56 protein-coding genes and 1 riboswitch (1 of these 57 running past the window's edge) are annotated in these 54,280 nt (G+C 71.5%); of the genes, 27 read left to right on the plus strand and 29 right to left on the minus strand.

What is annotated here, in order from left to right:
• Positions 1-439, minus strand: the beginning of a protein-coding gene (locus ACZ58N_RS21760; RefSeq protein ID WP_471162295.1) for a glucosyl-3-phosphoglycerate synthase. Its footprint begins 512 nt before the window's first position; the window shows 439 of its 951 coding nt (coding positions 1-439); it begins with the start codon at positions 437-439; its stop codon lies off the left edge, out of view.
• Between the two features lie 185 nt (positions 440-624).
• A riboswitch (SAM riboswitch) is annotated at positions 625-782 on the plus strand.
• 17 nt (positions 783-799) lie between these two features.
• Here ACZ58N_RS21760 and thrC point away from each other — a divergent pair.
• The 4 genes from thrC to groL all read left to right on the plus strand — a co-directional run bounded on the left by thrC (position 800) and on the right by groL (position 5,012).
• Positions 800-2,089 carry a threonine synthase gene (gene thrC, locus ACZ58N_RS21765; RefSeq protein WP_471162297.1) on the plus strand — a complete coding sequence of 430 codons (1,290 nt, stop codon included), beginning with the start codon at positions 800-802 and terminating at the stop codon, positions 2,087-2,089.
• A 34-nt stretch (positions 2,090-2,123) separates the two neighbouring features.
• Positions 2,124-2,399: a ubiquitin-like small modifier protein 1 gene (locus tag ACZ58N_RS21770; RefSeq protein ID WP_356875960.1), complete on the plus strand. Its 276-nt coding sequence runs from the start codon at positions 2,124-2,126 to the stop codon at positions 2,397-2,399.
• A 430-nt stretch (positions 2,400-2,829) separates the two neighbouring features.
• On the plus strand, positions 2,830-3,036 hold the full coding sequence (locus ACZ58N_RS21775) for a cold-shock protein (RefSeq protein WP_008743607.1): 207 nt from the start codon (positions 2,830-2,832) through the stop codon (positions 3,034-3,036).
• Between the two features lie 353 nt (positions 3,037-3,389).
• Positions 3,390-5,012 carry a chaperonin GroEL gene (gene groL / locus ACZ58N_RS21780; protein WP_281203599.1) on the plus strand — a complete coding sequence of 541 codons (1,623 nt, stop codon included), beginning with the start codon at positions 3,390-3,392 and terminating at the stop codon, positions 5,010-5,012.
• 154 nt (positions 5,013-5,166) lie between these two features.
• Here the strand turns inward: groL and ACZ58N_RS21785 are convergent, their stop codons facing one another.
• Together ACZ58N_RS21785 and ACZ58N_RS21790 are read right to left on the minus strand one after the other, a co-directional pair.
• Positions 5,167-5,595 (minus strand): GNAT family N-acetyltransferase, encoded by a 429-nt coding sequence (locus ACZ58N_RS21785; protein ID WP_471162301.1) that lies wholly within the window; start codon positions 5,593-5,595, stop codon positions 5,167-5,169.
• 59 nt (positions 5,596-5,654) lie between these two features.
• The gene (locus ACZ58N_RS21790) at positions 5,655-6,239 is read right to left on the minus strand and encodes a Uma2 family endonuclease (protein WP_471162304.1); all 585 of its coding nucleotides are present in this window, start codon (positions 6,237-6,239) and stop codon (positions 5,655-5,657) included.
• Positions 6,240-6,367: 128 nt separating this feature from the next.
• Between ACZ58N_RS21790 and ACZ58N_RS21795 the strand changes: the two genes are divergently transcribed.
• From ACZ58N_RS21795 to ACZ58N_RS21815, 5 genes are all read left to right on the plus strand, one after another.
• A complete protein-coding gene (locus ACZ58N_RS21795) occupies positions 6,368-6,976 on the plus strand; it encodes a phosphoribosylanthranilate isomerase (protein ID WP_471162307.1) in 609 nt (202 codons plus the stop codon).
• A 244-nt stretch (positions 6,977-7,220) separates the two neighbouring features.
• Entirely contained in the window at positions 7,221-7,961 is a 741-nt protein-coding gene (locus ACZ58N_RS21800) for an SDR family oxidoreductase (RefSeq protein ID WP_471162309.1), read from the plus strand.
• Between the two features lie 139 nt (positions 7,962-8,100).
• Positions 8,101-8,529: a hypothetical protein gene (locus tag ACZ58N_RS21805; RefSeq protein ID WP_471162312.1), complete on the plus strand. Its 429-nt coding sequence runs from the start codon at positions 8,101-8,103 to the stop codon at positions 8,527-8,529.
• A 172-nt stretch (positions 8,530-8,701) separates the two neighbouring features.
• Positions 8,702-9,883 carry a S8 family peptidase gene (locus ACZ58N_RS21810; RefSeq protein WP_471162315.1) on the plus strand — a complete coding sequence of 394 codons (1,182 nt, stop codon included), beginning with the start codon at positions 8,702-8,704 and terminating at the stop codon, positions 9,881-9,883.
• Between the two features lie 419 nt (positions 9,884-10,302).
• On the plus strand, positions 10,303-11,490 hold the full coding sequence (locus ACZ58N_RS21815; protein ID WP_471162318.1) for a S8 family peptidase: 1,188 nt from the start codon (positions 10,303-10,305) through the stop codon (positions 11,488-11,490).
• Positions 11,491-11,501: 11 nt separating this feature from the next.
• Here ACZ58N_RS21815 and ACZ58N_RS21820 read toward each other — a convergent pair whose 3' ends face one another.
• Positions 11,502-11,813, minus strand: coding sequence for a DUF397 domain-containing protein (locus tag ACZ58N_RS21820; protein ID WP_471162321.1), 312 nt, complete (start codon positions 11,811-11,813; stop codon positions 11,502-11,504).
• Positions 11,797-12,633, minus strand: a complete 837-nt coding sequence (locus tag ACZ58N_RS21825) for a helix-turn-helix domain-containing protein (protein ID WP_471162323.1) — start codon at positions 12,631-12,633, stop codon at positions 11,797-11,799. The genes ACZ58N_RS21820 and ACZ58N_RS21825 overlap by 17 nt, the downstream gene beginning before the upstream one ends.
• A 115-nt stretch (positions 12,634-12,748) precedes the next feature.
• Here ACZ58N_RS21825 and ACZ58N_RS21830 point away from each other — a divergent pair, with 115 nt between their 5' ends.
• The 4 genes from ACZ58N_RS21830 (at position 12,749) to ACZ58N_RS21845 (ending at position 14,523) form a co-directional block, all read left to right on the plus strand.
• A complete protein-coding gene (locus ACZ58N_RS21830) occupies positions 12,749-12,973 on the plus strand; it encodes a hypothetical protein (RefSeq protein WP_471162326.1) in 225 nt (74 codons plus the stop codon).
• Positions 12,970-13,488 (plus strand): amidase, encoded by a 519-nt coding sequence (locus ACZ58N_RS21835; protein ID WP_471162329.1) that lies wholly within the window; start codon positions 12,970-12,972, stop codon positions 13,486-13,488. Before ACZ58N_RS21830 ends, ACZ58N_RS21835 begins: the two co-directional genes overlap by 4 nt.
• A 114-nt stretch (positions 13,489-13,602) precedes the next feature.
• Positions 13,603-14,124 carry a hypothetical protein gene (locus ACZ58N_RS21840; protein WP_471162331.1) on the plus strand — a complete coding sequence of 174 codons (522 nt, stop codon included), beginning with the start codon at positions 13,603-13,605 and terminating at the stop codon, positions 14,122-14,124.
• A gap of 66 nt (positions 14,125-14,190) precedes the next feature.
• Positions 14,191-14,523 (plus strand): hypothetical protein, encoded by a 333-nt coding sequence (locus ACZ58N_RS21845; RefSeq protein WP_471162334.1) that lies wholly within the window; start codon positions 14,191-14,193, stop codon positions 14,521-14,523.
• Positions 14,524-14,622: 99 nt separating this feature from the next.
• On the opposite strand, the gene ACZ58N_RS21850 is transcribed toward ACZ58N_RS21845, so the two are convergent.
• Genes ACZ58N_RS21850 through ACZ58N_RS21860 form a run of 3 tightly spaced genes read right to left on the minus strand, consistent with a single transcriptional unit; the run spans position 14,623 to position 18,132 of the window.
• Complete coding sequence (locus ACZ58N_RS21850) at positions 14,623-16,098, minus strand: PTS transporter subunit EIIC (protein WP_471162337.1); 1,476 nt, start codon at positions 16,096-16,098, stop codon at positions 14,623-14,625.
• 34 nt (positions 16,099-16,132) lie between these two features.
• Positions 16,133-17,092, minus strand: a complete 960-nt coding sequence (gene murQ / locus ACZ58N_RS21855) for an N-acetylmuramic acid 6-phosphate etherase (RefSeq protein ID WP_471162340.1) — start codon at positions 17,090-17,092, stop codon at positions 16,133-16,135.
• On the minus strand, positions 17,089-18,132 hold the full coding sequence (locus tag ACZ58N_RS21860) for a MurR/RpiR family transcriptional regulator (protein ID WP_471162342.1): 1,044 nt from the start codon (positions 18,130-18,132) through the stop codon (positions 17,089-17,091). Before ACZ58N_RS21860 ends, murQ begins: the two co-directional genes overlap by 4 nt.
• Positions 18,133-18,256: 124 nt before the next feature.
• On the opposite strand from ACZ58N_RS21860, the gene ACZ58N_RS21865 reads away from it, so the two are divergent.
• The 3 genes from ACZ58N_RS21865 (at position 18,257) to ACZ58N_RS21875 (ending at position 19,586) form a co-directional block, all read left to right on the plus strand.
• Complete coding sequence (locus ACZ58N_RS21865; RefSeq protein WP_471162345.1) at positions 18,257-18,634, plus strand: hypothetical protein; 378 nt, start codon at positions 18,257-18,259, stop codon at positions 18,632-18,634.
• Positions 18,635-18,641: 7 nt separating this feature from the next.
• On the plus strand, positions 18,642-18,908 hold the full coding sequence (locus ACZ58N_RS21870; RefSeq protein WP_471162348.1) for a DUF4031 domain-containing protein: 267 nt from the start codon (positions 18,642-18,644) through the stop codon (positions 18,906-18,908).
• Positions 18,909-19,412: 504 nt separating this feature from the next.
• Positions 19,413-19,586 (plus strand): hypothetical protein, encoded by a 174-nt coding sequence (locus ACZ58N_RS21875; RefSeq protein WP_471162351.1) that lies wholly within the window; start codon positions 19,413-19,415, stop codon positions 19,584-19,586.
• 11 nt (positions 19,587-19,597) lie between these two features.
• On the opposite strand, the gene ACZ58N_RS21880 is transcribed toward ACZ58N_RS21875, so the two are convergent.
• From ACZ58N_RS21880 to ACZ58N_RS21915, 8 genes are all read right to left on the minus strand, one after another.
• Entirely contained in the window at positions 19,598-20,860 is a 1,263-nt protein-coding gene (locus ACZ58N_RS21880) for a sigma factor-like helix-turn-helix DNA-binding protein (protein WP_471162353.1), read from the minus strand.
• A gap of 82 nt (positions 20,861-20,942) precedes the next feature.
• Positions 20,943-21,524, minus strand: coding sequence for a hypothetical protein (locus tag ACZ58N_RS21885; protein WP_471162356.1), 582 nt, complete (start codon positions 21,522-21,524; stop codon positions 20,943-20,945).
• A gap of 2 nt (positions 21,525-21,526) precedes the next feature.
• Positions 21,527-23,197: a DEAD/DEAH box helicase gene (locus ACZ58N_RS21890; protein ID WP_471162359.1), complete on the minus strand. Its 1,671-nt coding sequence runs from the start codon at positions 23,195-23,197 to the stop codon at positions 21,527-21,529.
• Positions 23,194-25,536, minus strand: a complete 2,343-nt coding sequence (locus tag ACZ58N_RS21895; RefSeq protein ID WP_471162362.1) for an ATP-binding protein — start codon at positions 25,534-25,536, stop codon at positions 23,194-23,196. The genes ACZ58N_RS21890 and ACZ58N_RS21895 overlap by 4 nt, the downstream gene beginning before the upstream one ends.
• 149 nt (positions 25,537-25,685) lie before the next feature.
• On the minus strand, positions 25,686-26,480 hold the full coding sequence (locus tag ACZ58N_RS21900; protein ID WP_471162365.1) for a very short patch repair endonuclease: 795 nt from the start codon (positions 26,478-26,480) through the stop codon (positions 25,686-25,688).
• A complete protein-coding gene (locus tag ACZ58N_RS21905; protein WP_471162368.1) occupies positions 26,477-27,742 on the minus strand; it encodes a DNA cytosine methyltransferase in 1,266 nt (421 codons plus the stop codon). Before ACZ58N_RS21905 ends, ACZ58N_RS21900 begins: the two co-directional genes overlap by 4 nt.
• A gap of 110 nt (positions 27,743-27,852) precedes the next feature.
• Complete coding sequence (locus ACZ58N_RS21910; protein WP_471162371.1) at positions 27,853-29,082, minus strand: Cmx/CmrA family chloramphenicol efflux MFS transporter; 1,230 nt, start codon at positions 29,080-29,082, stop codon at positions 27,853-27,855.
• Between the two features lie 114 nt (positions 29,083-29,196).
• A complete protein-coding gene (locus ACZ58N_RS21915; RefSeq protein ID WP_471162374.1) occupies positions 29,197-30,012 on the minus strand; it encodes an HD domain-containing protein in 816 nt (271 codons plus the stop codon).
• A gap of 156 nt (positions 30,013-30,168) precedes the next feature.
• On the opposite strand from ACZ58N_RS21915, the gene ACZ58N_RS21920 reads away from it, so the two are divergent.
• Positions 30,169-30,855 (plus strand): copper homeostasis protein CutC, encoded by a 687-nt coding sequence (locus tag ACZ58N_RS21920; protein WP_471162377.1) that lies wholly within the window; start codon positions 30,169-30,171, stop codon positions 30,853-30,855.
• A 355-nt stretch (positions 30,856-31,210) separates the two neighbouring features.
• Here ACZ58N_RS21920 and ACZ58N_RS21925 read toward each other — a convergent pair whose 3' ends face one another.
• Complete coding sequence (locus ACZ58N_RS21925; RefSeq protein WP_471162379.1) at positions 31,211-33,286, minus strand: HelD family protein; 2,076 nt, start codon at positions 33,284-33,286, stop codon at positions 31,211-31,213.
• A 320-nt stretch (positions 33,287-33,606) separates the two neighbouring features.
• Between ACZ58N_RS21925 and ACZ58N_RS21930 the strand changes: the two genes are divergently transcribed.
• Together ACZ58N_RS21930 and ACZ58N_RS21935 are read left to right on the plus strand one after the other, a co-directional pair.
• Positions 33,607-33,792, plus strand: coding sequence for a hypothetical protein (locus tag ACZ58N_RS21930; RefSeq protein ID WP_362876706.1), 186 nt, complete (start codon positions 33,607-33,609; stop codon positions 33,790-33,792).
• Between the two features lie 86 nt (positions 33,793-33,878).
• Positions 33,879-34,790 (plus strand): glycosyltransferase family 87 protein, encoded by a 912-nt coding sequence (locus ACZ58N_RS21935; protein ID WP_471162382.1) that lies wholly within the window; start codon positions 33,879-33,881, stop codon positions 34,788-34,790.
• An 83-nt stretch (positions 34,791-34,873) separates the two neighbouring features.
• On the opposite strand, the gene ACZ58N_RS21940 is transcribed toward ACZ58N_RS21935, so the two are convergent.
• Positions 34,874-36,520 (minus strand): DNA repair helicase XPB, encoded by a 1,647-nt coding sequence (locus tag ACZ58N_RS21940; protein ID WP_471162385.1) that lies wholly within the window; start codon positions 36,518-36,520, stop codon positions 34,874-34,876.
• A gap of 150 nt (positions 36,521-36,670) precedes the next feature.
• On the opposite strand from ACZ58N_RS21940, the gene ACZ58N_RS21945 reads away from it, so the two are divergent.
• Positions 36,671-37,141: an N-acetyltransferase gene (locus tag ACZ58N_RS21945; RefSeq protein WP_471162388.1), complete on the plus strand. Its 471-nt coding sequence runs from the start codon at positions 36,671-36,673 to the stop codon at positions 37,139-37,141.
• 76 nt (positions 37,142-37,217) lie between these two features.
• On the opposite strand, the gene ACZ58N_RS21950 is transcribed toward ACZ58N_RS21945, so the two are convergent.
• A complete protein-coding gene (locus tag ACZ58N_RS21950; protein WP_471162391.1) occupies positions 37,218-37,808 on the minus strand; it encodes a DUF4291 domain-containing protein in 591 nt (196 codons plus the stop codon).
• A gap of 146 nt (positions 37,809-37,954) precedes the next feature.
• Complete coding sequence (locus ACZ58N_RS21955; protein ID WP_471162394.1) at positions 37,955-40,426, minus strand: helicase C-terminal domain-containing protein; 2,472 nt, start codon at positions 40,424-40,426, stop codon at positions 37,955-37,957.
• Positions 40,427-40,512: 86 nt separating this feature from the next.
• Between ACZ58N_RS21955 and ACZ58N_RS21960 the strand changes: the two genes are divergently transcribed.
• Complete coding sequence (locus ACZ58N_RS21960) at positions 40,513-41,538, plus strand: hypothetical protein (RefSeq protein ID WP_471162397.1); 1,026 nt, start codon at positions 40,513-40,515, stop codon at positions 41,536-41,538.
• 178 nt (positions 41,539-41,716) lie between these two features.
• A complete protein-coding gene (locus ACZ58N_RS21965; protein ID WP_471162400.1) occupies positions 41,717-42,370 on the plus strand; it encodes an HAD family hydrolase in 654 nt (217 codons plus the stop codon).
• Positions 42,371-42,390: 20 nt separating this feature from the next.
• Here ACZ58N_RS21965 and ACZ58N_RS21970 read toward each other — a convergent pair whose 3' ends face one another.
• On the minus strand, positions 42,391-42,645 hold the full coding sequence (locus tag ACZ58N_RS21970; protein ID WP_471162403.1) for a hypothetical protein: 255 nt from the start codon (positions 42,643-42,645) through the stop codon (positions 42,391-42,393).
• 200 nt (positions 42,646-42,845) lie between these two features.
• On the opposite strand from ACZ58N_RS21970, the gene ACZ58N_RS21975 reads away from it, so the two are divergent.
• Complete coding sequence (locus ACZ58N_RS21975) at positions 42,846-43,229, plus strand: cold-shock protein (RefSeq protein ID WP_030012939.1); 384 nt, start codon at positions 42,846-42,848, stop codon at positions 43,227-43,229.
• Between the two features lie 70 nt (positions 43,230-43,299).
• Here the strand turns inward: ACZ58N_RS21975 and ACZ58N_RS21980 are convergent, their stop codons facing one another.
• The 4 genes from ACZ58N_RS21980 to ACZ58N_RS21995 form a co-directional block, all read right to left on the minus strand.
• Complete coding sequence (locus tag ACZ58N_RS21980; protein WP_471162406.1) at positions 43,300-44,157, minus strand: 1,4-dihydroxy-6-naphthoate synthase; 858 nt, start codon at positions 44,155-44,157, stop codon at positions 43,300-43,302.
• Complete coding sequence (locus ACZ58N_RS21985) at positions 44,144-44,869, minus strand: futalosine hydrolase (RefSeq protein WP_471162409.1); 726 nt, start codon at positions 44,867-44,869, stop codon at positions 44,144-44,146. Before ACZ58N_RS21985 ends, ACZ58N_RS21980 begins: the two co-directional genes overlap by 14 nt.
• 12 nt (positions 44,870-44,881) lie before the next feature.
• Positions 44,882-45,373, minus strand: a complete 492-nt coding sequence (locus ACZ58N_RS21990; protein ID WP_471162412.1) for a DUF2771 domain-containing protein — start codon at positions 45,371-45,373, stop codon at positions 44,882-44,884.
• Positions 45,374-45,691: 318 nt separating this feature from the next.
• Complete coding sequence (locus ACZ58N_RS21995; RefSeq protein WP_471162414.1) at positions 45,692-47,071, minus strand: MFS transporter; 1,380 nt, start codon at positions 47,069-47,071, stop codon at positions 45,692-45,694.
• Between the two features lie 315 nt (positions 47,072-47,386).
• Here ACZ58N_RS21995 and ACZ58N_RS22000 point away from each other — a divergent pair, with 315 nt between their 5' ends.
• A complete protein-coding gene (locus tag ACZ58N_RS22000; RefSeq protein ID WP_471162416.1) occupies positions 47,387-48,304 on the plus strand; it encodes a DUF3027 domain-containing protein in 918 nt (305 codons plus the stop codon).
• A gap of 103 nt (positions 48,305-48,407) precedes the next feature.
• Here ACZ58N_RS22000 and ACZ58N_RS22005 read toward each other — a convergent pair whose 3' ends face one another.
• Positions 48,408-49,457: a WD40 repeat domain-containing protein gene (locus tag ACZ58N_RS22005; protein ID WP_471162419.1), complete on the minus strand. Its 1,050-nt coding sequence runs from the start codon at positions 49,455-49,457 to the stop codon at positions 48,408-48,410.
• Between the two features lie 76 nt (positions 49,458-49,533).
• Here ACZ58N_RS22005 and ACZ58N_RS22010 point away from each other — a divergent pair, with 76 nt between their 5' ends.
• The 3 genes from ACZ58N_RS22010 to ACZ58N_RS22020 all read left to right on the plus strand — a co-directional run bounded on the left by ACZ58N_RS22010 (position 49,534) and on the right by ACZ58N_RS22020 (position 51,858).
• Positions 49,534-50,226 (plus strand): GDSL-type esterase/lipase family protein, encoded by a 693-nt coding sequence (locus ACZ58N_RS22010; RefSeq protein ID WP_471162422.1) that lies wholly within the window; start codon positions 49,534-49,536, stop codon positions 50,224-50,226.
• 59 nt (positions 50,227-50,285) lie between these two features.
• Entirely contained in the window at positions 50,286-51,275 is a 990-nt protein-coding gene (locus ACZ58N_RS22015; protein WP_281210490.1) for an aldo/keto reductase, read from the plus strand.
• 199 nt (positions 51,276-51,474) lie between these two features.
• Positions 51,475-51,858, plus strand: a complete 384-nt coding sequence (locus ACZ58N_RS22020; protein ID WP_471162426.1) for an MmcQ/YjbR family DNA-binding protein — start codon at positions 51,475-51,477, stop codon at positions 51,856-51,858.
• Here ACZ58N_RS22020 and thpR read toward each other — a convergent pair.
• From thpR to ACZ58N_RS22035, 3 genes are all read right to left on the minus strand, one after another.
• Positions 51,822-52,376, minus strand: a complete 555-nt coding sequence (gene thpR, locus ACZ58N_RS22025) for an RNA 2',3'-cyclic phosphodiesterase (protein WP_471162429.1) — start codon at positions 52,374-52,376, stop codon at positions 51,822-51,824. The two genes, ACZ58N_RS22020 and thpR, sit on opposite strands and share 37 nt — an antisense overlap.
• Before the next feature lie 62 nt (positions 52,377-52,438).
• Positions 52,439-53,782, minus strand: coding sequence for an MFS transporter (locus ACZ58N_RS22030; protein WP_471162432.1), 1,344 nt, complete (start codon positions 53,780-53,782; stop codon positions 52,439-52,441).
• Positions 53,783-53,807: 25 nt separating this feature from the next.
• On the minus strand, positions 53,808-54,245 hold the full coding sequence (locus tag ACZ58N_RS22035) for a MarR family winged helix-turn-helix transcriptional regulator (RefSeq protein ID WP_471162435.1): 438 nt from the start codon (positions 54,243-54,245) through the stop codon (positions 53,808-53,810).
• Positions 54,246-54,280 lie beyond the last annotated feature (35 nt).

Below are 54,280 nucleotides of genomic sequence, written 5' to 3' on the forward strand. Positions count from 1 at the left end.
GCGGACCCACGATCCCCGACACGAAGGCGGAGTCGAAGTCCCGCAGGTCGGCGTCCACGAAGCAGACGACCTCGCCGGTGGTCGCCAGCAGCGAGCGCCACAGCACCTCGCCCTTGCCGGGCAGCGCCGGGACGCGCGGGAGGATCTCGTCGCGGTGCACCACCCGGGCACCGGCGGCGGCCGCGACCTTCGCCGTACCGTCCGACGAGCCGGAATCGATCACGACGAGTTCGTCGACGAGCGGGCCGGCCGGGCCCTCGATCAGATCGCGCCGGATCACCTCGACGATCCGCCCGACGGTGGCCTCCTCGTCGAGCGCGGGCAGCACCACGCTGACCGTCGTGCCCGTCGCCCGTTTCCGGTCGAGGAGCTGGTCGAGCGGTCGGTCGGCGGCGGACCAGGAGCGGGCGGCCAGCCAGCGCTCCACCTCTTCCAGCACTCTCGGGACTCCCTGCTTCATCGGTGGTTTGGACCGAAAAGTGATCCATCTCGCGGTTCGGACGGCTGTCTCAACCACCCGGACCTTCGGTTACAGTCTTGAACAACGCGATGGCCCACCGCATGCCGGGGGTCCCGCGCACAAACGCCCGGACACGCCATGGAGCGCGCCGTCCGGTGCCATACCGCTCATCCAGAGGGGCAGAGGGATACGGCCCGTTGAAGCCCCGGCAACCCTCCAGTCGGTTCTCGCGATGCGTCTGCGACGCACTCCCGCGAGGTCCCCGGCTAGGGAAGGTGCCAATTCCGTCTCATGGCGAAGTGCGCCATGGGGAAGATGAGGAGAAAGGGCCTCGCCATCATGGCTGCACAGACCGTCGCCACCTCTGCCGAGCAGGCGTCCGTTGATCTCGGACCCGCCACCGGCCTTTCCTGTCGTGAGTGCGGAACCCGCTTCGAGCTCGGTCCCATTTTCGCCTGCGTCGAGTGTTTCGGACCGCTGGAAGTCTCCTACGAGCTGCCGCTGGGCAACCCCGAGGCCCTGCGCGCCGCCATCGAGGCCGGCCCCGACAACATCTGGCGCTACGCGCCGCTGCTGCCCGTCCCGGCGGACGTGGCCTCCAAGCCCAACCTGAACCCCGGCTTCACCAAGCTCGTCGACGCCGCCAACCTGGCCAAGGAACTGGGCGTCACCGGAAAGCTGTACGTCAAGGACGACTCCGGCAACCCGACGCACTCCTTCAAGGACCGCGTCGTGGCCATCGCCGTCGAGGCCGCCCGTGCCTTCGGCTTCACCACCCTCTCCTGCTCCTCCACGGGCAACCTGGCCGGCGCCGTCGGCGCCGCGGCCGCCCGCGCCGGCTTCCGGTCCTGCGTGTTCATCCCGCACGACCTGGAGCAGGGCAAGGTCGTCATGGCCGGTGTCTACGGTGGCGACCTCGTCGGCATCGAGGGCAACTACGACGACGTCAACCGCTTCTGCTCCGAGCTCATCGGCGACCCGCTGGGCGAGGGCTGGGGCTTCGTCAACGTCAACCTGCGCCCCTACTACGGCGAGGGCTCCAAGACCCTGGCGTACGAGATCTGCGAGCAGCTCGGCTGGCGGCTGCCCGACCAGATCGTCATCCCGATCGCGTCCGGCTCCCAGTTGACGAAGATCGACAAGGGTCTGCAGGAACTGATCAAGCTCGGCCTCGTCGAGGACAAGCCGTACAAGATCTTCGGCGCCCAGGCCGAGGGCTGCTCCCCGGTGTCGACCGCCTTCAAGGCCGGTCACGACGTGGTCCGCCCGCAGAAGCCGAACACCATCGCCAAGTCCCTCGCGATCGGCAACCCGGCCGACGGCCCGTACGTCCTGGACATCGCCCGGCGCACCGGCGGGTTCGTCGAGGACGTCAACGACACCCAGGTCGTCGAGGCCATCAAGATCCTCGCGCAGACCGAGGGCATCTTCGCCGAGACCGCGGGCGGCGTCACCGTCGGCGTGACGAAGAAGCTCATCGAGAACGGGCAGCTCGACCCGACGCTGACCACCGTGATCCTGAACACCGGCGACGGCCTGAAGACCCTGGAGGCGGTGGCCGCCGACAGCGGCCAGACCGCCACCATCCGCCCGAGCCTGGACGCGTTCCGCGCCGCCGGCCTGGCCTGATCCTTCCCACGACACCCGGAAAGGCGGTAGCGCCATGAGCGTCAACGTCCGCATCCCCACCATCCTGCGCACCTACACCGGCGGCGTCGCCGAGGTCCCGGCCGAGGGCGCGACCCTGGCCGAGGTCATCGACTCCCTGGAGAAGAACCACCCGGGCATCGCCGCGCGCGTCCTGGACGACCAGGGCAAGCTGCGCCGGTTCGTGAACGTCTACGTCAACGACGACGACGTGCGCTTCGAGGGCGGGTTGCAGACGGCGACGCCCGACGGCGCCGGCGTCTCGATCATCCCGGCCGTCGCCGGCGGCTGATCGTCCCGGACGGGCCGCCGATCGTCGCCCGCGGGCGACGGCCGTCGCCCACCGATTTCTGAATTGCCCCCTCCGTCAATAAGCGGAGGGGGCAATTCTGCTTGATTGGTAGCGGTAGGGTTGGGGAAGTCCCCTCCGCTGTTCTTGCCCGCCGCATATGAGCGGGGCCGGCGAGGGTTGACATTGAGTCAACATGTGCGCGCGCTATGGGGCTTTGGCGTGGATTGTCAGGCCCGAGTTGCCCAGGAGTATGGCAAATTTTCACTCTATTTCAATGTTTTCGCGTGTCCGGATTTCTCGTCGGATTGACCTGTTGCAGACAGCAGCGGTGCGGATACATTCAGCCCCGGTCGAGGCGTTCCGGCGCAAGTTCTGACCCGGGTTCGCGAAGTGCGGACCTGCGCAAGGGCCAGTAATAGGGGAGTTGGGCATGGCTCAGGGCACCGTCAAGTGGTTCAACGCGGAGAAGGGCTACGGCTTCATCGCGGTCGACGGTGGCGCGGATGTGTTCGTCCACTACAGCGCCATCCAGATGGACGGGTACCGCACCCTTGAAGAGGGTCAGCGGGTCGAGTTCGAGATCTCGCAGGGCCAGAAGGGCCCGCAGGCGGACATGGTCAAGCTCGCTGCCGGCTGAGTCCCAAGCGCGATCGACCACCGACGCACTCACACACGAGGGGCCCACATCCCGGACACGGGGATGTGGGCCCCTCGTGCGTGTCGGCCCCGAGGCCCTTGCGGCGCCCGGCCCCCGCCCCCTCGGCGCTCCCGGCGCGGGGCCGGTATTGCTCGAAGCCGCTTGCACTCGCGGGGGTCGAGTGCTAATCATTGGCGTTAGCACTCTCCGGGTGAGAGTGCTACTAAGACGAGGACCGGGCCGGTGAGGCCCGCAGGGTCCGGCGGGAAGGAACCGCCGGGTCCGCAGGCCGTCCGTCGCGGGCGCGGGCGCGGTCCGGAGCAATCCACCCCTGTCCGGGAGGACCACTTCAGATGGCCAAGATCATTGCGTTCAACGAGGAGGCCCGGCGCGGCCTTGAGCGTGGGATGAACCAGCTCGCCGACGCCGTCAAGGTCACCCTTGGCCCCAAGGGTCGCAACGTCGTCCTTGAGAAGAAGTGGGGCGCCCCCACGATCACCAACGATGGTGTCTCCATCGCCAAGGAGATCGAGCTTGAGGACCCGTACGAGAAGATCGGCGCCGAGCTGGTCAAGGAAGTCGCCAAGAAGACGGACGACGTCGCCGGCGACGGTACGACCACTGCCACCGTGCTCGCCCAGGCGCTCGTCCGCGAGGGTCTGCGCAACGTAGCCGCCGGCGCCAACCCGATGGCCCTCAAGCGTGGCATCGAGAAGGCCGTCGAGGCCGTCTCCGCCGCCCTGCTGTCGCAGGCCAAGGATGTCGAGACCAAGGAGCAGATCGCTTCGACGGCCTCCATCTCCGCCGCCGACACCCAGATCGGCGAGCTCATCGCCGAGGCGATGGACAAGGTCGGCAAGGAAGGCGTCATCACGGTCGAGGAGTCGCAGACCTTCGGCCTGGAGCTTGAGCTCACCGAGGGCATGCGCTTCGACAAGGGCTACATCTCGGCGTACTTCGCCACCGACATGGAGCGCATGGAGTCGTCCCTCGACGACCCGTACATCCTGATCGTCAACTCCAAGATCGGCTCGGTCAAGGACCTGCTGCCGCTCCTGGAGAAGGTCATGCAGTCCGGCAAGCCGCTGCTGATCATCGCCGAGGACGTCGAGGGCGAGGCCCTGTCGACCCTGGTCGTCAACAAGATCCGTGGCACCTTCAAGTCCGTCGCCGTCAAGGCCCCGGGCTTCGGCGACCGTCGCAAGGCCATGCTCGGTGACATCGCCATCCTCACGGGCGGCACGGTCATCTCCGAGGAGGTCGGCCTCAAGCTGGAGAACGCCGGTCTCGACCTGCTCGGCCGCGCCCGCAAGGTCGTCATCACCAAGGACGAGACCACCATCGTCGACGGTGCCGGTGACAGCGACCAGGTCCAGGGTCGCGTCAACCAGATCCGCGCCGAGATCGAGAACTCCGACTCGGACTACGACCGTGAGAAGCTCCAGGAGCGCCTCGCGAAGCTGGCCGGCGGCGTGGCCGTCATCAAGGCCGGTGCCGCGACCGAGGTCGAGCTCAAGGAGCGCAAGCACCGCATCGAGGACGCCGTTCGCAACGCGAAGGCGGCCGTCGAAGAGGGCATCGTCGCCGGTGGTGGCGTGGCCCTGCTCCAGGCCTCCTCGGTCTTCGAGAAGCTGGAGCTCACCGGTGACGAGGCGACCGGCGCCAACGCCGTGAAGCTCGCGCTGGAGGCCCCGCTCAAGCAGATCGCCGTCAACGGTGGTCTTGAGGGTGGCGTCGTCGTCGAGAAGGTGCGCAACCTGCAGATCGGTTGGGGCCTGAACGCCGCGACCGGCGAGTACGTCGACATGATCGCCGAGGGCATCATCGACCCGGCGAAGGTCACCCGTTCCGCGCTGCAGAACGCGGCGTCGATCGCGGCCCTCTTCCTCACCACCGAGGCCGTCATCGCCGACAAGCCCGAGAAGGCCGGTGCCCCCGCGGGCGGCGGCATGCCGGGCGGTGACATGGACTTCTGATCGGCCCCTGGCTGATCGGCTGTTCTCGAACGAGGGCGGCACCCCCACGGGGGTGCCGCCCTCGGGCGTTTCCGCGGCCGGCCGGGTCCGGCAGGACCGGGTCGGGTCCGCGCGGGGCCGGTCGGGTCCTGGCCGGCCCGGGGCGGGTCGGGGGTCAGGTCAGGGACTTGAGGAGCCAGACGTCCTCGTGGGCGGCGGGGAAGCCGGGGACGCGAGCCACTTCCCGGTAGCCGTGGCGGGCGTAGAAGGCCGGGGCCTGGAAGGTGAACGAGGAGACCAGGATGCTCACGCAGCCCCGCCGGCGGGCCTCCTCCTCGGCCGCCGCCAGCAGCTCGGCGCCCCGGCCGTCGCCCCGGCTGTCCTCACGGACCCAGGTCATGCCGATGCCCGCGCGGTCGCCCCAGCTCCAGCCGGACAGCCCGGCGACGAGCGCGCCGTCCGCGCCGGTGATCCGTACGGTGAACTCCGACTGCTCGTGTCCCGCCGTGGCCGCCTGGTTGAAGGCGTCCAGTTCCTTGCTGAGCCGCGCGTCGAGCTCGGAGTCCGCGCCGGCCGTGATGATGTCCACCCCGTGATCGTTCATGGGGCCATTGTGCGGTCCGGAGGCCACCCGGACCGATCGGTTTTGCGGCCGTCCCGGCCTCAGAAGCCGGAGGTGTCGAGGACGCAGTCGAACGGTTTCGGGATCCGCAGGTCCTCACCGAAGGAGACCGTGGTGCGGGAGCGGTAACCGTGCGGGGACGGGTCGGAGAAACAGGTGATTTCCGAGACCTGCATGTCGACGATCAGGTACACGGGGACGAGCAGCCCGTACACGTCCAGCTTCTCGTTCCAGTCCGCGTCCTTCGTGGAGACGGACGTGAACTCGGCGACCAGCGAGAGGGCCGCGCCGTCCGCGTGCCGGCCGTCCGCGTCGAAGGCCGCTTCGTCGGCCACGAAGAGGTCGGGTCCGTATGCGCGTCCCGCCGAGAGGAACTGGAAGAGGAAGGGAGCGATGTCCGTCGTGTGGCCCTCAGGGGCATGGGGCTCGATCTGGCGGCGCAATGCACGCATCGGGCGGTAGTGGCGCAGCTTGGGCCACGGTGACACGACGATCTTCCCCCGGATGACCTCGGCCTTGAAGCCGTCCGGCGTGTTCATCTCCTCGACGGCGCGCAGGAGGGTCTCGAAGGTGGTTGGTGCGGGCGGTGCCTCTACGGGTGTGGCTCGCTCGGTCAAGGTGGTCACCGTCGATTCCTCCGTTGGGCAGGGCGGTGCGGGGCTGTGCCTCACACCAGGCTAGTGCGGGCGGGAGGCCGGTGCCCGGTGCTCGGGACGGGGCGGCGCGGGACGGGCGGGTTTGGTTGGATCGGGGCATGAGCGAACGCAGCGTGCCCTTCGTCAAGATCTGTGGCCTGAAGACCGCCCACGACGTCGAGGTGGCCGTGGCCGCCGGGGCGGACGCGGTCGGCTTCGTCCTCGCCCCGGGCAGCCCCCGTACGGTCGACGCCGCCACGGCGCGGGCGCTCGCGGCGGGGGTGCCGGACGGGGTGCTCACCGTCGGGGTGTTCCGGGGCCAGTCGGTGGGGGAGGTGCGCCGTCTCGCTGAGGAGAGCGGGGTGCGCGCCGTTCAGCTCCACGGGGACGAGGGCCCGGAGTACTACGAGGAACTCCGCGCGCCCGGCCGGACGCTGGTCCGGGCCACCGCCGAGCACGTCGAGCGGTGCGGGGAGCTGGGGGAGGACCTGTTGCTGCTCGACGCCCCGGACCCGGGCTCCGGCAAGCCCTGGAACTGGGGCTCGACGGAGTTCACGGCCCCCGAGGGGCGCTGGTTGCTGGCCGGCGGGCTCACCCCGGCCAACGTCCGGGAGGCCGCCGCGACGACGGGCGCGTGGGGCGTGGACGTGTCCAGCGGCGTCGAGCGGGAACGCGGGGTCAAGTCCCCGGAACTGATCCGCGCCTTCGTGGCGGCGGCCCGGGGCTGAGCCCGCGCCGCGGGAGCTGAGCCCGCGCCGCCGGGGTGGTGGCGGGCCGCCTCCGAGCGGCCCCGGGCCGCCGCCGCGCGGCCCCGACCGACGAGATCCGACAGACCCCCGGGCACGGGCCGAGTGCCGTGACGGCCATGCCGCAGGGGTGGGTCCGGTCGGTGGGATTCGACTACTTGATCGTCGCGGGGGCTGTGCTAGGTTAATTCTGTAGTGATCGTTATCTAATTCAGGGGGATCCGTCATGGACAAGAACGCTCTGGTCACCGGCGGCAGCAGGGGCATCGGCCGGGCCGTCGCGGAACGCCTCGCGGCCGACGGGGTCACCGTCGTGCTGACCTACGCCCGCGATGAGGCGGCGGCCCGGGAGACCGTCGGGAAGATCACCGCGGCGGGCGGTCGGGCCCACGCGCTGCACGCGGAGCTCGGCCACCACGGGGACGCCGCCGCCCTCTGGGAGGCGTACGACGCGCTGGGGCTGGGCGGGGTGGACATCGTCGTCAACAACGCGGGCATCGGGCTGCCGATTCCCCTCGGCCAGGTCACCGAGGCGGACTTCGACCGGGTCTTCGCCGTGAACGTCCGCGCGCCGTTCTTCGTCGTGCAGGAGGGCCTCGACCGGCTGCGCGACGGCGGGCGCGTCATCAACGTCTCCAGTGGCGCCGCCCGGATCGCGATGCCCGAGATCCTCGCCTACGGGGCCACCAAGGGTGCACTCGACAACCTCACCCTCAACCTCGCGAAGGCCCTCGGCCCGCGCGGGATCACCGTCAACTCGGTGGCCCCCGGCATCGTCGACACCGACGTCAACGCCGGTTGGCTGCGCGGCAACCCGGAGGCGGAGGCGCACGCCGCCTCCCTCGCCGCGCTCGGCCGGGTGGGCCGCCCCGAGGACATCGCCGACATCGTCGGCTTCCTCGCCTCCGACGACGCCCGCTGGGTCACCGGCCGCGTGGTCGACGCCACGGGCGGCGCGGGGCTGTAACGGGGCGCCGTCGGGCCGGTCCGGTCGCGGGCCGGCCCGACGGCGGGACCCGAGTGCGGCGTGGGTGTCCGGTCGTACGACGATTCCCCTGGTGGACTCCGCCGGTTCGCACCGAACCCGTACCGCGCCAGGGAGCGACATGACCGAATCACCTCCGTCCCCCGAGGTCCTCGTCGACAAGCCCGTCCGGCTGGTCGGCCCGGAGCGCGTGCTCTCCGGGCGGCTCCTCTGCCTGCTGACCGGAAGCGAGTACACCGTCCGTGTCTCGTACGGGGAACGTGTCTTCGACAGTTCCTCCGCGACCGCTTTCGGCGCGTTGACGGACGTGCGTCGCCTGCTCCAGGCCGAGGGGCTGCGTCCTGCCGTCGAGGGTGCGCGTCTCGACGTGTATCCGAGCCGCATGGCGTTGGAGATGGGCGGCGGACGACGTTCCTACCGTTGGCCCGCCGAAGGGCGACCGTACACCGTCGACACCTTTGACGACGTGGCCGCGGAGGACGACGGGAAGCTGTCGTCCGTCGCCGAGCAGCAGGCCCGGATCGCGGATCGCCGACGATCGGGCCGCTGACCGGGAGGGTTCCGCGCGGCCGTCCGGGTGGTCTTCGTGGGGTGGTCGTCGGCCGGGCGGGGCGCGCGGGCCGCGGGGGGCACGGATGGGAGGAGCCGGCCCCGCCCGAGGAACCCCTCGCGGCGGGGCGGCTCGTCCGTGCCGATGTCCGACCCCGTGAGGGAGTTCCCCCATGCGCCTGCTCGCCCGCGTGGCCACCGCCGCGCTCCTCGCCGTGACCCCCGTGGTGGCCGGTACGGCGTCCGCCGCGGCCCCGGAGCCGATCCCGGCGCCGCTGTTCACCGCCGCCGACGCGGTGCCCGGCCGGTACATCGTGACCCTGGAGGAGGGGGTGGACGCGGCGGGGGCCGCCCGGGGCCTGGGCCTGGAGCCGTCGTTCCTCTACACCTCGGCGCTGAACGGCTTCGCGGTCGGGCTGACCCCGATCCAGCTGGCGGCCGTCCGCGACAGTCCGGGCGTGCGGTCGGTCGAGGAGGACGCCGAGGTGCGGTCCGTGCCGCGGCCGTCGTCGGCCGCCGGGTCGCGGGCATCGGCCGCCTCGTGGGGACTGGACCGGATCGACCAGGAGAGGCTTCCGCTGGACGACGGCTTCACCGTCCGCGGCACCGGCGCCGGGGTGACCGTGTACGTCCTCGACACGGGCATCGAGCGGGGCCACGCGGAGTTCGGCGGCCGGGCCGGGACCGGCTTCGACGCGGTCGACGACGGCCTTGACGGTGAGGACTGCCAGGGCCACGGCACGCACGTCGCGGGCACGGTAGCGGGCCGTACGTACGGGGTCGCCAAGGAGGCGGCCCTGGTGAGCGTACGGGTCCTGCGGTGCGACGGCTCGGGCACGTACTCGGGGATCGTCGCCGGGTTGGACTGGGTGGCCCGGAACGCCGTCCGGCCGGCCGTGCTCAACGCCTCCTTGGCCGGGGACCGTTCGGAGACCGTCAACAACGCGGCGACCGCGCTGGCCGACGCGGGCGTGCTGCCGGTCGTCGCCGCGGGCAACGCCGGCCGGGACGCCTGCCGGTTCTCGCCCGCCTCCGCGGCGAAGGTGGTGACGGTCGCCGCGTCCGACGGGCAGGACGAGCAGCCCGCCTTCTCCGACTTCGGCCCGTGCGTGACGCTCCACGCGCCCGGCACGGACATCGTCTCGGCCCGGCTGGGCGGGGGCGGCGTGGCCCACGACGGGACGTCGATGGCCGCGCCGCACGTCACCGGAGTCGCCGCGCTCTACCTGGCCGAGCACCCCGGGGCGTTGCCGGCGGAGGTCGCGGAGTTCCTCGTCGCCGCGTCCACGAAGGACGTCCTGACCGGCCTCGGCGACGGCAGCCCGAACCGGCTCCTCTCCACCGGCGGCCTCTGATCCCGGGCGGCGGCGCCTTGCCCGGACGGGCGCCCGGGTCGGTCGGGTCGAGCGGGTCGGGTCGGGTGGCGGCGGTCGGTCGGCCCGAGGGGGCGGGGCGAGGGGGCGGGAGCCGAGTGGGAGGCGAGCGCCCGTACGAACCGTCCGTACAGGTGCCCGTACGGATCGCCCGTACGCGTGAACTTTCCGGAGCCGGCCTGACGGCACACGGCCCCGGCCCGCCGCCCGGAAAGATCCTTTCCGCAGCCCGTCGGGCGGACCCGCTTGGCGGTATCGGGCGATCCGCCAGGTAGAGGCCGTCGGCTCAAGGGCTTCGCGGGGCGCATCCGATGAAGGAAGGGCCGCGCACCGGGAGGCTTTCGCCGGGGACGGACGCGGCTCATCCCGCCGATCCACACGCACTCCAGGGAGTCCCCTTCATGCGTCTGCTTGCCGCGCGCCTGACCACCGCCGCCGTCCTCGCGCTGACCTCCGTGGCGGCCGGTACGGCCTCCGCCGACACGCCGGAGCCGACCCCGGCGCCGCTGATCAGCTCCGCGAACGCCATCCCCGGCAGCTACATCGTCACCCTCGACAAGAAGTTCGACCCGGCGGAGTTCGCGAAGTCCCTCGGGCTGAGGACGAAGTTCTCCTACACCAGGACGATCAACGGGTTCGCCGCGTCCCTGGACGCGAAGCAGCTGAAGGCCGTCCGTGGCGCGTACGGCGTGCAGTCCGTGGCGGAGGACGCGAGCGTGGCCGGTCCGCCGGCCCCGGCGAAGGGGGTGCAGACGAAGGCGCCCGCGAACTCGTGGGGTCTGGACCGGATCGACCAGCGGTTCCTGCCGCTCGACAACAACTTCAGCGCGAACCGCAGCGGGCAGGGCGTGACCGCGTACATCCTGGACAGCGGCATCGACTTCAACCACCCCGAGTTCCGTGACGGCCGGGCGCGGCGCGGCTTCGACGCGATGGGCGACGGCCGCAACGGGCAGGACTGCCACGGCCACGGCACGCACGTCGCGGGCACGGTCGGCGGCACGAATGCCGGTGTGGCGCGGAAGGTGACCCTGGTCAGCGTCCGCGTCCTCGGGTGCGACAACCGGGGCGCCTGGTCGGGGATCATCGCGGGCTTCGAGTGGGTGGCCCGCAACGCGCAGCAGCCGGCCGTTCTGAACGCCTCCCTCGGGGGTGGCCGGCTCGACGCGGTCAACAACGCCGCCACCGCCGTGTCCGACCGGGGCGTGCTGCCGATCATCGCGGCGGGCAACGACAACCGTGACGCCTGCCAGGTGTCGCCGGCCTCGGCCGCACGCGTGGTGACGGTCGGCGCGACCGACCGCTTCGACCAGGAGACCGACTTCTCGAACTGGGGCCCCTGCCTCGACCTCTACGCCCCGGGGCAGGACATCGTCTCCGCGCGTCTGGGCGGTGGCAGCGTGTCCATGAACGGCACGTCCATGGCCGCGCCGCACGTCGCCGGTGTCGCCGCGCTCTACAAGTCGGAGCACCCGAACGCGCTGCCGGCGGAGGTCGCGGACTTCCTGGACGAGGTGTCCACGAAGGACATCGTCCAGAACCTCAGCGGCGACAGCCCGAACAAGCTGCTGTTCACCGACGGCCTCTGAGCCCTACCGGCTCACAGCCCCGCGACGAAGGTCGCCCAGGCCCGTGCGTGGAACACCACGTGCGGGCCTTCGGGCTGCTTGGAGTCCCGGACGGGGACGAGGTGGGGGTGACCGTCGGCGACTTCGAGGCAGTCGCCGCCGGTGCCGTCGCTGTGGGTGGACTTGCGCCAGGTTGCCATCTCCAGGCAGTCGCCGCCGTCGCCGCCGCTGTGGGTCGACTTGCGCCAGGTGGCCATCTCCAGACAATTGCCGCCGTCGCCGCCGCTGTAACTGGACTTGCGCCACACCGCTGCTGACAGGTTGTACTCAGGAACTCTGGTCATCTTCGTACTCCTCCGCCACCGACTCGATCAGGGCCAGGGACTGGCGCGGGGACAGCGCGCTAGCCGTGAGGAGATCGTAGGTCAGGGAGTGGCGGGCGACTGTGGCCGGATCGTCGAACAGTTGGCCCATCCCGATCCCGTCCACATAAGCGAGTGATGGGGCGTCCGCGAATGCCATCAACTTGAGCGAGCCATCCATACCGGCATGGAAGCCCGCGTAGAACGGAAGGATCTGGACGATGACCCGGTTTGCGCGGATTAGTTTCGCGATGTGGCGCAGCGCGTCACCCAGCACGCTGGGTTCATCTCCCGAGCGTCGTAGTACCGCTTCGTCGAGGACACACCAAAACAGAGGCGTTGTTTCGTCGTCGAGGACCGCTGACCTGGCCAGACGGTTCGAGACCAACTCGTCCACGGTCTCCTCCGTGGCCGTCGGCTGGTACGCGCGGAAGACCGCTCGCGCGTAGGCCTCCGTCTGGAGCAAGCCCGGGATGAGTTGAGGCGCGTACTCCCGAATGACCGTTGCCAGCGCCTCGGCCTCCGCCGCCGCAGCGAAGTGGTCGGGGTACTTGGACTTGGCCGCAGCCCCGCAGTTGCGGACGAAGAAGCCGTCGGTGTCGAGGATCTCGTCGATCTGCTGGGCGAAGTCGAGGTGCATGCGGCGCGTACCGGATTCGAGTTGGCCGATGAACGAGCCGCTGACGAAGAGCAGTTCGCCGAGTTCGGCCTGGCTCATGCCCTTCCGTTCGCGCGCCACACGGAGTTCGGCGCCGAGGAGGGCTCGGGGTGAGGAGGAGGGGTCCAGGTTCTTCGGTGGCATGGCAACTCCCGGATCAACATGCGGGGGTGTTGAGGGTCCGCACTTGAAAGGCTAGCCACGGCGTCGCCACGCTGAGTATCGAAGTTGAATACTCAGAGTAGAAAGGTGACATGTCATGGTGCTCACCCCACAGGAGCGCATGCAGGCGGCCGAGGAGGCCGTCCGACAGTTGAAGGACTCCCTCGCCGGAGTGGGGGTGCTGTTCCCCTCGCTCGGCGTGGAACGGGTCTCCGCCGCCGGTTCGTACGGCCTGCCGCTCGTCGACCTCGGGCGCTGCAACCTGGACACCGCGCTGCGACTGGCCGCCGTGCTCCACGAGCGGGCGGGTGGCGACGCGTGAGCGGGACGGTCGATGCCGCCGAGTTCGCCTTCGAACTCGGCTGGCGGTTGCGCGGGTTGGAGACGGCCCTCGCGCCGCGCGGGGCGCACGGGCCGACGGAGGGGAGCCCGAAGCCGCCCCCGCCGCCGGGGTGGCAGCGGTTCACGCTCGTCCACTGCCCGGTGGAGGGCTACCCGGGCTTCGACGACCCCGTGTACGAGGGGCTCCGTACGAGCCCGCCGCGGGGATGCGTCGCCGAGGACCTCGGCGGCTGCCTCGGGCTGCGGTGCGAGCGGCCGGGCGGCAGGCTGCTGGACGCGGTCGCCGAGCTGTGCGCGGAGATCCGTACCGGGCACGGGCTGCTGATGACCGGGCTCGGTATCGACAGGCTGTGGGAGTGGTCCGAGGACGGGACGGACGGCTGGGGCGCCGAGATCGTCGGGCAGTTGCTGCTGATGGCGGCCGAACGCGGCCCGAGGATCGGTTACGGCGTGGACGACCTGGCCGGGTTCCTGCGGGAGGCCGCCGGAGTCTGACCAGCTGCTTCCGGCGGGCCCGGACATGAGAGTCCCGCTCCGCGCGGGGCCTTCGCGCGTAACGGACCCGTCACAGAGGGCACGCGGGCCACCCCGTGTCGCCACGATGGTCCGATGCGCACCCACCACACCCACCTCGCCCTGACCGCCGTCGCCGGGATCCTCGTGCTCGGCGGATGCGCCGAGGTGACGCCCGTCGAATCGAAGTCGGCGGCGTTACCGGCCGGCGCGAAGCAGCCCGCACCACCCGCATCCGCTCCGGTGGCATCCGCACCACCGGCTGCCGCTCCGGCGGCATCCGCTCCGAAGCCGTCGGCCGCGAAGCCGTCCGCCGGCCCCGATGCCGCCCGAGCGGCGGCCGGCCTCCCCGCGGCGCCCGAGGGCGCCGCCCGGCAGGCCTTCATCGGCGGTCTCGACGCCATCGACCGGGACATCGTCCACGGCAAGGAGGACAAGGCCGTCAGCAGGGGCATCGACACCTGTTCCGCCATCAAGAACAACCCCGGGAACCGGCCGAAGCAGATCGAGCAGACCGAGCGGCGCTGGAGCAGTCCGACCCACCCGGAGGGTCACGGCGCGGCCAAGGCCGCGAAGATCCTGGACGTGGCGCACAAGAACATCTGTCCGACCTTCTGATCCGGCCGGGCCGGTAGGGTCGGTCCGGGCGATCGACCGATCGGTCGGTACGGGAGGTGGCGGGGGATGTCCGAGCTGGTGCGGGAACCGGCGCCGGAGCGGGACGGTGCGGGGGTGCGGGCCGCCCCGGAGCAGGAGGTCTCGTACGGGGACACCGTGCCGGGCACCGTGCTGATGTTTCCCGCGCTGCTCCTGTTGCGGTTCCTCGGGGAGCACGCCTGGGCGTACTGGACGGCCGCGCTGATCGGCGTCCTCGGGACGGCGGTGTACGGGCTCGGGATCGCGGCGGCGGTCGGCAGTCTGCGGCGGGGGCGGCGTAGGGCGGTCGCGCTCGCCGTCATCGCCCTGTCGCTGGGCGCCTGCGTCGTCTTCGTGGCCCGGCTCGTCGAGCACTTCTGACCAGCGCCGGACCTCCCGGCCCACGGCACGTGACGGCGGTGGGGAGCGGTACGCACGACGCGTACCGCTCCCCACCGCCGTTCCCGTCCCGGCGGGCGCTCAGGCCAGGGCGGGTTCCTTCTCCGGGTCGGTCGCGGCGGTCGGGGCGGCCGGGTCCGGGTCGGTGTTGAGCTCGGCCAGCATCTGCTTCGTGAATCCGAAGAAGTACGTGGCGAGGAAGCCGGCCAGGTAGCCGACGGCCAGGCCGCCCGCGTAGACGGCGATGGTGGCGCCCATGCCCCCCTTGCCGTCGAGGAGCGGGAACAGGGCCCAGCCCGACGGGCCGATCGCGGTGGAGCCGACGCCGACGCCGAGCTGGCTGAAGAGGCCGACGAACGCCCCGCCGGCCGCACCGCCCGCGCAGGCGGTGATGAAGGGGCGGCCCAGCGGCAGGGAGACGCCGTAGATGAGCGGTTCGCCGACACCCAGGAACCCGGCGGGCAGCGCGGACTTGATGGTGGTGCGCAGCGAACCGTTGCGCGGGAGCCGGAGGTAGACGGCGATGGCCGCGCCGACCTGGCCCGCGCCGGCCATGGCGAGGATGGGCAGCAGGACCGTGAAGCCGGCCTGCTCGATCAAGGTGGTGTGGATCGGGATGAGGGCCTGGTGGAGGCCCAGCATGACCAGCGGGAGGAAGAGTCCGCCGAGGACGAGTCCGGCGAAGGCGCCGCCGGTGGCGAGCAGCCAGTTGGCGAAGGTGCCGATGGCGGTGGAGACCTCACCGGCGAGGAACATCAGGCCGAAGAGGGTGACGAGGCCGGAGACCAGCACCGTCAGGGTCGGGGTGACGAGGACGTCCAGGGCCTCGGGGACCCACTTGCGGCACCACTTCTCCACCTGGACGGCGAGCAGGGCCGCGGCGAGCGCGCCGAGGACGCCGCCCTGCCCGGGGGACAGTTGCAGACCGAACGCGTCGATCTTCGCGACGCCGGGGAAGACGATGATCGCGGCGACCGCACCGCCGAGGATCGCGGTGCCGCCGAACTCCTTCGCGGTGTTGTAGCCGACGAAGACGGCGATCAGCGACATGAACCCGGAGGCCATCGCGGCGAGCGCCGGGACGAGCGCGGGCAGCCAACCCAGGTTGGTGAGCAGGCCGTTCAGGCCCGCGATGATGCCGCAGCCGATGAGGGCCGGGATCAGCGGGACGAAGATGTTCGCGATGCGCCGCAGGAACAGCTTGAACGGCGTGGAGTTCTTCGCCTTGCGGGCGTCCTTGAGGGCCGCGCCCTGCGACGCGAGTTCCTCGGCGGTGACGGCCTTCGGCGCCGCCGAGCGCCCCTCCTCGACGAGCGCCTCGAACTCGGGCGTGACGCGGGCGACGGTGCCCGGGCCGAGGACGATCTGGTACGTGTCGTCCTCGACGACGCCCATGACCGCGGGGACCGCCTTGAGGGCCTCCTCCTGCACGAGGGTGCGGTCGCGCAGCCCGATGCGCAGGCGGGTCATGCAGTGCGCGATGGAGGTGATGTTGTCCGGACCGCCGACCAGAGGAAGGATCGCGGCGGCTGTGGCGCGGTTCTTGTCAGTGGACATGGTGGTGTCGCCTTGCGTAGGGGGTGCGGGCGGATCAGCGGGAACCGGTGGAGGTGTCGGCCGGGGCCTCGGTCGGGGCTTCGGCGAGGGCGGCCCGGAGGTGGCCGTCGGAGGCGGTGAGCAGGCGGGCCGCGGCGGGGCCGTCGACCCCGCCCAGGATGACGAGGATGGCGTTCTTCACCTCGCCGTCGGTGGCGGCGAGCGCGGTCTCGATCTCCTCGTCGGGGGCGCCGGTGGCCAGGGCCACGATGCGGCGGGAGCGGGCGCGCAGCTTCTCGTTGGAGGCGCGGACGTCGACCATGAGGTTCCCGTAGGTCTTGCCGAGCCTGATCATCGTCACCGTCGAGATGAGGTTCAGTACGAGCTTCTGCGCGGTGCCCGCCTTCAGCCGGGTCGAGCCGGTCAGCAGCTCGGGGCCGACGACGACCTCGATGCCGTGCTCGGCGGCGGCGGCGAGCGCGGAACCGGCGTTGCAGGACAGTCCGACGGTGAGCGCGCCGCGGGCACGGGCGGCCTCGACGGCGCCGATGGCGTACGGGGTGCGGCCGGAGGCGGAGATGCCGATGACGGTGTCGTCCGGGCCGATGCCCAGGGCGGTCAGGTCCTCGGCGGCCAGTTCCGCGGAGTCCTCGGCACCCTCGACGGCCTTCACCATGGCGGAGGGGCCGCCCGCGATGAGGCCGACGACCTGCGCCGGGTCCGTGTTGAAGGTGGGCGGGCACTCGCTGGCGTCCAGGACGCCCATCCGGCCGGCGGTGCCGGCGCCCGCGTAGACGAGCCGACCGCCGCGGGCCATGCGTGCGGCGATCCCGTCGACGGCGGCGGCGATCACTTCCAACTGCCCCGCCACGGCGGCCGGGACGGTGGCGTCCTCGGCGTTCATGATGCGGGTGATCTCCAGGGTGGACAGCCGGTCGATCTCGGCGAGCTCGGGGCGGAACGCCTCGGTGGTGAGCGTGTCGAGCTGCGCGCGGAGGGTGGCGTACGCGGTCATGGGTGGGGCTCCTGGCGGGTCGTGCGCCTGCTGGTGGGGGCGGTGGCGGAGTGGCGGGGGGCGAGGGCCTCGTAGGAGGCGGCAAGGGCCGGCGCGGCGGTCTCGTACGTGCGCTGCGCGACGCCGACGAACAGGCAGTCGACGACGAGCAGCTGGCTGGTCCGGCTCGACATGGCGGCCGGGCGCAGCTGCGTCTCGCGGGCGGCGGAGGTGGCGAGGACGAAGTCGGCGTAGTGCGCGACGGGGCTGCCGGGGCGGCCGGTGACGGCGATGGTCGTCGCACCGTGCGCGAAGGCGTGGCGCAGCGGTTCGATCACGTCGCCGGTGTTGCCGGAGTGCGTGATGGCGACGGCGACGTCCCCGGGGCGCAGCAGGACGGCGTTGGTGACGGCGAGGTGCGGGTCGTTGTGGGCGTGCGCGACGAGACCGATGCGCAGCAGCTTCTGCGCCAGGTCCTGGCCGACGAGCGCGGAGGCGCCGACGCCGTAGATGTCGATGCGGCGGGCGGTCGCGAGGGCGCCGACGGCGCCGGACAGCTGCGTCAGGTCGAGCCCGGCGGCGGTGTCGGCGAGGGTCTGCGCCTCCTCGTGCGCCAGCTTGGCGACGACGTCGGCGAGGGGGTCGTCGACCGCTATGTCGACGGTGACGGCGGGGGCTGCGCCCGACTCCTGCTGCGCGGCGAGCGCGGCGAGCGCGAGGCGCAGGTCGCGGTAGCCGGGGTAGCCGAGGAGCCGGGCGGTGCGGACGACGGTGGCCTCGCTGGTGCCGGTCTGCTCGGCGAGTGCGGAGACGGTGAGCTGGGCACAGCCGGCCGGGTCGGAGGCCACGGCTTCGGCGACGGCCTGCATGGAACGGGTCATGGACGGGCCGAGGCTGCGCACGCGGGCACGGAGGGCGGCGGGGGCGGGCGGTGTCGGCGCGGGGGCGGTGCCGGTATCGGGGACGGTGCCCGCCGCGGGGGGCGTGACCGCGGCGGGCCCTGTCCCCGCCGAGCGGCTCGCCCGCGCGCCCCTGAAAGTTTCTTTCGCGTTCTTGCTCACGTCTGAAATCTATTTTCAGGAGTGGGGGTGGGTCAAGACGCCATGGGGCCCGTGTCGGGCGGGACTTCGGGCACCGGCGAAAGGGACCTTCGCCGGCCGGGGCGCACGGGTCCACAATGAGCGCATGGACACCGCGACCCCCCTGGAACAGGCGCTGCACGTCGCCCGCGCACTCGTTCTCGCCGATCTCGCCGCAGGTGAGGTCGCCGATGCCGACGTCGTCTCCCTCGTCGAGGACTCGATCACGCACCGCCGGTGGTGGGTGGAGCAGTGGCCGGAGGGCGTCGACTACCTCGCCGGACTCGTCGCGCAGGACGTGAAGGACGCCCTGCTGGAGAAGTACGGACGCTGGCCGCTGTGCCCCGTCTGCGGACACGGCGAACCGCACGCGCTGGACGTCGAGCCCGAGCTGGGGCCCGATCCGCAGTGGGTGTGCTCGGAGGCGGGAGTGCGGGTGGCGGCGGTCGGCGGACTCGGCCCCGTCCTCCGCCCGGGCCGGTGAGCCGCCCGTGACGGTCTACATCGACCCGCCGGTCTGGCCCGGGCACGGCCGCATGTGGTCGCACCTGGTCAGCGACGTCTCGTACGAGGAACTGCACGCCTTCGCGGCGTCCATCGGCTGCCCGCCCCGCGCCTTCGAACGGGACCACTACGACGTCCCCGCGCACCGCTACGCCGACGCCGTCGGCGCGGGCGCGGTGGAGATCGGCAGCAAGGAACTCGTCCGCCGGCTCACGGACGCGGGCCTGCGCCGCCCGAAGGGGCGGCCGTTCTGAGGGTGCCAAAGCGTCATGACGCAGAGTAGCGAGAGGGGTATTTCGTGACAAATGCGGCGAATCGCACTTCGGCTGCGTGAGTGTTCATCGATAATTTCGGCCAACCTTGCCGTGCGTCTTCATTTGCGCTACCGGATAGCCCTCTGTCGCACTAAATCCTTTGGGACAATACTCAAACCCGGAGCAACACCCGCGAGTCGGGACAATTTCACGGGTAACCGTTACCGCCTTCTGTTGTGAGTGGTGGCGTGTCGATCATGCGTTACCGCAGATCAGGCGCCTGTCTTTTTTGTATCGCAAATCCTATTGATTTGCCGACTGTGGGGAGGCCGCGTTGATCCGTTCGTGATGTGGCCGGAAACGATCCTCGCGAGCCAACGGGGGTTGGCTGCCCAGGCTGGGCGAACAAGTTAATGTCCCTCTTCGAAGACCTCACCCACACCCGATGGGTGTGGGTGAGGTAATGGGTTCGCTATCCCGCGCGTCGGGAAATCGGGAGGGGCTTTGAACAACGACGGCTACCGGCTCGTGAGCGCCGAAGGAATGCTGTTCATCATGATCTTCTGTGCTGCTGTCTACCTGGCGCTGCGCCACCCCAAGGTCGGAGTGGCCGTGCTGGTCGGTGCGGGGGTGGTGACCGTCGCGTACATGCTGTACTCGGGTAGGGGCGGCGCCTGACGTCGAGGTCGCTACTCGGTGAGCCCCGTGCGTGTGGGCGTACACGCATTAGGCGCTGCGCAGGCGTGTCGGATGGTGGTCGAGTTCGCTTTGAGGTTGAAGAGGACCGCAACTTCGCAACCGTCGCGCATTCCGGCCGAATGAACGTACGGCCGGAGGCTGGAGATCTGGGCGCCACTCGTCATTCGGCGTACCGTGAAATCTCCATCACCATCCGGTGATGTAAAAACTCGACTCATAGGCGCCAGGCGGAGTCCGAGTCGCCATGTAAGCCATGGATGGACGACCACTCCGCTACCTCGGAGCATGTTCTGGTCGACTTTAAGTCGGATTCCGATGATGTCCCCATCGGACGCGATGGAGCCGGGCTTCTTCGGTTCTCGTTCCTCCATGGGGACAGCGCCGTTTTCGACTAGGTCGATGGAGCCGTCGGGCATGGTGCCCAGTCGATCACTGATGAGGCATTGATGGAGGCGGGCTTGGCTGACCGGATATTCTTTGGCGACGAGCGCGAACAATGCTTGCTTCTTCAACGCCCCGGAGCGGCGGATTATGTCGATCATCGCGTCAAGGGCGTTCGTATGTGTTCCTGACTGCGTGACCGGCCATTCACTGAGAGCCCAGGTGCCCTCTGGGCGGATCTGACGGAAGCGGTCGTCCCTGCGCAGAGCCTCGCCGAGCGCCCGGGGGCCTCCGGCGCTGATCGACGGGGCGATGATCTCGATCCGCCGGGGCTCGCCCTCGTTGGCCAGCCAGAGGTAGGCGGCGTCGCGGTTTTTGGCTGAGCGGCGGAGCCACGTACCGCCATACCCGCGCGTCAGGGGGCCACGAGGAGCGGTGATCAGCTCCTCGACCGGAACGCAGGACGGGATGCCGAGACCGCGCGCACGCTCGGAAAGCTCTTCATGACGAAAGGGAGCCAGTGCGACCAATCGGCGGAGCGGTTCGTCCAACGCGTCCGCCTCGATCACCCAGACATTCCGTAGTCGCACGGTCCAGACCCGCGGCTCTCGCAGGCCGAGGCGTCGTAGAAGGACACGTCTGACGATTCCCTCGGGATCGGGAAGAATTGCAGAAAGTTCGTCGTCCGAGGCGGCCATGGAGGTACCCATGTGTTTCAGTACATCGTCGCGCCAGGCGGACCACGCGAGGTCGGCCAGGTCCAGGAGGTGGTTTTCCGCTGTGAAAACCAGCTGACGGGCACGTTCCCTGGTCACCCCGTGGGCCTGCCCGATCGCGGCCAGGACCTCGCCTTGATCGCGCTGTTTGAGCATGCCTCGAGATCGATCGTCGAGTAGGTTCCAGGAAGCCGAAATCCAGTCCGGCGTTGCCCCGCGGGTAGGTGAAAAGTTCATCTCACTCCCCCACGACGTGAGTGATCTCCAGGCCGCAGCGCTTCCCGATGCGTAGATGCTCCTCTCGCTCCTCAGAAGGCAACGGTTTCTCGAACGAGGTTACGACGCACAGGGTCCAGGGCGTGAGGTCGCCGTTGGCCTCCGCGCGCAAAGCCGCGTACACAAGATGCCGCAGAGCGTGCGCACCTCCCCAGGCGAACCACCTGCTTGTGTCGCCGTTCCCGGCCAGCACCCTGAGCGGTTTAGCCCGCTGCGTCGTAATGTCCGGAACCCACCCTGGCCCCAGAGCCCGCAGGGTCAGGGTTCTGACATCGGTGGCTGGCACCGCGACAAGCGAAGCGTACTTTCCCACCCCGTTGAGAGCACGGGTGTATTCCTTCATCGGGCCGTCCTTGAACCACAGTCGGCGAGCCGCCGAGGACTTGATGAAGAGTGAAATGCGCCCCCCGATCTCCGGATCGTCAGCCCATCGGTGATAGATGGGCGCACGCGCGGTGATGGGAAGATGGAGCCATCCCGTATCACCGGCCTCCTTGTAAACGATCTTTACGACTCGCATCTCGACGTCGTGTGGAATGCTCATGGTTAATCGATCCCCCCCTGGGACGGAAACTGCAGTCGTACCTCATCGGCGGCCGTTTCAAGACTCGCCGCGTCCTCGATCCAATGGTCGAGCAGGGTGCCGGCGGTCTCATCGCTGAACTCGATTTTCGAGGCTCTTCCGTTCCGTAGCAGTAGACGCTCCGGATCGGTGGCATCCATGGACCTCCGCAGCTCCAAAGTGGCGGCCACCCTCCGAATGTCGGTGACGAAGTCGAGAGCCTTGAGATGGCTCTTGCCGGGGCTCAGGCGTAGCCCCCTGCCAAGTTGCTGAACGAAAATCCTCCTACTGTGCGTGACGCGCAGGAAGCCGATGAGATTGACGTCGGGAACGTCGACCCCCTCGTTGAATACGTCGACACATGTGATGACGGGCACTCGTCCCAGTCGAAACTCATTGAGCAGGATCTGGCGTCGCTGGCGGGGGAGGGCGCTGTGGAGAAACGAAGCGGATCGCCATGCTTGGTCAGAGGAGGCCAGGAGCTCCGCCATCCGCTCCGCGTGCTCGATGGTCTGGCAAAAGAGAATCGCCCGGGGATCGTGAGTCGTGCGCCACGCGTCGCGGAGGTGCTCGATGATCTCCTCATCGCGCTGAGGAAGGAAGAGCTTGCGGTTCAACTCTTTGACAGAATAGTCGTGTTCGCTGGCCTCTTTAACGGCTTCCCAGTCGATGTTGTCAACGAAGAGCCGGTAGTCGACGGCCGACAGGTACCCCTCCGTCATGCCTTCCGCGATGCCCATGGTGTAGCTCGCCCGGCCGAAACGAGAGGTGATGTCGAACTTGTCGCCGCGCCAAGGAGTCGCGGTCACGCCGAACCGCGCGGCGCCTTCGCAGCGGTCCAGCAGCTCGGCGAAGCGCCCCTGCTCGCCCACGTGATGGGTCTCATCGATCATCACCAGTTTCGGCTGCCAGCCGGTGGTCACGGCGCCGAGTACGGACTCGACGGTGCCTACGACGATGCCTTCGAGGGCCGTAGGCTTACGCTCGCCCGTCAGGACGTGGGTGGGAACGGTCTTCTCGATGTGTCGCCACAGGGCTCGCTCAAGCTGTTCGACGAGGTCTTTCATGTGCGCGGCTACGAGTACGGGAGCACCGGGGGAGCGGCGGAGGAAGCGGTCGATGACCTCTCCTCCGACTACGGTCTTACCGAGGCCCGTCGCCAAAACGAGGAGTGCGCTGCCATTGGTCGCGAGGTCGGCCTCGATTCGATCCGCAGCGTCCTCCTGGTAGGGCCGTAGTCCGAATCTCGCGGGGACCCGGGTCGGCATCCTTTCCCAGATGTCGGCGAGAGTAGGGCCGTCCCAAACAGTGATCTTGATGCCGACCGAGCCGAGAGCGCGTCGTCTCGACTCGGCAGTGCCGTTGAGGCTGGTGTTCGTCACCAGTACGGCCTTGTCCGCGCGATAGCGACTGTGCGCACGTTCCAGGTCGTCGATGCCGTCGCGAGCCACTGGACCGCGGCTTGACCACTTGCATTGGAACACCCACTGCTCGCGGTTTCTCACCGCTAGAAGGTCCGCGCCACCGTCGCCAGCACCATCGACCACGCGCACATCCGTGAAACCCAAGTGCCAGAGCGTGCGTTCGAGGGCATGCGGAAGCCCGCGGGGCCCTCCTCGCAGGAGGGCCTCCGCGGAGAGGAACCCACCTCTCATGCTCCGTCCGCCAGCTCGTCCGCGAGTAGCCGCACGCTGAGCCGTGTGCGCTGCAGACGCAGCGGGTCCGTGGCGGTGTAGCTGGCGATGGTCGCGATATCGGTTAGGTAGCCAACGGTCCTGGCAAGGCTCAGCCGCTTCGCGGAGTGCGAGTTCAGTCCGGAGTAGGGTCCGTTGAAGACCCGTCCATCCATGAATGCCTCGGGCCACTGCTCAAGGAGCTTCACGGTGTACAAGGCCGGGGCGTGCATGATGAACTCTCCGGTCGTGCCGAGAGTGTCGGTGCGCATGACCAGGCCGCGGGCGATCATTTCGTTCTCCGTGGCGGTCACCTCGTCGAACTCCATGTAGCCGAAAGCCTTCTGGGTATCCTCCTCAACGGCCGCAGACATGCGCTCACGGATCACCGCCAAGAGCTCCCGAGCCTCAGTTGTGATGCTTTCCGCGTCGACAGCCGTGTGGGGAAGGCATTCGGCACGCACTGAGGCCACAAGATGGGACAGGCTGAGATCGCTGCCCGCCTTCACCCGCAGAACGCTCGCCACCTCTATGATGAGAAGTTCCGATGGCTCAGTGCCGAGCTTCGAGAAGGCTCCGTGCACGGGATCGATGAAGGCGGTGGCCTTGCCGCCCTGGGTCTGGACGAGCAGAACGGGAGTGTGTTGCCCGAAGTCGTCGTGCACGCGCGTAGTCGTCATGCGGCGTGCCTCGACGGTGATAAAGCCAAGGTGTGGCAGTCCGTAATCGCGGGAGAGGTCGGGAATCAACGTGGAGTCGAGGCGATAACGGTCCAGACGCTCCCGAGTCGTCTCCTTGTGTGGCTCCGTTGAGGCGGGGGTGGCGAGCGTTTCGGGGTGGGGGTCGGGACGCGGAGAGGATTCGGGAGTGAGTCCCGTGAGCCCCAGGGCTTCGAGCACGGCTTCCTCGTTCGCGCTGTCCGGAGTTCCTTCGCGGACATCGGCGAGCTTGGACCGGCGGCCGACCTCTTCATGATTCTGAACCGCGTTCCACCACTTCGAGTCCGTCTGGTAATCCTCGTCGCCGGCATGGAAGCGTTGTGCCCAGCGGCGGGTGTCCTCGTGGATGGGTCGCTTGCCGTCACCCGGGATCAAGCAGCGAACGCCGACCGCGTTTCGCCGGTATCCCTTGTACAGGTGGCCGAGAGGGCTGGTGTTCTCCGGGTATCCGAGGCGCTTGGCCTTCTCGGGCTGCAAGGGGCCGGCCCCTCGTAGGTACTCGACGGCGCCTCGCCAGCTCCGGTCGCTGTATTCGAAGGCGTTCTTCTGGTAGGTCACCGGAACGTGGTCGAGGTGGATTTCGCCGATCAGGCGGCCGCCCTGGTGGACGAGCTCGATCGGATACTCCACGTCCACGACCCCGAGAGGATCGTTCGGGTTCTGCCAGTCGAACATTCGCTTGTCCCACTGCAGGATCTTGCGACCGTTGCGCAGGAAGTCGATGCCGAACTCCCTCTTGTCGAGGTGGCGTTGGACGCCCAACCAGCCATGGATGCGGCGCTCTCGAGGTTGGAGGTGCTCGCTTTCGCAGGAACCGCACTGTCCGAGACCGGGCAGCTGCCAGTTGCCGCAGTCGAGGCAGGCCTCGGCCGCGTCGAACGTCTCGTCGATCTTGGTGAAGGCAGGGATGATCTCAGCTTTGGAGCCACTGCCATATGTGACGAAGCGCTCGTCCCCCCAGCGGCAGTGTCGCCGGGGTTTGACTCTCTGGCCCTGGACCCAAAGCTGGAACGGGCGGGTGTCGAGCAGCCAGGCGTAGGTGCTGCCGAGGGTGCTCCGGAGGTTCGACGCGTTCCGGCGCAGCCAGTCCGCACGTTCCGAATGCAGGCGGCTGATCTCGATCTTCGTGCCGTGCTCGTTGGGGTCTGCCTTGGGTTCCGAGATGTCGGTCGCTTCGAAGTCGTCCTCGATCCGGTCGAGATCAATCTCCACACCGATCCACTCGGTGTCTCCGGGGCGTGTGGTCAGCACGCGAGTACGTCGGCCCAGTCGTGCGGTCGCGACGTTGAAGCCCATGCCGAACAGCCCGAGCTTGTCAAAGCGGTCATTACTGGACCAGCCGGCGCTCACCGCGCGCTCGAGCACCTCGTAGCTCATGCCCCGTCCAGTGTCCGCGATGACCACCTGAGCTTGAGAGGAGCGTACGGAAGCGCTCGGCAGGGTGACGCTAACCTTGAACCCGCCTGCCCACGGCGTGTCGGTCTTGAGGATCTCGGTGAAGTCGTCGAAGGAGTTGTCAATCAGTTCGGCGACGCACTGCCAGGGGTCGAACTCGATCTCGCCCAACATGCGCAAGATTCGCGCGGACGGAGTGATCTTCAAGTCGTGCCCCTCCCAGAACAGTGATCACAGCACAGTCGCAGATTCGACACCGTGAAGGAGCCGGACCGCAGACCGTGTGGTAGACAGCGTAATTGGCGACAGCCCGATCCACCGTCGTGATTCGGTCACTCGAAGTGAGACCTGGCTGGTCACACGGCTCCGCGCGGGGACCTGTCCGGTCCTCGCACCGCCGCTTGGACACGCCGTGCGGCCTCCGTGGAATCCTCGTGCTCCCAGACGCGGACCACTGTCCAGCCGGCTTCGACGAGTCGCTGGTCCGTGTCGGCGTCGCGCGACCGGTTTCCGTCGATCTTGCGGCGCCAGAATTCGGAGTTCTTGGTTGACGGGCGGTAGTGATCCGGGCATCCGTGCCAGAAGCAGCCGTCCACGAAGACCGCGACGCGGGCCTTGGTGAAGACGAGGTCAGCTGTGCGACGGAGATCAGGCAGGGGGCGAGCGGAAACCCGGTATCGGAGGCCGGCGCGATGGACAAGCGACCTCAGTCGCAGCTCCGGGCGGGTGTCCCGACCACGAGTGGCTCGCATCGTGGCACGGACAGCGTTCGACGACGCCCAGGACTCCGCCGGCAAGGGACGGACCTCGACCAACTCTTTCTCGATGGCGAGGTGCCAGCCCGCGACGAGGTTCGCGGCTCTTGTTTCCTGGTCAACCGGGCCAAGGTAGCGGGCTGGTGATCGGCCACCATCGGACCAGCGGAGATAGGCTCGGATTCGTCGCGTCCGGGGAAGTAGCTTGAGCTCGACGGAGGCGAGCGCATAGCGGCCTCCACCAACGCGCACGTATCGTTGGTCACGCCCTCCCGCCGCGCGATCCTGCTCCGCGGCGCGGGCTTCTCGTCCGCGTCCAGGGCGCCCTTTCCAGGCACGCTCCGGCGGTGTTCGTTCCTTCCAACCGTTCTGGCGCGCGCTCCCCTCCCCGGTCATGTCGTGACTTCCGCCTTGTCCAGGGTGGTCTGGACGGCCTTCGCGAACACCTCGCCCAGCCGGACGGGTACAGCGTTGCCGAGCTGACGCATTCGCTCGCTGCGGGGCCCGCGAAGCTGCCACTCGTCCCCGAACGTCATGACGCGGGCCGTCTCACGAACGGTCATGTACCGGTGTACATAGCTCCACTGAGCGTTCGAGTCCCTCTCGCGCGTGTCGAGGAGCATCACGGATTCACCACCCGGAACACCGTGCACGCCGGCTTTGACTGTTTTGGCGGGTCGGTCGAGCTCGTTCGGAGTGTGGCCGGTGTAGACGCGGGCGCCGGGCCACCCGACGTGGTCCGTCACTCCGCCTTGAGCCGTTTTCTTGTCGAGTTGCGTGAGATCGATCTCCGGCAGCCGGTCCAGAGCGTCACGCAACGTGCGCCAGGGCAGTCGCGCCTCGTGGTCCTCCAGTGGCAATTCCTCGCGGTACCGGGCCGTGACGCGTTCAATCACGTGACCCGGTACCGGCGTCAGTCTGCCCCGCCAGTAAGAGCCGTTGTGGAACGATCTGATCAGCGCGTTTCGCGAATGGGTCTCCTCCACGGAATCGCGGAACAGGCTCCAGTCGACGTTCAGGTCGGCCCGGAACGCCACGAGGAGGACCCTGTTGCGAATCTGCGGCACTCCGTAGTCGGCGGCGTTCACGGGGAAGGCATTGACCTGATAGGCCATCGTCGGATCGGTGTCGTTCGCCGCGAGTCGCTCGCGCAGGGCACGGTCGTGTTCCGTCCACGTGGCGTCAGCGCGCTGGAGGAAGGGGAGGCGCAGTTCGTTCTGGATGTAGTTGAAGTACGGCTCGAAGGATTTGCGGAGCAGTCCGCGCACGTTCTCGCAGATCACGGCCTTGGGGCGGATCTCGCGCACCGCTCGGAACATCTCCGGGAACATGTTCCGTTCGTCCTCGTCCCCCCTGGCGATCCCGCCGAGGCTGAACGGCTGGCACGGAGGTCCGCCGGCGAGGAGGTCCACTTCCCTCTCCGCGAGATAGCGCATGTCCAGACGGCGTACATCACCCTTGGCCAGCGGCGTCCGCTTCGACGTGGCCAGGACGTCGGGCGTGACGCCCTCCTCGTATCCCTGGAACCCGTTGGCCTCCAACGTCTCGCAGGCACGGGGCGCCAGCTCGCTGACCAGCAGGTGGCGAAAGCCGGCGTTGCTGCTCGCTTGCACGAGTCCGCCCCCACCGGCGAAGAGCTCCACCGAGGTCCGTTCCATGGCTACTCTCCTCGCAGTTCAGTGCAGGGAGAAGCGTACCGCGGAGTGGATGTTCATGTGCCTAGCTTCGTCGGACCTCTTGTGCGAAGTCCCCTTCCGGGGAATCGCCTTCAGCCCCTCGAACTCGGAGAGGCCGGGGAGGACGTGGCGAAGGTCGGCCGGGAGCCGCCGACCACGCGGGTGGCGGGCGGCGGGGTGCGGCGGTCCAGGCGCAGGGCGGCGACGGCCAGGCCGATCGCGGTGACCGTCATCGCGGCCCCGGCCCAGGCGGTCGCGGAGAAGCCGTAACCGGCGTCGATGACGGTGCCGCCGAGCCAGGGGCCGCCCGTGTTGCCCAGGTTGAACGCGGCGGTGGTCGTGGCCCCGGCGAGGGTGGGCGCGGCCCCGGCGACGTTGAACATGCGGGCGTTGAGCGCGGGCGCGGTGAAGAACGCCGAGAGGCCCATCAGGAACGACAGCGCCACGGCCGCGACCTGGACGGACGCCAGCAGGGCCAGCGCCGTCAGGAAGACCGTCGAGGCGGTGATGCCCCAGATCATCACCCCGAAGAGGTGCGCGTCGGCGACCCGGCCGCCGATGGTCGTGCCGATCAGCGCGCCCACGCCGAACAGGCCCAGGATCCACGGGACCCACTTCGAGTCCAGCCCGGCCACGTCCGTGAGCAGCGGCGACAGGTAGCTGAAGGCGCAGAAGATGCCGCCCGCGGCCAGCGCCGTCACACCGATCGACAGCCACACCTGACGGTCGCGGTAGATGCGCAGCTCACGACCGAGCCGGGGCTTCTCGTCGGGCAGCGGGATCCGCGGGATCAGCGCCAGGATGCCGACCAGGGCGACGGCGGAGGCCGCGCCCACCGACCAGAACGCGGAGCGCCAGCCGAGGTGCTCCCCGAGGAAGGCGCCCGCGGGGACGCCGAGGACGTTGGCGATGGACAGGCCGCCGATCATGACGGCCATCGCGCGGGCCCGCTGGTCCTTGTCGACCATCGCGATGGCGACGGCCGCGCCGACGGCCCAGAAACCGGCGCAGGCGAGCGCCGACACCACGCGGGAGGCGAAGAGCAGCCCGTACGAGGGGGCCAGCGCGCCCGCGACCTGCCCGAGGCCGAAGAGGACGATCAGCGCGATGAGGGTGGTGCGGCGCGGCAGTCGCAGGGTGGCGACGGCCAGCAGCGGGGCGCCGACGACCATGCCGATCGCGAAGGCGGATATGAGCAGGCCGGCCTGCGGGATGGTGACGCCCATGTCCGCGGCGATCGGTGGCAGGAGCCCCGAGAGCATGAACTCGCTGGTGCCGAGTGCGAAGACGGACAGGCCGAGGACGTACACGGCGACGGGCATGCGGGGGCGCGGCGCGCGGGCGGCGGGGGTCGGGGCTGACGCTGACGAGGCTGCGGGCATGACATACACAAACCCGGTCGTAGCGGGGCGCATTCCCGTGTGACGGTCCGTATGTCAGGTCGGGACGTTCGTCCCGTCGGTCGGGTCCTTCGGTCCTTCGGGGGTGGTGGGGGTGGTGGTCGGGGCGGTCCGGGTGGTGGTCGGGGGCGTCGGCGCCGGCGTCGTGAGGGCGGTCAGTTCCCGGGTCAGGTTCCGGCGGGCCGGGGCCTCCCAGTGGGCGGCGCCGTAGGGGGTGCGGAAGAGGCGGGGCAGGTCCAGCAGCTGGCGCAGCACGGCGGCGCGGCCGGCGCGGAAGGCCTCGTCGGGGACGAAGGCGTACTCGGAGCGGACGGCGGCGGCGTAGGTGGCGTAGGCGGCCGGGCTGCCGGCGAGGACGGCGAGGTCGGCGTCGCAGAGGGCCTCGCCGTTGGTGTCGTCGGGGGCCGGGTCGTGGGTGACGGTCAGCCGGACCAGCCGGGCCGTCTCGGCGGTACGGGCCGGATCGACGCCCAGCTCGGCGAGGGCCCGCTCGGCGAGGACCGCGCTGCGCTCCTCGTTCTCGGAGCGGTCGGGCCGGTAGACGGCGTCGTGGAACCAGGCGGCGAGCTCGGTGGCGGCCGGGTCGGCGGCGTGCGTCGTCAGCGCGTCGAGGTGGGAGAGGACGTCGGCGAGGTGGTCGGTGGTGTGGTACCTGCGCTGCGGCTCCGCCCAGGCGGTGAGGAGGCGGTCGGCGTAGGGCTCGGGGTCGACGGCGGGGTCCGCGCCGGCGGCGATGAGGGTGGCGCGGAAGCGGGTGCGGAGGGCGCTGTCGCGGGGCGCGGTGTCCGCCGTGCGGGACGGGGAGGCGGGGGTGCCGCTCGTGGTGTCGGCGTGCTCGGGGTCCGTGTTCATGCGCACATTGTGGGGGTGGCGTGATTGTGCTGGTGGAGCGAGGGCGGGGCCCCGTACCCTGGATATTGGACTAGACCTATTTTCCATATCGGCCCGGCCCGGGCCATACGCGCAGTTTTCCGATTTCCGAACCCGAAATCCGAAGGATGGGACGACATGAGCAACCGTGCGCTCCTGGAGGTGATCGCCCTCGACGTGGAGGACGCGGTCGCCGCCCAGGCCGGTGGGGCGGACCGACTCGAAGTGGTCAGCGACATCGCCGCCGACGGGCTCTCCCCGTCGCGCGAGACGTTCGCGGCGATCAGGGCGGCGGTCGACATCCCGCTGCGCGTGATGCTCCGCAGGGCGGACGGGTTCGCCGCCGGGGACCTGGCCGGTCTGGTCGCGACGGCGCGGGGGCTGCGGGCGGAGGGCGCGGACGAGTTCGTGCTCGGATTCCTGGACGCGGAGGGCGGGCCGGACCTGCCCGCCGTCGAGGCCGTCGTGGCGGAGCTCGACGGGTGCCGGTGGACGTTCCACCGGGCGATCGACCGGGCACCGGACCGGGACCAGCTGCGGAAGGCGCTCGCGGAGCTGCCGGGGCTGGACACGTACCTGACCGCCGGGTCGGCGGCCGGGGTCGACGAGGGGCTGCCGGTGCTGCTCGCGGAGGCGGCGCGGGCGGGGGAGCCGGGGTACGGGGCGCGCGTCCTGGTCGGCGGTGGGCTGGCGCTGCGCCACCTGCCGGAGCTTCGGGCGGCGGGTGTGGACGCGTTCCACATCGGCGGTGCGGCCCGGCCGTCGGGGTGGGGCCGGCCGGTGGTGGCGGCGGCGGTGGCGGAGTGGCGGGGGGCGTTGGGGTAGGGGCGGTGGCTGCGGGTTCGGGGGCTGCGGGGGCGGTGCCCGGTCGGGGGCTGCGGGTGGGTCGGGGCCGGTGCCGGGGTGGGGTGTCGTCCGGGACGGGCATGATTTATGGCGCCCTGGCAGGGGCTTCGTTGGCGGGGCGGTACCGCGCGCCAACAAATCACGTTTGAGTCCCGGTCGACACCCCACCCCGTCCCCGACCCCGCCCGATCCAGCCGCGCCGCACCCTCTAGTTCCGCCACGCCCTCCAGCCCCGCCGGCGTTTGAGGCGCGGGGTCCGGGGCGGAGCCCCGGGAGCTGCACCGTGAACCCGGTCGCGCCATCCGGCGCCGCCCGCGTTCGAGCCGCGGGACGGTCAGATCGGGGTGGGGGTCAGGGCTTCGGGGAGGGGGGCCGTGTGGAGGGTCGTGAGGCCTGAGACGGCTCGGGTGAGGCAGACGTACAGGCGGCGCAGGCCGGTGCGTTCGTCCGGTTCGCCGCTCACGATCGCGGCGGGCTCGTCCAGGACGACGTAGTCGTACTCCAGACCCTTCGCCAGCGACGCCGGCACCAGCGTCAGCCGCGACTGCGCCGTGGTCTCCTCGCCGGGCGACAGGTACGGGAGGCCCGCCTCCAGGAGGGCCCGTCCCAGGTCGGGGATCCGTGCGTCCGCAGCGATCAGGCCGATCGAGCCCTCGTGCGAGAGGGAGGCCCGGCAGGCGTCGATCACGGCCGGGGTGAGGCCGTCCGCCTCCGTGACCCGCGTGACCGTCAGGGAACCCGGGGTCTCGCGGACCGAGGAGACCGGGGCCAGGCCGGGGGAGATGGCCGGCAGCAGCCGGGAGGCGAACGCGATGACCTCGCGCGGCACGCGGAATCCCGCCGTGAGTTCCTCCAGGACCGCTTCCGGCTTGCCCAGGTGGGTGAGGGCCTCGTCCCAGCTGCGGGTGGCCCAGGGCGTGGTGCCCTGCGCGAGGTCGCCGAGGACCGTCGCCGAGCCCGTCGTGCAGCGACGGCCCACGGCCCGGTACTGCATCGGGGACAGGTCCTGCGCCTCGTCGAGGACGACGTGGCCCAGGGAGTGCGTACGTTCCACCAGGTCGCCCGCCTCGTCGATGAGGACGAGGTCCGCCGGCGACCACTTCGCCGACTTCACGCTGCGGGCGGGCTTCTGCCACAACAGGAGCTTCTGCTCGTCGGCGGTGAGGACGCCCTCGGCGTGGACCGCGAGGAACTCCGGGTCGGACAGCAGGCGCAGCACCAGCTTGGCCGGCTCCACGGGCGGCCAGATCTCCTTGACGGCGGCCTTCACGGCGGCGTTGCGCGCCACCGCGTCCTGCACGCGGTCGTCGGGGGCCTCGCCCGCCTGCTCCATGCGGACGAGGATCTGGTGCGCGATCCGCTGCGGCAGCGCCTCACGGGCCGCCCCGTAGCGGATGTCGCGCCGCTGGAGCTCCTCGACGATCTCCGCGAGCTCGTACGCCGGCACCCGCCAGCGGCGCGAGCCGCGCACCACCATCAGCGGCTCGGTGGGCGGGCTGACGTGCGAGCGGACGGCGTCGCGCAGCACGCGCGCCATGCGGGCGTCGCCCTTGACGACGGCCGTCGCGGCCTCGTCGGTACCCCGCACCTCCAGGCCCGGGCGGGCGACCAGGTCGTCGACGGTGGCCTGCTTGACCTCCAGCTCGCCCAGGGCCGGCAGGACCTGCTCGATGTAGTGGAGGAAGGAACGGTTCGGCCCGATGACGAGGGTGCCGGTGCGGGCGAGCCGGTCGCGGTGCGCGTACAGGAGGTACGCGACGCGGTGCAGGCCGACGGCCGTCTTCCCGGTGCCGGGGCCCCCTTGTACGCAGACGGAACCGGACAGGCCGGAGCGGACGATCTCGTCCTGCTCCGGTTGGATCGTGGCGACGATGTCCCGCATGGGGCCGACGCGGGGGCGCTCGATCTCCTGCTGGAGGAGCTTGCTGACGGCGGCCGTCTCGGCCGGGTCGGAGAGGTGCTCGTCCTCGTACGCGGTCAGTTCGCCGCCCGTGTACCCGAAGCGGCGGCGCAGCGAAACGTCCTGCGGATCGGCCTTGGAGGCGCGGTAGAACGGCTGGGAGACGGGCGCGCGCCAGTCGATGACCATCGGGTCGCCGTCGGCGTCGTGGACGTGGCGGCGGCCGATGTAGAACTGCTCGCCCTCCGCGCCCTCGGCCAGTTCGGCTCCGGGGGCGTGCAGGTAGTCGAGGCGGCCGAAGAAGAGCGGGGTGTGGGAGAGGTCGGCGAGGGCCTTGATCCGGTCGTCGATCTGCGCCTGGAGGACGATGGCGTTGACCCAGTTCGCGGTGACGTCGCGGATGTCGAGGGCCTCGACGTCCTCGCGCATCGCGCGGAGGGCGGAGCGGGAGGCGGTCAGGTGGGACCGTTCGCGGGCGAGCGGGTCGGATTCGGGGGCGTGCGCGGGCACGGGACTGCCTCCAGCTGCTGGTAAGGAACTGATGTCCGCCGGTTTCCGAGCGGCGGACGGCTCTCCCCGATGAGGCGGCGGGAGGCGGCAAGAGCGGAGATTCTAGTCACCGCGTGCGCGCCGCGCGAACGGAATACGGGGGTGCGGGTCGGTGGGCGGCGGGGGCTCCGAACGGGTGCGGACGCGTGTCATACGGGGGAGTGTCAGACCTGGGAGGGGCCCCCTAGGGGGCGGGGTGGGTCGTGAGGAGGACCGGAGGGGCCCGGATGTTCCCTCCGCAGGGCGATGTGCCGGGGGGCGGGAAAACGCACCATGGATACATGAGCACCGCAACCTTCACCCCGATCCAGGGCGGCCGCCCGAGCGGCGCCACCGCCACCTCCGACCACCGTTCCCGCTACCGCGTGGGCGACGTCCTGCGCGCCGCGAAGGTCTTCGCCGCGACCGCCGTGAGCGTTGTCGTCCTGGGCGAATACGCGGAGGACGCGGGCGTCATACGTCGCTGACCGGGCCGCCGCCGTCCGTGCCGGTGCGGCTCGGGCGTGGCCGGATCCCGGCGGCACCGGGGCGCTGATCCACTAGGGTCACGCGCGTGACCCGGAGCTCCGATCCCGCCCGCTCGCCGTCGCCCCTTGCCGGCCTGCTGGTCACGGGTTCGCTGCTGGTCCTGGGCGTGCTGTGCATCGCCCTGCGCCTGCCCATGGCCGAGGCGCTCGTCCACGGCATTTCCGCAGCCGAGTGGCATCCGCCCGCCGCTTATCCGCCGTTCGCGGCGATCCTCTTCACGCCGGCCGCGTGGCTGCCGTCCGGGGTGCTGAAGCTCGTGCTCCTCCTCGGCAACGCCGCCCTGCTCGCCCTGCTGATCCTGTTTTCCTGCCGCCTCGCGGGACTGAGGGGGCGGACCGGGCCGGTGCTGGCCGCCACCATCGGTGGGTTGTGGCTGGAGCCGCTGTTCCAGAGCCCGTTGTCCGGGCAGATCAACCTGGCACTCGCCTGCCTGGCCGTCTGGGACCTGGGCCGGGCGCGCGGCGCCCTGGGCAAGGGCTTCGCGCTGGGCACCGCCGCCGGAATCACCCTGACACCGGCCGTCTTCATCCCGTACCTGCTGCTGACCGGCCGGGTCCGGGCCGGGCTCACCGCCCTGGCCGGATTCACCGGGACCGCGCTGCTCGGGCTGCTGGTGCTCCCGCAGGCCTCCGCCGACTTCTGGGCCCGCCACCTCCCCGGCGCCGGCAGCGAGCTGCTGCTCCACTGGCCCCACCTGTGGGTGTGGACCGTACCGCTGCTGACCGGTGTCGCCGGAGCCCTCCTGCGGAGCCACCGGGCCCGCACCGCCCGTCGCGCCGTCCCCCGGCCCGCACCGGTCCCGGCCGCCGCGCAGGCCCCGGAGCCGGCCCCGGTCGGCGTCCCGGTCCCGGCTCCGTCCCCGGGCCCTGACTCCGGTCCGCGGTGTGCTCCCGCGTCCGGCTCCGCGGCCGACGGGGTGTCGGCCGGGGCCCGGTGACGGAGCGGAGGGGCGTGGGCGGAGCGGTGGCGTGCCGAGGGCCGCGTCGGCCGCGGAGCCGGACGCGGGGTCGTCGGGGGCGGTCAGCCGTCGGCGAGGAGTTCGTCGGCGTCCAGGATGCGGTAGGCGTAGCCCTGCTCGGCGAGGAAGCGCTGGCGGTGGGCGGCGAAGTCCTGGTCGATCGTGTCGCGTGCGACGACCGAGTAGAACCGCGCCTCGTGCCCGTCCGCCTTCGGACGCAGCACCCGGCCGAGGCGCTGCGCCTCCTCCTGGCGCGAGCCGAAGGTGCCGGACACCTGGATGGCGACGGTGGCCTCGGGCAGGTCGATGGAGAAGTTCGCGACCTTCGAGACGACCAGCACGCTGATCTCGCCCTCACGGAACGCGTTGAAGAGCTTCTCGCGCTGCGCGTTGGACGTCTCGCCCTTGATGACGGGCGCGTCCAGGTGCTCGCCGAGTTCGTCGAGCTGGTCGATGTACTGCCCGATGACCAGCGTCTGCTCGCCCTGGTGCTTGCGCACCAGCGCCTCGGTGACCTTGCGCTTCGTGGCGGTCGTCGCACAGAAGCGGTACTTCTCCTCCGTCTCGGCGGTCGCGTACGCGAGCCGCTCCGACTCGGTGAGGTTGACCCGGACCTCGACGCAGTCGGCGGGAGCGATGTAGCCCTGCGCCTCGATCTCCTTCCACGGAGCGTCGAAGCGCTTCGGCCCGATGAGGGAGAAGACGTCCGACTCGCGGCCGTCCTCACGGACGAGCGTGGCCGTCAGACCGAGCCGGCGGCGGGCCTGGAGGTCGGCGGTGAACTTGAAGACCGGGGCGGGCAGCAGGTGGACCTCGTCGTAGAGGATCAGGCCCCAGTCCCGGGAGTCGAACAGCTCCAGGTGCGGGTAGACGCCCTTCCGCTTGGTCGTCAGGACCTGGTAGGTGGCGATCGTGACGGGCCGGATCTCCTTGCGGGTGCCCGAGTACTCGCCGATCTCCTCCTCCGTCAGCGACGTCCGCTTGATCAGCTCGTGCTTCCACTGGCGGGCCGAGACGGTGTTGGTGACGAGGATCAGCGTGGTCGCCCGCGCCTTGGCCATGGCACCGGCGCCGACCAGGGTCTTGCCCGCGCCGCAGGGCAGGACGACCACACCGGAGCCGCCGTGCCAGAACCCCTCGACGGCCTGCTGCTGGTAGGGGCGCAGCGCCCAGCCGTCCTCGACGAGGTCGATCGGGTGGGCCTCGCCGTCGACGTACCCGGCGAGGTCCTCGGCGGGCCAGCCCAGCTTGAGCAGGGTCTGCTTGATCTGACCGCGCTCCGACGGGTGCACGGCGACGGTGTCGGGGTCGAGCCGGGCGCCGACCAGCGGCGCGACCTTCTTGGACCGCAGGATCTCCTCCAACACGGGGCGGTCGGTGCTGGTCAGGACCAGTCCGTGCACGGGGTGCTTGGAGAGGGTGAGGCGGCCGTAGCGGGCCATCGTCTCGGCGACGTCGACGAGGAGCGCGTGCGGGACGGGGTACCGGGAGAACTCGACGAGCGCGTCGACGACCTGCTCGGCGTCGTGGCCGGCGGCCCGGGCGTTCCACAGGCCGAGCGGGGTGATCCGGTAGGTGTGGATGTGCTCGGGAGCCCGCTCAAGCTCGGCGAACGGGGCGATGGCGCGGCGCGCGGCCCCGGCGAGCTCGTGGTCTACCTCCAGGAGGAGGGTCTTGTCGCTCTGGACGATGAGCGGGCCTGAGTTCACGGGAGCACCTTTCCGTTCGGCCAAACCTCCAGTGTGCCGCATGGCCAGGGGTTTCAGGGTGGTGAGGGAGACGACGCCGGGCCGGTGGGGGCGCCGCCGGCCGGCGAAAACGGGCTGACACCGTGCTCGGGCCGTGCGTAGGTTCCGGGGATGGATGACGATCAGCAGGGATCCGGGTTCGTACCGGACGGCTTCGAGGTACCGCGCGCCTTCGTCGGGGACGGGTTCCGGCTGGAGCCCCTCGGGCCGCAGCACAACGAACGGGACCTCGCCGCCTGGAGCGGCAGCGTCGAGCACGTCCGCGCCACCAGCGGGTTCACCGGCGGCTGGCCGCCGTCCGAAGGCATGGGGGCCGAGGCGAACCTCGCCGACCTGGTGCGGCACGCGCGGGACTTCGAGGAGCGGCGCGGGTTCACGTACAGCGTGCTGGAGGGGGCGGACGAGGTCATCGGCTGTCTCTACGTGTACCCCGCCACGTCGGTGCCGGGGCGGGTGCGCGTCAGTTCCTGGGTGCGGGCCGACCGGGCCCACCTGGACGCCCTCGTCCGCGCGGCGGTGAGCCGCTGGCTGCGGGAGGCGTGGCCGTTCGACGCGGAGCGGATCGACTACGTGGGGGGTTGAGGCGGCACGTCGGCCACGCGGGGGGTCGAGACGGCGGCGGGTCGGCTGCGCGGGGTGCCGGGGCGGGGCCGGTCGGCTACGCGCCGAGGTGGGGCAGCGGGCCCGCCGGGTAGGCGGTCTCGGTGGGAAGAAGGGCTCGTACGTCCTCCTCACGGCCGGCGCGGATCAGGGCGTGGACCTCACGGGCCAGTGGGGTCACGTCGCGGATGGAGACCGTCCACTCGTCGGCGTACGCGCGCGAGGCGCTACCGGACAGGCCGAGCTGGAGGGAGCGGTACGGCAGCGGCTTCAGGTGCACGTCGCGCTCCGGATCCCACTGGACCCGGGCCGGGGCGGCTCTCAGCGCACGCCTCCAGCTGTCGTGGTCCGCGTGGACGCCCCGGGCGTAGTGCGACAGGCAGGCCCCGGCGAGCGCCCGGTCGAAGCCGTCGCGGGTGATCTCGACGGCCAGTACCGTCTCCTGGCCCTCCTTGGTGGCCCAGCCGCAGCGGTACATCATCCACAGGAACGACGGTTTGATCCACGTCATGCGTTCGCGCTTCCAGTCGGGCGGGAAGCGGCCGTCGCGAGCGGCGGGCACGCCCAGCCGCGGGGAGTAGGCCTGGTACACGGTGACGGTGGTGTCGGTGTGGGCGGCGCGGATCTGACGGGTGGGTGTGGCGGACATGGCGTCAGTCTGCCGGGCCGCCCCGCGGCGGGCCGGCGGTTTTCGGTGCGGGAGGGGCCTCCCGGGACGGCGCGGGCGGACCCTGAGGGCGGGGCGGGGCGGGGCGGGCCGGTGCGGTGCGGGGCCGGGCGGTGCGGGGCGGGTCGTCAGACCTGGTCCTCCGCCAGTTCCGCGACGCCCGTGATGCGGTGGAGGGCGTACGTGCGGACTTCGTCCGCGGTGTGGTCGTAGCCGGTGACGAAGCCGCCCTCGACGCGGACCGGGGCGATGACGCGCTGGCTGGCCGCGCCGTCGGCGTTGACGTAGCCGATCCACACCGCCGAGCCCGTCAGGGCGGCGGCCTGGACCGTCGCCAGGGTTTCCGCCGCGCTGGTGCGGGGGAGTTCGCCGGGCGCCGCCGTCGCGGAGGCCGTCGTCGACGCGGGTTCCTTGCGGACCGCCGTGGCCGCGAGGTCGCCCGCGCGGATGGCCCGTACCGCCGCGCCCAGCAGCGTGGCGTCCGGGACCGGCGGCCCGTCCGGGACCGGGACCGGCGCCGAGCGGGCCGGGGTGCGGTGGGCGTCGGCGCGCGCCACCAGGACGTCGCCGGTCCGGGATTCGGCGGCCGGGGCGTAACCCATCGCCCGCAACCCGTCGAGCAGCGCGCCCGGTTCGGCCTGCGCGGCCAGGACGGTCGGCGCGAGCCGGCGCAACCCGAGTCCGGCGGACCGCTTGTCGGCGAGGATCTCGTTCAGCATGCCGTCGTCGTCGCAGCGCACGTACGAGGAGGCCGCGCCGACGCGCAGGTGCCCGTGCCGTCTCGCCACGTCGTCGATGAGGTACGAGAGCGGCTGCGGTACGGGGGTGCGACTGTGCTCGGCGAGGAAGGCGTGCAGGTCGACGGCGGTGTGCCCGGCGTCCAGGGCCCGGCGTACGGAGCCGGGGGTGAAGCGGTACACGGTCGCCCCGCCCTTGGACTCGACGTCCGCGAGCACGGCCAGGGTGTCGCCGAGCGGGCGGCGCAGCGGGCCGGGCGCGACCGCCGTCAGGTCGGCCTGGAGCAGGACGTGGTCGACGGGTTCGGGCAGCAGCGGGGCCAGTGCCGGCGTCGGATCCCGGTGCTCCAGCAGGGCGCGGCCGAACGCGCTGATCGCGCCGCGGCCGGTGACGCCGAGGACTTCCGCCTCGGTCAGCGTCCAGTGTGCGAGGCGGGCCCGCAGGTCACTGGTGCCGCGTACGGGACGCTCCCAGGCGAGCCGGTCGAGCAGCGCGTCCGGGTCGGGGGCACCGCCCTCGGGCAGTTCGGCGATGAGGCCCAGGACGCGGCGGCGCACCTCGGGCGCCGCCGACCGGTCGAGTTCCGGTCCGAGCGTCGACAGGGTGCGTCCCTTGGCGTCCTGCTCGCCGACGAGCCCGGCGGTCCGGGTGGCCGGCAGCCAGGCCGCGGCGAGCACCGACCACCTTTCGGCGGGCGGCAGTTCGCACCAGCCGTCGAAGGCCGGGGTCGGCGCGTACCTTTCGTCGGCCTCCCCGTCGCTCGCGAGCAGCCCGGCCGCGTAGGCGAGTTCGATCCAGAACGCCGCCGACGGTTCGGTGGTGTCCAGCGCGGTCGCCGCCCGCTTCAGGTCCCGTACGGCGAGCCCGCCCGCCCGCAGGACGGCCGGCCCGGCGTGCTCCCAGGACTTCACGAGTTCCTCGACGGTGGCCACGGCGGCCAGTGCCTGACCGGCCGCGTTCGCGTCCACAAGCTGTGGACGGTGCTCGCGGAGCGCGCCGACCGTCGGCGGCAGCGGGGCCGTCAGCCGGTGCGCCAGTCCGCCGCGCAGGTGCAGCGCCACCTCGCGGGGCAGTACGACCGTCCGCGCCGAGGCGGGCAGCAGCAGACCCCGGTCACGGAGCCAACGCACCGGCGCGGTCGGCTGCGGGGTCACCTCCCCGTACGGCGGGCCCCACACGAGCCGCCCGAGGACCTGGTGGGCTTCGGCCGGGGCCTCGTCCAGCAGCGCCGACATCCGCTCCTGGTCGGTGAACAGGCCGGTCAGGGCGGTCACCGCGGACACCGCGTCGTGGGTGGCGGGCAGCCCGAGGGCCGCCACGATCTCCTGGATCCGCGTCGGTGACATGCCGGCCGTCGCCTCGGACACCGTCGGCCCGAGACCGGTCGGGGAGGGCCGCTGCGCGGACGGCGCGAGCAGCTCCCGGGCGGTGCGCACCAGGCGCAGCCGGTCCTCGTCGCCCCACACCAGGGCCTGGTCGCGCAGCGTGCCGAGGGCCCGCGGCAGCTCGGCGCGGGCGGCCTCGTCCTCGCCGCCCGTCAGCAGGGACTCCAGCACCGGGTACGGGCACGGGTCGGGTGCCACGGCGAGGGCCTCCGCCGTCTGAAGGGCGAACCGGTCCAGGCGGTCCAGGGCGCGCACGACCGACGCGCGGGTCCCGGCACGGGTGGCGAGCTGCGTGACGTCGCCCGGCACCGGGTTCAGCAGGTCGGGCCGCGCGTGCAGCAGGGCGGCGAGCCCCACGTCGTCGCGGGCGCGCAGCGCCTCGGCCAGGGAGCGCGGGGCATTTCCCGCAGCGGTGCTTGCCTCGGGCACGGTGGTCGCCTCCTGGTCGCGCCGGCCGGTCCGTCGGCCGGTCCCCATCCGGTCAACGGTATCCGTTGCGCCGACGACCGCTCCACGGGCGCACGCGCTACCTTCGGGGCAGGCGGGACGTGAGGAGCCGGGGCGTGGGGATCGAGAGCGACCATCTGGTCTACGAATATCTGAGCCGGGTCGGGGACTTGGCACAGCGGCGGCAGTTGTCGTCGGGTGACCGGATGCGGCTCGTTTCGGGCCTCCGGGACGAGATCGACCGTCGGCGCGCCAAGTACGAACCGGAGACGCCGGCGGCCGTACGCCGCATCCTGGAGCGGCTCGGCACGCCGGAGGAACTCCTCGACAGCGTGGGCCGGCCGGCGCGCGCCGCGGAGCGGGCCGGGAATCCCGCGCCGGCGGTCGCGGCTCCCGCCGTGCCCGTCCAGCGGGGCCGGCTGCGCCGCAGGCCCGTCCCGGAACCGGCGGAGGAGCCGCGGAACGTGCCGCCGCACCTCGCCGGTCTCGATGAACTCGGCATCCCCGACGGCGTCGAACCCGACTGGTGGCGGGTCGGGCCGGGCGCGGCGGCGCTCGGTTCGGGGCCGCAGGTCGACGGCTTCGCGGGCGGCATCGAGTTCCCGGCGGGCTTCGGCCGCGCCGGGACGGAGGACGACCCGGACGCGGACGACGCGGCGGACGGGACCGCGGCGCGGCCCCCGACGGGCCCGTCGGAGTCCCGGACGCGCCGGGTCGTCCGGGTGTTGCGCGCCCGACGGGAACGCGCCCGGCAGCGTCGGGCCGCCGCGAACGCCCCCGAGGCGCAGGCCGCGCCGGCGGGCCGCGCCCGCCCGCACGCGTTCCTGCTGCTGGCGGCGGCGCTCCTCGCCGCGGGCGCGCTCACCGGGTACTGGATGCTGCTCGCCGTGGGGTGGCTGGTGGCGTACGGGTCGCGGGTGCTCGCGCCGGGCGAACGCAAGTGGGTCGTCCTCGGCGTGCCCGGCGCGATCTTCACCGGGGCGGTGCTGTGGCTGTGGGGGCGGCGGGCCGGCCGGTGGGGCGAGGCGCTCGCCGACGACGGCATGGGCGCGGCGTTCCACGGCATGTGGCCCGGCCTGATCCGCTGGGCCGCCGTCGTGACGGCGGCGTACCTGTTGTGGCGGTCCCGCCGTCGTGGCTGACTGCGGTGGGTCTGGCCGAAGATGATTGCTCCCACCACGCATTCCGGAGGGGCGAATGGAGTACGTCTTGATTGGAGCCCGAGCCACCGGGATGGAATATGCGCACATTTCACGGTCTGGAAAGGGAAAGTCAAGTCCACGTTCCGTTTAGCTGGACGGGCCTCGGCACAATGGAGGCATGACCTCCCACCCCCACACCATGATCCAACCCGCCCCTTTGACGGTCGGGTTCGACCTCGACATGACCCTGATCGACTCCCGTCCCGGCATCCGGGCCACCTATCAGGCGCTCTCCGCCGAGACCGGTGCCTTCATCGACGCGGACCAGGCCGTCACCCGGCTCGGCCCGCCGCTGGAGGAGGAACTCGCGTACTGGTTCACCGACGCGGAGATCCCGGCGATGCGGGACCGCTACCGGGAGATCTACGTCGAGCACGCCATCGAGCCCACCCCCGCGATGCCCGGCGCCCGCGAGGCCATCGCCGCCGTCCAGGCGCTCGGCGGTCGTGCCATCGTTGTCACCGCGAAGAACGAACCCAACGCCCGCCACCACCTGGAGCACCTCGGCATCGAGGCCGACGCCGTCATCGGCTGGCTGTGGGCCGAGGCCAAGGCGGAGGCCCTGCGCGAATACGGCGCGCAGGTCTACGTCGGCGACCACATCGGCGACGTACGGGGCGCCCGCACGGCCGGCGCGCTGTCCGTGGCGGTGCCCACCGGCCCGTGCTCGGAAGCCGAACTGCGCGCCGCCGGAGCGGACGTCGTCCTCGGCGACCTCACCGAGCTGCCGCAGTGGCTCGCCGACTACGACCGGGCCCGCGCCGCGGCCTGAGCCCCGCACCACCACAGCCGTCAGGCGGCCTGGGAGGCCCGGGCCGCCTTTCGCTGCGCCGCGGCCGAGCGGAACACGCCCGCCGCGGAGATGGCGAAGCCGACACCCATGAGCATGCACACGGCCCACGCGTACGACGGGAACGGGTCGGTGCCCAGGAACAACGGGGCCATCGTCGCCAGGGTCGCCATGGCGCCGGCGATGAACACGATGCCGCCGGCCTTCACGAGTCCGTCGCCGGGCCGGGCATCGTCGGGATGAGGAGTAACAGTCACCCGACCAGGGTAGTTCCCTGGCCGACGCAGTGAACCGGAAGGACGGCGGAAGGGCCCCCGGGAAGGACCGGGGAACGTCTTGTCACCCGTTTCTGGACCACTAGCCTGGAGGAGGCGGGTCGAAGGACCTGCCGCACTGCTATCCGGAGCCGCTCATCCCGGCCGACCGGACCCGACGAGCACAAGGACAGAGGACGGACGTGCCTACCGGCAAGGTCAAGTGGTTCAACAGCGAGAAGGGCTTCGGCTTTCTCTCCCGCGACGACGGTGGCGACGTGTTCGTCCACTCGTCGGTGCTCCCGGCTGGGGTCGACGCCCTCAAGCCCGGCCAGCGCGTCGAGTTCGGCGTCGTTGCGGGACAACGCGGTGACCAGGCGCTTTCCGTGACGGTGCTGGATCCGGCGCCCTCGGTTGCGGCCGCTCAGCGCCGCAAGCCCGACGAGCTCGCCTCGATCGTGCAGGACCTGACCACCCTGCTGGAGAACATCACGCCGATGCTGGAACGCGGCCGCTACCCCGACAAGGTGCACGGCACGAAGATCGCCGGCCTGCTCCGCGCGGTGGCCGACCAGCTCGACGTCTGACCTCACGTCCGACCCCGGTGCCCCGCCGCTCGAACGAGCCGCGGGGCACCGGCGCGCGCGGCCCCGGACCCTACGGGAAGACGAGCGCGTCCGCGGGGATGGCCGGAACCAGACCCTCGGCGGCGGCCCTGGTCAGCAGCCCGCGGACGGCCGCGTACCCGGCGTCGCCGAGGTCCGCGGTGAACTCGTTGACGTACAGCCCGATGTGCTGGTCGGCGACCGCCGGATCCAACTCCTGCGCGTGCGCCCGCACGTACGGGCGGGACGCCTCCGGGTCCTCCCACGCCATCCGGACCGACGTACGGGCCGCCTCGGCCAGCGCCCGCAGCGTCGCGGCGCCCAGCGAACGCTTCGCGATGATCGCGCCGAGCGGGATCGGCAGGCCCGTCGTGGACTCCCAGTGCTCGCCCATGTCCGCCAGGCAGTGCAGCCCGTAGTCCCGGTACGTGAACCGGGCCTCGTGGATGACCAGTCCGGCGTCCACCCGGCCGTCCCGCACGGCCGGCATGATCTCGTGGAACGGCAGCACGACCACCTTCCCGACGCCCTCGGGCAGCACGTCCGCCGCCCACAGCCGGAACAGCAGGTAGGCGGTCGACCGTTCGCTCGGCACGGCCACGGTCCTCCCCGCCAGGTCCACGCCCGGCTCCCGGGTCAGCACCAACGGACCGCAACCGCGCCCCAGGGCCCCGCCGCAGGGCAGCAGCGCGTACTCCTCCAGCACCCACGGCAGGACGGCGTACGACACCTTCAGCACGTCCAGCTCACCGCGCTCGGCCATGCCGTTGGTGACGTCGATGTCCGCGAAGGTGACGTCGAGGGCGGGCGCGCCCGGCACCCGGCCGTGCGCCCACGCGTCGAACACGAACGTGTCGTTCGGGCAGGGCGAATAGGCGATGTCCAACGTCGGACGGTCACCGGTGCTCATGGCGTTCTCCCCAGTTGACGAGTACGGGCCCCAGCGCGCGGAAGCCGTCGGCGAGCGCGGCGAGGGCCTCACCGATGCGCCAGGCGGAACGGTCGCGCGGCCCGACGGCATTGGACACCGCACGGATCTCCAGGACCGGCAGACCGTGCGAGGCGGCGGCCTCCGCCACCCCGAAGCCCTCCATGGCCTCCGCACCCGCGAGGGGGTGCCGGGCGACGAGTTCGGCGGCACGGACGGCGGTCCCCGTGACGGTCGACACGGTCAGTACCGGCGCGAGCAGCGCCCCCGTGGCCTCCGCGACGGACGCGGCCAGCTCGGCGGGCGGCAGGTGCACGCTGCGGCCGAAGCCGAGCTCCGCGACGGTGAGGAAACCCTCGGGCGTACCGGCGCCCAGATCAGCGGCGACGAGCGCGTCGGCGACCACCAGGGAGCCGAGCGGGGCGGCGGGCGCGAACCCGCCGCCGATGCCGGCGGAGATGACGAGGGAATAGTCGGCCGACGCGAGCGCGGTGGCCGTGGCGGCCGCCGCGGCGGCCGGGCCCACACCGCCGACGAGCACGTCGACGGCGAGACCGGGCAGGTCCCGGCGGGTGATGAGGTACCCGCCGGGCAGGGCGCGCGGCTCCGGGGTGACCGGGTCCGGATGAGGGGTGAGACCGGTGGCCGCGGATTCGGCCTCCGCGGCCACCGCGGTCACGACGAGCGCGCGCACGGGATGCCCCGGTTACTTCAGCTTGAGCTTGAAGGACCAGACGGCGAGCGGCTTGCCGTCCTCGCCGACCTGGACGAAACCGAGGACCTTCGAGGAGGGGGCCTCGCCCTGGCCACCGGTGGCGAAGACGTCGGCGCCCTGGAAGCTGCGGTAGGTGTTGGAGGACGGCTCGGTGATCGGCTGCCCGTCGAGGACCGCCTGCCACTGGTTGCCGTCCTCGACGATCTCCGGCTCGACGCCCAGGCGCAGCGTGTCGCCGCGGCGGTAGTCGACGGTCTTGGCGTGCTTCACGTTCGTGAGGCACTCCTGGACGCGGTCCATGGAGAGGTCCTTGCCGTCTGCGCGGCAGTCGGACTCCGCGGAGACGGTGGACGTGCCGACGGTCACGGTCGCGAGGGGGGTCGGCTTGTCCCCGCAGGCGGAGAGGAGGAGGAGGCCGGCGGACACGGCTCCGAGGGCCGCGACGCTGCGGCGGGCCCTACCCGGGAAAAGCGGTGCGGTCATGAGCCGAAGGCTATCGGGCCGGTGGGCCGAGGTGCTGCATGGGGTCCGGTGCGGGTCGGCTGCGCCGGGGCGGTACGGGGGCCGCGGGCGGCTGGGGGCCGGAGTCGGTCGGCTGCGCCGGGCGGGGGCGTGCCGTTCGGGTGCGGCGCCGCTGCGGGGGCTCCGCCCCCCGGACCCCCGCGCCTCAAACGCCGGCGGGGCTGGATTGGTGGGGGCGTGCCGTTCGGGTGCGGCGCCGCTGCGGGGGCTCCGCCCCCCGGACCCCCGCGCCTCAAATGCCGGCGGGGCTGGATTGGTGGGGGTGCGTTGTCGATCCGGTCAGGCCACGCGGGGGTGGGTGGTGCCCGGGTGGCGGTGGGGGGTGGTGAGGATGCCGCGGAGGGCCATCGTCGTGCCCAGGGCGACGACCGCCGCCGCGACGGCCATGCCCAGTACTCCGTTCAGCGGGAGCACGATGCCGATCGCGCCGCCCAGCACCCACGCCACCTGGAGCAGGGTCTCCGAGCGGGCGAAGGCCGAGGTGCGGACCGACTCCGGGACGTCCCGTTGGATCATCGCGTCCAGCGACAGCTTGGCGAGGGCCTGGCAGAAGCCGGCCGTCGCGCCCAGGACCGCCACCATCGCCCCGCTGAAGAGGACCGCCGCGATCACCGCCACCGCGAGCGTCAGGCACAGCACGGTCGCGATGATCGCCTCCGGGGCCCGCGCCCGCAGCCACGCGCCGACGGCCGTACCGCACGCGTTGCCCAGGCCCGCCGAGATGCCGACGACCGCCAACGACACCGCCGCGCTCTGCCCGGCCAGGGGGTGCTCCCGCAACAGGAACGCCAGGAAGAAGATCAGGAAGCCCGACAGGGCCCGCATCGACGCGTTGGCCATCAGCCCGCACAGCACCGGCCGGCTGATCGTGCGCAGGCCGGGCCGCCGCGAGTGCGCCTCGTGCGTGGAGAGCCGGGCGCGGCGTTCCCCCTTCGCGTCGTCCACCTTGTGCGGCAGTTGGAACGCCGCGAACGTCCCCCACACGAAGATCGCGCAGGCCCCGTACAGCGGCCAGGGTGGTCCGATCGTGTGCAGGCCGGCCCCGATCGGCGCCGCCGCGCCCGTGGCCAGCAGGCCCGCCAGGGTGACCCGGGAGTTCGCCTTGACGAGTGAGAACCCCGGTGGGAGGAGGCGCGGGACGACGGCACTGCGGACCACCCCGTACGCCTTGGACGCCACCAGCACGCCCAGCGCCGCCGGGTACAGCTCCAGTCCGCCGGTCGCCACGGCGCCCGACATCGTCAGCGCCAACAACGCCCGGGCCAGCATCGCCGCCGCCATCGCCGCCCGCCTGCCGTGCGGCAGCCGGTCCAGGAGCGGTCCGATCACCGGGGCCAGCAGGGTGAAGGGGGCCATGGTGATGGCCAGGTACAGGGCCACTCGGCCGCGTGCCTCGTCCGTGGGGACGGAGAAGAACACCGTCGAGGCCAACGCCACCGTGATCATCACGTCGCCGGCGCCGTTGATCGCGTGCAGTTCGATCAGTCGGCCGAGGCCCGATTCACCCGCCCCGTGCGCGTGCGTGGCCCGCCGGATCCCGCGTGCCGTACCGGTGATGGGAAGGTGCAGGGCACGCCCGACAGCCCGGCCGGCCCGCTTGGCCGGTCCCGAGCCGTCATCGGACGACCGTGCGGGTGCCACGTGGCCATAGTGCCCCACTCGGCCCTCCCGGACCCCTCCCGGCACGTTCCGGGTGCAGGCGTCGTCCGCGAATCGGACCTCGCATGTGGGACGAAGGCTCCGGAGGAGGTAGCGTGCGTAGCGCGCCACCGGCGGTTGCTCTTGGCCGCGCGCCTCTTCGCGATCCCGCAGAATGGATCGCAGTGGGGTGCGCCCGAGGCCGATCGGGCGCGGACGTCGACGCGGCCCTCCGGTCCGCTCCGCCCGCGCTACGTACGGACGAGACCGACGGGTCGTTGTGGACGACAGTACGGACGGCGCACTCGTGAGACGGCGTAGGAGAGAACGAGACCTGTGAGTGCTGCGACGACGCGAAGCCGTACCCCGCGTACCCCCGACCGCGTGTGCGCCGAGGCGGTAGAACTCGCCCGTGCGGCGGCGGAGGAAGCCGCCTTCCCCGGCGTGGTGGGCGAGCACGTCTCCGTCGTCGCGGAGGGTGACCGGGTCGTCACCCACTTCTTCGAGTGCAAGGAACCCGGTTACCGGGGCTGGCGCTGGGCCGTCACCGTCACCCGCGCCTCCCGCGCGAAGAACGTCACGCTCGACGAAACGGTGCTGCTGCCCGGCGACGACGCGCTGCTGGCCCCCGAATGGGTGCCGTGGAGCGAGCGGCTGCGTCCGGGGGACATGGGCCCCGGCGACCTGCTGCCGACCGACGCCGACGACCTGCGGCTGGAGCAGGGTTGGTCCGACGAGGACGCGCCGCCGCCGAACTCCGTCGTCTCGGAGGAGATGGCCCAACTCGTCGAGGCCGAGGACGCCGACGTCACCGACCGGGTGGTCGTCCCGGCCCGCGGGTCCATCACCTCGGTCGCCGAGGAACTGGGCATGCGGCGCGCGCGGGTCCTGTCGCGGTACGGGCTGCACAGCGCGGCCGACCGCTGGGACGAGTCCTTCGGGGCGAAGACCCCGATGGCGCAGGCGGCTCCCGCGTCCTGCGTGTCCTGCGGGTTCCTCGTCAAGATCGGTGGCTCGCTCGGGCAGGCCTTCGGTGTCTGCGCCAACGAGTTCGGACCGGCCGACGGGCGACTGGTGTCGCTCTCCTACGGCTGCGGCGGCCACTCGGAGGCCGCGGTCATGCCGAAGCCGCTGCGGCCCGCGCCGCCGGTGCTCGACTCGATGGCCGCCGACGAGTTCCCCCTGCGGCCGGCCGCCGACACCGGCTCCGTCCCGGTCACGGACCTCGCGGCGTCGGACCTCGGCCACTCGTAGGGCGTACGCGCCCGCCCCTGCCCGCCGGTGGCAAGGCGCCCGGCCGGGTCGCCCGTCGCCGGCCGGCCGGCGTTCCGTCAGCCCCTGGGCCGACGGCGTTCCGTCAGCCCTTGGGCCGGCGTCGCAGCAGCCTTTTGCCCCCGATGACCAGGGCCGTGCCCACCGCGAGGACCAGCGCCCCCTTGGCGAACGCGCCGTCCTCCCCGGCGGGACCATCGGCCTGCGGCGATGAGCCGGGTCGGCCCGAAGCGGCCCCCGACGGGGCGGCGCCCGGCGCGGACGGCTCGCTCGGGGACGAGCCGTCGTCCGCGGCGCCGTCGGTCGCCGGGACGGCGATGACCCGACTGTTCGCGCCCTCCGACCCGAACATCAGCGTCTTCCCGTCCGCCGTGTACGTCACCGACTCGGCCTGCCCCTGGAACGGGGCGCCCACCCGGGTCCCGTCGCCCTGCGGGCGGCCGTCCTTCCACGGGTAGGTGCGGGCCGTGAAGTAACCGCGCAGCGTCAGCCGGCCCCCGTCGGGGGAGAACGCCCCGTCCGTCACCCACGGCACGTCGGCGACCCGCCGGAAGACGTTGGGCCCACCGGCCGACAGCCGTTCGGGTCCCTCGTACAGGCCGGCCGTGCGCTCGTGCTTGCTCGCGATGTACACCCGACCCGTCACCGGATGGACCATCAGGGACTCGGCGTCGCGCGGTCCGTCGGCGTACGTCACGGTGAACTGCTCGGCCTTCACGGTGGTGTCGGCGAGCTGCTTCGGCTCCGGGAAGCGGTAGACCCACACGTGGTCCCAGGTGCCGTTGCGGTTGTCGCCGATGTCCCCGACGTACAACTGCCCGTCCGGCCCCAGCGAGATCGCCTCCACGTCGCGGGGCGTGCCGATCCCGGTCAGCGTCACCCGGGCCACGGTCTTCCCGGTCGCCGCGTCCACCCCGTACACGTACGGGCCGTCGTCGCTGTCGTTGTGCGTCCAGTACACGCCCGGGTGCAGTCGGCTCGCCGCGAGCCCGCTCGACTCCCGGATCCGCGGGTCGGTGATCGTGAACCCGGCCGAGCCCGGGGTCTCCGCGGCGAGGGCCGCCGTCGGCAGCACGGCGAGGGCGGTGACGACGGTGGCGGCGAGGACGGCGGACGACCGGGGGAGCAGGCGCATCCCCCAAGCCTGCCGGCACGTTCCGCGTGTCCGGCGTCACAGGGGTTTCTGTCGCGTGATCCGCGATGATGACCGGATGCGTTTCATGTTCGTCGGCGACTCCATGACCATCGGACGCGCCGGCGACTACACCTGGCGCCACCGGATGTGGCAGCACCTGTGCGCCACCCTGGACGGCCCCTTCGAGATCGTCGGCCCGCGCACGGCGCTCTACGACGCCGCCACCGACGCGGCCACCAGCCACGCCTACGCCGCCCCGGACTTCCCGGAGCCCGCCCGGCGTCACCTGGCGGGCTGGGGCGAGGGATGGCAGCACATGGCACCCCTGGTCGGTCCCGCCGTCGCCGCGTCCGGGGCGGACGTCCTGCTCGTCTCCCTGGGCCTGATAGACCTCGGCTTCTACACCGAGGCCGACGGGACCGCCGTCAACGTCCGCCGGTTCGTCGCCGAGGCCCGCGCCGCCCGCCCCGGGATCCGGATGGTGCTGCTGCCGGTCATCCCCAACGTCCGGGCCGAGGACGACGCGCCGTTCGCGGCGCAGGTCGGGCGCTTCAACGAACTGCTCGCGAAGGCGGTCGCCGACCTGTCGACGGACTCCTCGCCGATCCTGCTGGCCGCCCGGCCCCAGGCGTACGACATCCGCCACGACACCTACGACGGCACCCATCCCAACGCCTCGGGGGAGCACCGGCTGGCCGGCGAGTTCGCGGCCGTCCTGCACCAGGCGTGGGGCATCGGGGGTCCCTACCGGCCGGCGGAGGATCCGTAACACGCCCTTCACCCGGGGGGCTTGCCTGGAGCGCACTCCAAGCAGTTGGCTGGTGCACCATGAAGTACACGCAGCTCGGACGCACGGGCCTCAAGGTCAGCCGCCTCGTACTCGGCACGATGAACTTCGGCCCCCAGACCGGGGAGCCGGAGAGCCACGCCATCCTGGACGCCGCCCTCGACGCCGGCATCAACTTCGTCGACACGGCCAACGTGTACGGCTGGGGCGAGAACAAGGGCCGTACCGAGGAGATCATCGGAACCTGGTTCGCCCAGGGCGGCGACCGCCGGGAGAAGACGGTCCTCGCCACGAAGGTCTACGGCTCCATGTACCGCGAGGCCGACACCTGGCCCAACTACGACCGCCTCTCGGCGCTGAACATCCGCCGGGCCGTCGACGCCAGCCTCAAGCGGCTCGGTACCGACTACATCGACGTCTACCAGTTCCACCACGTGGACCGGCGGACCCCGTTCGAGGAGATCTGGCAGGCCGTCGAGGTCCTGGTCCAGCAGGGCAAGATCCTCTACGCGGCCTCCTCCAACTTCCCCGGCTGGAAGATCGCCCAGGCCAACGAGACGGCCGCGCGCACCGGGCGGCTCGGCCTGGTCAGCGAGCAGTGCCTCTACAACCTCGCCGAGCGGCGTGCCGAGATGGAGGTCATTCCGGCGGCCGAGGCGTACGGGCTCGGCGTCATCCCCTGGTCCCCGCTGCACGGCGGTCTGCTGGGCGGTGCGATCCGCAAGGCGGCCGAGTCGGGGCGCACGGCGTCCGGGCGGTCGGCGGACGCGCTGGCCAACAGCACGGTCCGCGCGCAGGTCCAGGCGTACGAGGACCTGCTGGACAAGCACGGCCTGGAGCCCGGCGAGGTGGCCCTGGCGTGGCTGCTGACCCGCCCCGGGGTCACGGGCCCGATCGTGGGTCCGCGCACGCCGGAGCAGCTCGCGTCCGCGCTGCGGGCGGTGGAGCTGGAACTTCCGGAGGAGGTCCTGACGGGCCTCGACGAGATCTTCCCGGGACCGGGCCCGTCGCCGGAGGCCTTCGCCTGGTAGCGGGCGGCCGGGGCGCCCGCCGGCCGGCTACTGGCCGACGGCGGCCGCCACGGCGACGACGAGGAACATCAGCACGAGCACACCGGCCATGACACGGTTTCTGGTCTTGGGATCCACCCTTCGAGCCTAACGCGGCTCCCGTCGCCCCCGCGTACGGCCCCCGGCCCCACGGGCGGGGGCGGTGCGCGAGACTGCCGTCATGGTGACCGTGGAGGACGTACGGCGGCTGGCGCTCGCGCTGCCGCGCACCGAGGAACACCTCGTGCGGGACCGGGTGAAGTTCCGCATCGGGCGGATCGTCTACCTCGCCCTCTCCCGCGACGAGACCGAGCTGGGCTTCGCCTTCCCCAAGGAGGAGCGGGCCGCGCTGGTCGCGGCCGAGCCGGACAGGTTCTCCCTGCCGGGGGCCGGGGACATGCGCTACAACTGGGTCCACGCGCGAATGGCCGCCCTCGACGCGGCGGAACTGGCGGAGCTCGTCACCGAGGCGTGGCGGATGTGCGTACCCGCCCGGGTGGCGCGGGAGCACCTGGCGGGCGACCCCGGTCAGGGGGACAGCGGCCAGGCCCGTACGACCTCGTAGCGGGGCTGTTCGCCCGGTACGCCGGCGGTGGGCAGGTTGCTGCGGACCAGGCTGAGGGTGTCGACCTGCCACGGGGTTCCCTCGAACCCGGCGAGGGCGTCGAGGCACGGCCGCAGGTCGCCGCCGGTGCGACTGCGGGCCAGGGTCAGGTGCGGGGTGTAGCGGCGGTGCCGGTCCATCGGGACGCCGGCGCGGCGGGCCGCGGCGTCGGCGCGTTCGGCGAGCAGCCGCAGCGCGTCGAGGCCGCCGGCGGCACCCACCCACAGGGCGCGGTCGCCGAAGTGCCCGGCGCCGTGCAGGCGCAGCGGGAACGGGGCGGTGCGGGACGCGGCCCGGCCGAGCCGCTCGTACAGGTCGGGGAGCACCTCGTCGCGGACCTCCCCCAGGAAGGCGAGGGTGAGGTGCCATCCCGCCTCGGCGGTCCAGCGCAGTCCCTCGGGGCGGGGGGAGGTCGCGACGGCCGCCCGGAGCTCGGCGGTGGCCCCGGGGGAGGGCAGTACGGCGGCGAACAGCCTCATGCCCCCGACCCTACGCCCGCCCCCCGGGGGGCGGGCCGTCGGTTTCGGGGAGCCGGTGGGGGTCAGGCGGCGGTGGTGAGTTCCCGGCGCGGCGCGGCGGGGACGAAGGTGACGCCGCGGCGGCCGACCCGCAGGCGCAGGTTGCCGATCCGGGAGAGGACGACGGCGATGGCGAGCGCGGCGGTGAGGGAGATCAGGCCGCCGGCGGCCATGCCGACGCGGGCGCCCCAGGTGTCGGTGATCCAGCCCAGCAGCGGGGCCCCGAGGGGGGTGCCGCCGGTGAAGACCATCATGAACAGCGCCATGACGCGGCCCCGCATCTCGGGGTCGGTGGCCATCTGGACGCTGGAGTTGGCGGTGACGTTGACGGTCAGGCCGAAGATCCCGATGGGCACCAGCAGCGCCGCGAACAGCCAGAACCCGGGGGCGAAGGCCGTGACGGTGAGGAGCCCGCCGAACATGACGGCTGCCGCGACCAGCAGCCGCAGCCGGGAGTGGCCGCGGCGGGCGGCCAGCAGGGCCCCGGCGAGGGAGCCGGCCGCGATGAGCGTGTTGAACAGGCCGTACGTGCCGGCGTCGCCGTGGAAGACGTCGCTGACGAACGCCGACAGCCAGATCGGGAAGTTGAACCCGAAGGTGCCGATGAAGCCGACCAGGGCGATCGGCCAGATCAGCTCGGGCCGACCGGCGACGTAGCGCAGTCCCTCGCGCAGCTGTCCCTTGGCGCGCGGCTGCGGTTCGACGGGGTGCAGCTCGTCGGTCCGCATCATCAGCAGGCCCGCGATGGGCGCGGCGAAGGACAGTCCGTTCAGCAGGAAGGCCCAGCCGGAGCCGACGGCGGTGATGAGCACGCCGGCGATCGCCGGGCCGACCAGCCGCGCGGACTGGAAGTTGGCGGAGTTCAGGCTGACCGCGTTGGCGACCTGGTCCTTGCCGACCATCTCGGGGACGAACGTCTGCCGGGCCGGGTTGTCGAGGACGGTGACCAGGCCGAGCAGGAAGGCCGCCAGGTAGACGTGCCACACCTGGACGTGCCCGGCGAGGGTCAGGGCGGCGAGCGCGATGCCGGTGAGGCCCATGGCGCCCTGGGTGGCCAGCAGCAGCGGCCGCTTGGGCAGCCGGTCGGCGAGGACGCCTCCGTAGAGGCCGAACATCAGCATCGGCAGGAACTGCAGGGCGATGGTGATGCCGACGGCGGAGGCGGAGCCGGTCAGTGAGAGGACCAGCCAGTCCTGGGCGATGCGCTGCATCCAGGTGCCCGTGTTCGAGACGACCTGGCCCGTCGCGAAGAGCCGGTAGTTCCGGATCCTCAGCGAGCTGAACATGGAGCTCTTGCCCGCCGGCGCAGTGGTGGTGGGGGTGGATGTGTGGCCGGGTGCGGAGTCTGCTCCGGTTCCCGTACTCAAAAGCGTTCGCCTCCTGGCGTCGTTCCTAAAGGTGCGCGAGCTTCTCCAGGACGGGGGCCGCCGCGCGGAGCTTGGCCCATTCGTCCTCGTCGAGCTCGGCCGCGAGCCCGGCCAGGAAGGCGTTGCGCTTGCGACGGCTCTCTTCGAGCATCGCTTCGGCCACCTCGGTCTGGCGGACCACCTTCTGGCGGCGGTCGTCGGGGTGCGGCTCCAGCGTGACCAGTCCCTTGGCCTCCAGCAGCGCGACGATGCGGGTCATCGACGGGGGCTGGACGTGCTCGCGGCGTGCCAGCTCACCGGGGGTGGCCTGGCCGCAGCGGGCGAGGGTGCCGAGCACCGACATCTCGGTGGGGCTCAGCGACTCGTCGACCCGCTGGTGCTTGAGGCGCCGGCCCAGCCGCATGACGGCGGAGCGGAGGTCGTTCACGGCGGCAGCATCGTCGCCATGGGAAAGGTCAGGCATGTATTTAGAGTAACTCATTACTCTCCCTAAGGAAC

The organism is Streptomyces sp. NPDC040432 (assembly GCF_055595445.1).

Bases quoted from the DNA above. Each gene is read 5' to 3' on its own strand.
- thrC (WP_471162297.1), top strand. From the start codon at position 800: ATGGCTGCACAGACCGTCGCCACCTCTGCCGAGCAGGCGTCCGTTGAT.
- ACZ58N_RS21770 (WP_356875960.1), top strand. From the start codon at position 2,124: ATGAGCGTCAACGTCCGCATCCCCACCATCCTGCGCACCTACACCGGC.
- ACZ58N_RS21775 (WP_008743607.1), top strand. From the start codon at position 2,830: ATGGCTCAGGGCACCGTCAAGTGGTTCAACGCGGAGAAGGGCTACGGC.
- groL (WP_281203599.1), top strand. From the start codon at position 3,390: ATGGCCAAGATCATTGCGTTCAACGAGGAGGCCCGGCGCGGCCTTGAG.
- ACZ58N_RS21785 (WP_471162301.1), bottom strand. From the start codon at position 5,595: ATGAACGATCACGGGGTGGACATCATCACGGCCGGCGCGGACTCCGAG.
- ACZ58N_RS21795 (WP_471162307.1), top strand. From the start codon at position 6,368: ATGAGCGAACGCAGCGTGCCCTTCGTCAAGATCTGTGGCCTGAAGACC.
- ACZ58N_RS21800 (WP_471162309.1), top strand. From the start codon at position 7,221: ATGGACAAGAACGCTCTGGTCACCGGCGGCAGCAGGGGCATCGGCCGG.
- ACZ58N_RS21805 (WP_471162312.1), top strand. From the start codon at position 8,101: ATGACCGAATCACCTCCGTCCCCCGAGGTCCTCGTCGACAAGCCCGTC.
- ACZ58N_RS21810 (WP_471162315.1), top strand. From the start codon at position 8,702: ATGCGCCTGCTCGCCCGCGTGGCCACCGCCGCGCTCCTCGCCGTGACC.
- ACZ58N_RS21815 (WP_471162318.1), top strand. From the start codon at position 10,303: ATGCGTCTGCTTGCCGCGCGCCTGACCACCGCCGCCGTCCTCGCGCTG.
- ACZ58N_RS21820 (WP_471162321.1), bottom strand. From the start codon at position 11,813: ATGACCAGAGTTCCTGAGTACAACCTGTCAGCAGCGGTGTGGCGCAAG.
- ACZ58N_RS21825 (WP_471162323.1), bottom strand. From the start codon at position 12,633: ATGCCACCGAAGAACCTGGACCCCTCCTCCTCACCCCGAGCCCTCCTC.
- ACZ58N_RS21830 (WP_471162326.1), top strand. From the start codon at position 12,749: ATGGTGCTCACCCCACAGGAGCGCATGCAGGCGGCCGAGGAGGCCGTC.
- ACZ58N_RS21840 (WP_471162331.1), top strand. From the start codon at position 13,603: ATGCGCACCCACCACACCCACCTCGCCCTGACCGCCGTCGCCGGGATC.
- ACZ58N_RS21845 (WP_471162334.1), top strand. From the start codon at position 14,191: ATGTCCGAGCTGGTGCGGGAACCGGCGCCGGAGCGGGACGGTGCGGGG.
- ACZ58N_RS21850 (WP_471162337.1), bottom strand. From the start codon at position 16,098: ATGTCCACTGACAAGAACCGCGCCACAGCCGCCGCGATCCTTCCTCTG.
- murQ (WP_471162340.1), bottom strand. From the start codon at position 17,092: ATGACCGCGTACGCCACCCTCCGCGCGCAGCTCGACACGCTCACCACC.
- ACZ58N_RS21865 (WP_471162345.1), top strand. From the start codon at position 18,257: ATGGACACCGCGACCCCCCTGGAACAGGCGCTGCACGTCGCCCGCGCA.
- ACZ58N_RS21880 (WP_471162353.1), bottom strand. From the start codon at position 20,860: ATGCTCAAACAGCGCGATCAAGGCGAGGTCCTGGCCGCGATCGGGCAG.
- ACZ58N_RS21885 (WP_471162356.1), bottom strand. From the start codon at position 21,524: ATGAGCATTCCACACGACGTCGAGATGCGAGTCGTAAAGATCGTTTAC.
- ACZ58N_RS21890 (WP_471162359.1), bottom strand. From the start codon at position 23,197: ATGAGAGGTGGGTTCCTCTCCGCGGAGGCCCTCCTGCGAGGAGGGCCC.
- ACZ58N_RS21900 (WP_471162365.1), bottom strand. From the start codon at position 26,480: ATGACCGGGGAGGGGAGCGCGCGCCAGAACGGTTGGAAGGAACGAACA.
- ACZ58N_RS21905 (WP_471162368.1), bottom strand. From the start codon at position 27,742: ATGGAACGGACCTCGGTGGAGCTCTTCGCCGGTGGGGGCGGACTCGTG.
- ACZ58N_RS21910 (WP_471162371.1), bottom strand. From the start codon at position 29,082: ATGCCCGTCGCCGTGTACGTCCTCGGCCTGTCCGTCTTCGCACTCGGC.
- ACZ58N_RS21915 (WP_471162374.1), bottom strand. From the start codon at position 30,012: ATGAACACGGACCCCGAGCACGCCGACACCACGAGCGGCACCCCCGCC.
- ACZ58N_RS21920 (WP_471162377.1), top strand. From the start codon at position 30,169: ATGAGCAACCGTGCGCTCCTGGAGGTGATCGCCCTCGACGTGGAGGAC.
- ACZ58N_RS21930 (WP_362876706.1), top strand. From the start codon at position 33,607: ATGAGCACCGCAACCTTCACCCCGATCCAGGGCGGCCGCCCGAGCGGC.
- ACZ58N_RS21945 (WP_471162388.1), top strand. From the start codon at position 36,671: ATGGATGACGATCAGCAGGGATCCGGGTTCGTACCGGACGGCTTCGAG.
- ACZ58N_RS21950 (WP_471162391.1), bottom strand. From the start codon at position 37,808: ATGTCCGCCACACCCACCCGTCAGATCCGCGCCGCCCACACCGACACC.
- ACZ58N_RS21955 (WP_471162394.1), bottom strand. From the start codon at position 40,426: ATGGGGACCGGCCGACGGACCGGCCGGCGCGACCAGGAGGCGACCACC.
- ACZ58N_RS21965 (WP_471162400.1), top strand. From the start codon at position 41,717: ATGACCTCCCACCCCCACACCATGATCCAACCCGCCCCTTTGACGGTC.
- ACZ58N_RS21980 (WP_471162406.1), bottom strand. From the start codon at position 44,157: ATGAGCACCGGTGACCGTCCGACGTTGGACATCGCCTATTCGCCCTGC.
- ACZ58N_RS21990 (WP_471162412.1), bottom strand. From the start codon at position 45,373: ATGACCGCACCGCTTTTCCCGGGTAGGGCCCGCCGCAGCGTCGCGGCC.
- ACZ58N_RS22005 (WP_471162419.1), bottom strand. From the start codon at position 49,457: ATGCGCCTGCTCCCCCGGTCGTCCGCCGTCCTCGCCGCCACCGTCGTC.
- ACZ58N_RS22010 (WP_471162422.1), top strand. From the start codon at position 49,534: ATGCGTTTCATGTTCGTCGGCGACTCCATGACCATCGGACGCGCCGGC.
- ACZ58N_RS22015 (WP_281210490.1), top strand. From the start codon at position 50,286: ATGAAGTACACGCAGCTCGGACGCACGGGCCTCAAGGTCAGCCGCCTC.
- ACZ58N_RS22020 (WP_471162426.1), top strand. From the start codon at position 51,475: ATGGTGACCGTGGAGGACGTACGGCGGCTGGCGCTCGCGCTGCCGCGC.
- thpR (WP_471162429.1), bottom strand. From the start codon at position 52,376: ATGAGGCTGTTCGCCGCCGTACTGCCCTCCCCCGGGGCCACCGCCGAG.
- ACZ58N_RS22035 (WP_471162435.1), bottom strand. From the start codon at position 54,245: ATGCCTGACCTTTCCCATGGCGACGATGCTGCCGCCGTGAACGACCTC.